A 48,641-nucleotide genomic window follows, 5' to 3' on the forward strand; every position below is an offset into this window, starting at 1 on the left:
CACCAGTACGGTGAGCACCAGGAACGGCGACCAGGCCTTGAGGATCTCGCCGAAGCTGTAGGCGGACGGTTCGACGCTGCGTTGCCCGCCGAAGCCGCCACCGGCCACGGCTACGCCGCCGCTTGCGGCGAGCGCTTCGCTGGCGCCCTGCGGCTGCCAGACCTTGAGGAACAGGGTCAGGGAGACCAGGCTGACCAGCGCCGAGGTGATGTCCGGCAACTCCGGGCCGATGAAGTTGGACGTCAGGTATTGGGTGATGGCGAAGCTGCCGCCGGCGACGATGGCGGCCGGCCAGGTTTCGCGGATGCCGCGCCAGCCGTCCATCATGAACACCAGCCAGAACGGTACCAGGATCGACAGGAACGGCAGTTGGCGGCCGGTCATGGCGCCGATCTTGAAGGCGTCGATGCCGGTCACCTGGCCGGCGACGATGATCGGGATGCCCAGTGCGCCGAAGGCCACCGGCGCAGTGTTGGCGATCAGGCACAGGCCGGCGGCGTAGAGCGGATTGAAGCCGAGGCCGACGAGCAGGGCGGCGGTGATCGCCACCGGCGCGCCGAAACCGGCGGCGCCTTCGAGGAAGGCCCCGAAGGAGAAGCCGATCAGCAGTACCTGCAGGCGTTGGTCGCCGGTAATCGACAGCACCGAGCTGCGGATCACCTCGAACTGGCCGCTCTTCACCGTCAGTTTGTAGAGGAAGACCGCGGCGACGATGATCCAGGCGATCGGCCAGAGGCCGTAGAGGAAGCCGTAGCCGGCGGCGGCGAAGGCCATGTCGGCGGGCATGTCGAAGGCGAAGATGGCCACCGCGATGGCCAGCGCCAGGGTGATGCTGCCGGCGATGTGGCCCTTGAGGCGGAATACCGCCAGGGCGAGGAAGAAGAACACGATCGGGATGACGGCCGCGGCGGCCGACAGGCCGAGACTGCCCAGGGGGGTATAGAGTTGTTGCCAGGCTTGCATGGGGGTTGGCTCCCTAATTGTTGTTGGGTTTGCCTGTGACCAGATCGGACACGCGCCAAGACCTGTGTGTGCAAGGGCGCTGGGCAGCCGAACCTGGCAAAGCTCGTATAATTGGTAAGACCAATTTACAAAAGCGAGCGCTCAGGTTAAGAGTCGAGCGTTCGGCGTGTCAATTTGCCCGTCTACGACTTTTGTCTAGGGATGCTCGTGCGGGGCTCGTGGCGCCTCGCTTGTGGTGCGGGGAGCGGCTCGGTACGCTTCCTCTCTTTTTCGCGCTGGGCGCATGGCAGAGGCTTTGCGACGAAACTTCGGGTAAGGGTGTCGGGATATGGAATTTGGTCAGGTCAGGCAGCGCCGTCTGTCGGATGACATCGTTGCGCAACTGGAGGCGATGATCCTGGAGGGCACGCTGAAGTCCGGCGAGCGGCTGCCCGCCGAGCGCGTGCTTGCCGAGCAGTTCGGGGTTTCCCGGCCGTCGCTGCGCGAGGCGATCCAGAAGCTGGTGGCGAAGGGGCTGCTGGTCAGCCGCCAGGGTGGCGGCAACTATGTGACCGAATCGCTGGGCGCGACTTTCAGCGATCCGCTGCTGCACCTGCTGGAGGGTAACCCGGAGGCCCAGCGCGACCTGCTGGAGTTTCGCCACACGCTGGAAGGGGCCTGTGCCTACTACGCGGCGCTGCGTGCGACCTCCCTCGATCACCAGCGCCTGACCGAGGCCTTCGAGGCGCTCCAGGCCTGCTATGCGCGCAACGACCAGGTCAGCGCGGAAGAGGGCGCCGCCGACGCGCGCTTCCACCTGGCGATCGCCGAGGCCAGCCATAACACCGTGCTGCTGCACACCATCAAGGGCCTGTTCGACTTGCTGCGGCGCAACGTGGTGACCAATATCGGCGGGATGTACGCGCAGCGCACGGAAACTCGCGCGCAGTTGATGGAGCAGCACCAGCGCCTATACGACGCGATCATCAGCGGTCAGGCGGAGCTGGCCCGGGAGGTGTCCAACCAGCACATCCACTATGTGCAGGAGGTCCTGGCGGAGGTCCAGGAAGAGGCGCGCAGGATGAAGCGCTCGCAGCGCCGACGCAGCGTGCAGGAAGACTAGCGAGGCGCAGGCAGGGACGCGCTCAGTCGTCCTTGCCGTGGCGCATGGCGCGCTGGATCTCCCGATCGGAGTCGCGCTCCTTCTCGGTGTGGCGCTTGTCGAAGTCCTTCTTGCCCTTGGCCAGGGCGATCTCGCACTTGACCAGGTGCTTCTTCCAGTACATCGACAGGGCGACGCAGGCGTAGCCTTTCTGTTGCACGGCACCGAACAGCTTGCCCAGTTCGCGCTTGTGCAGCAGCAGCTTGCGTGTGCGCACCGGGTCGGCGATCACGTGCGTGCTGGCGGTGGTCAGGGGCGTGATGTGGCTGCCGAGCAGCCAGGCCTCGCCATCCTTGAGCAGCACATAGCTGTCGACCAGTTGGGCCTTGCCGGCGCGCAGGCTTTTCACTTCCCAGCCCGCCAGGGCGACGCCCGCCTCGAAGCGTTGTTCGATGAAATAGTCGTGCAGAGCCTTCTTGTTCTGCGCGATGGTCCCCGAAGGGTGTTTCTTCTGCTTAGCCATAGGCGGCGCATTATAGGGAGTCGCCGGCTTCACCGCCATGGGGCGGCGTCGCGCTTGAGGGATAGATGTGAATTTCGGACAATGCCCACTCTTTTCCTGGCCGCTGGCCAAGGTTTTGTAAGAAAAGTCTTCAAGTAGCGTCAGGCTGCGCTGAGCGTTTTTCTGCCGAACCCTGGCCCCGGTCGACGGGCGCAGCGCGCCGCCGTGGCGGATGCCGCCGTCCCGCCGGCTATGCTTGGGGAGTCGCCCGCTCGACAGCAGAAGTGAGAGTTCTATGAGCACCCATATCCAGCGTTCGGCGCTGTTGCCTTATCCCGCCCGCGCGCTGTTCGATCTGGTGAACGACGTGAAGCGCTATCCGGAGTTCCTGCCCTGGTGTTCGGCCAGCCAGGTCCTGGAGGAGAGCGAAAGCCTGATGCGCGCCGAGCTGACCGTGGCCAAGGGTAGCCTCAGCCAGCGCTTCACCACCCGCAACGTGCTGGTGCCGGGATCCTCCATCGAGATGAACCTGGAAAACGGACCGTTCACCGAACTGCATGGCGTCTGGCAGTTCAAGGCGCTGGGCGAGAAGGCCTGCAAGATCACTCTCGACCTGACCTTCGATTACGCCGGGCCGCTGGTCAAGGCAACCCTCGGGCCGCTGTTCACCCAGGCCGCCAACACCATGGTCGACGCGTTCTGCCAGCGCGCCAAGCAACTCTATGGCTGAGATCGCCGTCGAGGTGGTCTACGCGCTGCCGGAGCGACAGGCGTTACTGCGCCTGAGCGTGCCGGCAGGTACCAGCGCACGCGAGGCCGTGCTGCTCTCCGGCATCGCCGAGGCCTTTCCAGGGCTGGATGTGCAAGGTTGTCCGCTGGGTATCTTCGGCAAGCTCCTGGCACGCCCGGAGGAGCGGATGCTGGAGGCCGGCGAGCGGGTGGAGATCTACCGCCCGCTGATCGCCGATCCCAAGGAGGTGCGCAAGCAGCGTGCCGCGCGGGCCCGGAGCGAGCGCGAAGGCGGTTAGCCGCGAGGTTTCCTGCGGAAATGAAAAAGCCCGGCGAATGCCGGGCTTTTTAGTGGAACGCCAGCCGTCATTGCGGGCTGGGGTCCAAAGGTTCGGGAGTCGGGACCGGTACCGGCTGGGCTTCGTCCACTTCGCGCTGGAGCTGTTCCAGGGTGGAGCCCGGTTTCGGCGGCTCTTCCTTCTGCTCTTCCGGTTTCTGCTGGTCGGCCGGCTGGGTGACGGTGGTGCTGCCCTCCTTGCCAAGGATCGCTTCGTCGCGGCTGACGCCGGGCATGAAGTCGCCGTTCAGGCCAGCCAACTGGTCGCTGTCGTTGAAGAACAGGCTGACGCGCTCCTGCTGGCGACGACCGCCGCCCGGCTGGATGCTGTAGAGGTAGTCCCAACGATTGGCGTGGAAGGTATCGACGATCAGCGGGTTGCCCATGATAAACCGCACTTGGCGTCGGGTCATTCCGGGACGCAACTGGTCTATCATGTCCTGCGTTACGACGTTGCCTTGCTGGATGTCGATTTTATAGACGCCAGGAAACGAGCAACCGGCGAGTGCGGCAAGCCCCGCGAAAGCGAGACAGGTCAGCATGAGCTTGGCGTTTTGCATCGGTGAGCGACTTCCACTATCTTGGCTGGGCAAATAAAAGCCCGATCATACCCGTATTCCGGGATACTGCGAAACATCCCGCGCTGAGAAAGCAGACATGGTTGAAAATAGCGAACTTCGAAAAGCCGGCCTTAAAGTGACCCTGCCGCGGGTCAAGATCCTGCAGATGCTCGACTCGGCCGAGCAACGCCACATGAGCGCCGAAGACGTGTACAAGGCGCTGATGGAAGCAGGCGAGGACGTGGGCCTGGCAACCGTCTATCGGGTGCTGACCCAGTTCGAGGCCGCCGGCCTGGTGGTGCGTCACAACTTCGATGGCGGCCATGCCGTGTTCGAGCTCGCCGATAGCGGCCACCACGACCACATGGTCTGCGTCGATACCGGCGAGGTGATCGAGTTCATGGACGCGGAAATCGAGAAGCGCCAGAAGGAAATCGTTCGCGAGCGCGGCTTCGAGCTGGTCGATCACAATCTGGTGCTCTACGTGCGCAAGAAGAAGTAGTCGCGCAACGGTACCATGCGAAACGGCGACCCTGGGGTCGCCGTTTTCATTTTCCATTGAAGGAACGTTCAGTTCTGGGTGGCCAGGTTGACCAGTTTCTTCGCGTGGGCCAGGGATTCCTTGGTCAGGTCGACGCCGCCGAGCATGCGGGCGATCTCCTCGATCCGCTGGGCCTTGTTCAGGGTGGCGACCGCCGTACGGGTTTCGCTGCTGCCGCGTTCCTTGTGCACGAACAGGTGCTGGTGGCCCTGGGCGGCGACCTGCGGCAAGTGGGTCACGGTGAGGACCTGGCCGCGTTCGCCGAGGCGACGCAGCAACTGTCCGACCACTTCGGCGGTGGGGCCGCCGATGCCGACGTCGACTTCGTCGAAGACCAGGGTGGGGATGCGCGAGGTCTGTGCCGTGATCACCTGGATCGCCAGGCTGATCCGCGACAGTTCGCCGCCCGAGGCGACCTTGGCCAGCCCTTTCAACGGCTGCCCGGGGTTGGCGCTGACCAGGAACTCCACGCTTTCCAGTCCGTTGGCCTGCGGCTCTACGCTGTCGCCGGGATGCAGGACGATGGCGAAGCGCCCCCCGGGCATGCCCAGGCGCTGCATTTCCTGCTCCACGCTGGCGGCAAGAGGTGCGGCCGCGGCCTGGCGCAGGCGGCTCAGTTCGTCGGCTTTTTCCTGGTAATGCCGGGCGTAGGCGGCCAGCTCGTCGCCCAGGCGTCCAACCGCTTCGTCGTCGGCGTTCAGCGCCTCCAGTTCGTCGAACAGACGCTGCTGCAGGTCGGCCAGTTCGGCGGGCTGGACCCGGTGCTTGCGCGCCAGGGAATAAATGACGTCCAGGCGTTCCTCGACCTGCTGCTGGCGATTGGGATCGGCATCGAAGTGGTCGACGAAGCGGTTCAGTTCGCCGATCGCCTCCTCGACCTGGATCTGCGCGCTGGACAACAGGTTGACCGCTTCGCCGAGGGCGGCGGGCTGGCTGCTGAACGAGGTCAGGCGGTTGAGGCTGGCATTGAGCGCGGAAAGGACGTTGCCGGCATCGCTCTCGCTGCACATTTCCACGACTTGGCGGCAGGCGGCGAGCAGGCTTTCGGCGTTGCTCAGGGTCTTCTGCTCCTGCTCCAGGCTTTCCAGTTCGTTTTCGCCGAGGGACAGGTTTTCCAGTTCTTCCAACTGGTAGCTGAGCAACTGGTGGCGGGCGCGTTGCTCGTCGCCGCTACGCGACAGGCGTTCGAGCTCCTGGCTGGTCTGCTTCCAGCGTTGCGCGGCGAGCTGCACCTGGCGCGCCAGCTCCTGGCAGCCGGCGTACTCGTCGAGCAGGCGTCGGTGGGTCTCGCTCTTCAGTAGCGACTGGTGCTCGTGCTGGCTATGGATGTCGATCAGCAGTTCGCCCAGGCTCTTCAGGTCGCCCAGCGGGCAGGGCGTGCCGTTGATGTAGGCGCGCGAGCGACCTTCGGCAGTGATCACCCGGCGCAGGATGCACGGACCGTCCTGTTCCAGGTCGCGCTCGGCGAGCCAGTCGCGGGCTTCGGCGATGGCGCTGACGTCGAAGCTGGCGAGAATGTCGGCCTTGTCCGCTCCGGGACGTACCGCGCCGCTGTCGGCGCGGTCGCCGAGGGTAAGGCCGAGGGCGTCGAGCATGATCGATTTGCCCGCGCCGGTTTCGCCGGTGATCACGCTCATGCCGGTAGCGAGTTCGAGATCCAGGTGCTCGACGATGGCGTAGTTGTGAACGGACAGGTGAACCAGCATGGCGGGCGGCTCCGTGGGTTTTGTCTGGTTATTTATACAGTATTTTTTCCGGCTGGCAATTGCCGCTCGCCCCTTGAACCGTGGAAAGCCGTCCCCATATAGCCGGCAACGTTGCGAACTTATGCGTTCGCCTTGTATTTGCCAGCTTATTTTTGAAGGAGAGTGGCATGGCTGACGAACAGCAGACCCTGGATCAACAGACCCCCGAGCAGCCCACCGGCGCCGCCGAGGACCTGACCGCCCGCGTGCAGGAACTGGAGGAGCAACTGGCTGCCGCCCAGGACCAGGCGCTGCGCATGGTCGCGGATCTGCAGAACGTACGCCGGCGTGCGGAGCAGGATGTCGAGAAGGCGCACAAGTTCGCGCTGGAGAAATTTGCCGGCGATCTGCTGGCGGTGGTCGACACCCTCGAGCGCGGCCTGGAGATGTCCGATCCCAACGACGAGGCGATCAAGCCGATGCGCGAAGGGATGGAACTGACCCTGAAGATGTTCGACGACACCCTGCGCCGCTACCAGGTGGAGGCGCTGAACCCGGAAGGCGAGCCTTTCAACCCCGAGCAGCACCAGGCGATGGCCATGCAGGAAAGCGCTTCGGCCGAGCCGGGCAGTGTCCTCAAGGTGTTCCAGAAAGGCTACCTGCTCAACGGCCGCCTGCTGCGTCCGGCGATGGTGGTGGTCAGCAAGGCGCCGGCGGAAACCCCGCCTTCGATCGACGAGCAGGCTTGAAATTCGACGCGACGACCCCATCTGGGTAGTCAACCGAGCACGAGACCCACGGGCGGGTCGCACGGAATCAAAGTTTCTGGAGAGTGAATATGGGCAAAATCATTGGCATCGACCTGGGTACCACCAACTCCTGCGTGGCTATCCTGGAGAACGGTAACGTCAAGGTCATCGAGAACGCCGAGGGCGCGCGTACCACCCCCTCGATCATCGCCTACACCAACGATGGCGAAACCCTGGTGGGCCAGCCGGCCAAGCGCCAGGCGGTCACCAACCCGCAGAACACCCTGTATGCGGTGAAGCGCCTGATCGGCCGTCGCTTCGAAGAGAACGTGGTACAGAAAGACATCCAGATGGTGCCGTACAGCATCGTCAAGGCCGACAACGGCGACGCCTGGGTGGAAGTGAAGGGCCAGAAGATGGCGCCCCCGCAGATTTCCGCCGAAGTGCTGAAGAAAATGAAGAAGACCGCCGAAGACTACCTCGGCGAGCCGGTCACCGAAGCGGTGATCACCGTTCCGGCCTACTTCAACGACAGCCAGCGCCAGGCCACCAAGGACGCCGGCCGCATCGCCGGCCTCGACGTCAAGCGGATCATCAACGAGCCGACCGCGGCGGCGCTGGCCTACGGCCTGGACAAGGCCAAGGGCGACCACACCGTGATCGTCTATGACCTGGGCGGCGGTACCTTCGACGTGTCGGTGATCGAGATCGCCGAAGTCGACGGCGAGCACCAGTTCGAAGTGCTGGCCACCAACGGCGACACCTTCCTCGGCGGCGAAGACTTCGATATCCGCCTGATCGACTACCTCGTCGACGAGTTCAAGAAGGAAAGCGGCATCAACCTGAAGGGCGACCCGCTGGCCATGCAGCGTCTGAAGGAAGCGGCCGAGAAAGCCAAGATCGAGCTGTCCTCGACCCAGCAGACCGACGTCAACCTGCCCTACGTGACTGCCGACGCCAGCGGTCCGAAGCACCTGAACGTCAAGGTTTCCCGCGCCAAGCTGGAGTCCCTGGTCGAAGACCTGGTGCAGCGCACCATCGAGCCGTGCCGCACCGCGCTGAAGGATGCCGGGCTGGATGTCTCCGATATCCATGAAGTGATCCTGGTCGGCGGCCAGACCCGCATGCCGCTGGTACAGAAGACCGTTGCCGAGTTCTTCGGCAAGGAAGCGCGCAAGGACGTCAACCCGGACGAAGCCGTGGCTGTCGGTGCCGCCATCCAGGGCGCGGTCCTGGCCGGCGACGTGAAGGACGTGCTGCTGCTCGACGTGACCCCGCTGACCCTCGGCATCGAGACCCTGGGCGGCGTGATGACCGGTCTGATCGAGAAGAACACCACCATCCCTACCAAGAAGTCGCAGGTGTTCTCCACTGCCGACGACAACCAGGGCGCGGTGACCATCCACGTGCTGCAGGGCGAGCGCAAGCAGGCCGCGCAGAACAAGTCGCTGGGCAAGTTCGACCTGGCCGACATTCCGCCGGCTCCGCGCGGCGTGCCGCAGATCGAGGTGACCTTCGATATCGATGCCAACGGCATCCTGCACGTCTCGGCGAAGGACAAGGCCACCGGCAAGCAGCAGTCCATCGTGATCAAGGCATCCTCCGGCCTGTCCGAGGATGAGATCCAGCAGATGGTCCGCGATGCCGAGGCGAACGCCGAGGAGGACCGCAAGTTCGAGGAACTGGCTGCCGCTCGCAACCAGGGCGACGCGCTGGTCCACGCCACCCGCAAGATGATCACCGAGGCGGGCGACAAGGCCTCCGCCGAGGACAAGGCGACCATCGAGAAGGCGCTGGGCGAGCTGGAAGCGGCGGTGAAGGGCGACGACAAGGCCGAGATCGAGGCCAAGATGAACGCTCTGTCCCAGGCTTCCACCCCGCTGGCGCAGAAGATGTACGCCGAACAGGCCCAGCAGGGCGAAGACGCTCCCCAGGGCGAGCAGGCGAAAGCCGCTGACGACGTGGTGGACGCCGAGTTCGAAGAGGTCAAGGACAACAAGTAAGCCCCGGCTTGCTTCTGCCCCGCGTGCCGGCCAGGCCGGTACGCATGATCCGCCACGCGGGAGCCTGCTCCCGCGTTGGCGTGTCTGGAGGGTCCTTAATTGAGACGGAAAGGTTATGGCGAAACGAGACTTTTACGAGGTTCTGGGGGTTGAGCGTGGCGCCAGCGAGGCGGACCTGAAGAAGGCCTACCGTCGCCTGGCGATGAAATACCACCCGGACCGCAATCCTGGCGACAAGGAAGCCGAGGACAAGTTCAAGGAGGCCAACGAGGCCTACGAGGTCCTCTCCGATGCCAGCAAGCGGGCGGCCTACGACCAGTACGGCCATGCCGGCGTCGATCCGAACATGGGTGGGGGGGCTGGCGCCGGTTTCGGCGGGGCGAGCTTCTCCGACATCTTCGGCGATGTGTTCAGCGATTTCTTCGGTGGCGGCGGTGCCCGCGGTGGATCGCGCGGCGGTGCGCAGCGCGGCGCGGACCTGCGCTACACCCTGGACCTCGACCTGGAAGAGGCGGTACGCGGCACCACCGTCACCATCCGCGTGCCGACCCTGGTTGGTTGCAAGACCTGCAACGGCAGCGGCGCCAAGCCCGGCACCACACCGGTCACCTGTACCACCTGCGGCGGTATCGGCCAGGTGCGCATGCAGCAGGGCTTCTTCTCGGTCCAGCAGACCTGCCCGCGTTGCCACGGCACCGGCAAGATGATTTCCGATCCCTGTGGCTCCTGCCATGGCCAGGGGCGCGTGGAAGAGCAGAAGACCCTGTCGGTGAAGGTGCCGGCCGGCGTCGACACCGGCGACCGCATCCGTCTCACCGGCGAAGGCGAGGCCGGCAGCATGGGTGGTCCGGCGGGCGACCTGTACGTGGTGGTCAATGTGCGCGAGCACCCGATCTTCCAGCGCGACGGCAAGCATCTGTACTGCGAAGTGCCGATCAGTTTCGCCGACGCTGCGCTGGGCGGCGAGCTGGAAGTGCCGACCCTGGATGGCCGGGTCAAGCTGAAGATTCCGGAAAGCACCCAGACCGGCAAGCTGTTCCGCCTGCGCGGCAAGGGCGTGGCCCCGGTGCGCGGCGGCGGCGCCGGCGACCTGATGTGCAAGGTGGTGGTGGAAACCCCGGTGAACCTGGACAAGCGCCAGCGCGAGCTGCTCGAGGAGTTCCGCAAGTCGTTGCAGAGCGACACCTCGCATTCGCCCAAGGCCAGTGGCTGGTTCGAAGGCATGAAGCGTTTCTTCGACGACCTATAAACAAAGCCATGGGCGCGGCCTGACAGCCGCGTCCGGGTTCCGCGTGGAGTGGTTTTATGCGACGTATAGCCGTAGTGGGCGCCGCCGGGCGCATGGGCAAGAACCTGATCGAGGCCGTTCAGCAGACCGGTGGTGCCGCCGGACTGACGGCGGCGGTGGATCGTCCGGATAGCACCCTGGTGGGGGCGGACGCCGGCGAGCTGGCCGGTCTCGGCCGGATCGGCGTGCCGCTGTCCGGGGATCTGGGCAAGGTCTGCGAGGAGTTCGACGTCCTGATCGACTTCACCCATCCCTCCGTAACCCTGAAGAACATCGAGCAGTGCCGCAAGGCGCGCCGCGCGATGGTCATCGGCACCACCGGCTTCAGCGCCGACGAGAAGCTGCTGCTGGCCGAAGCGGCGAAGGATATCCCGATCGTCTTCGCTGCCAACTTCAGCGTCGGCGTGAACCTTTGTCTGAAGCTTCTGGATACCGCGGCACGGGTGCTGGGCGATGAAGTGGATATCGAGATCATCGAGGCCCATCACCGGCACAAGGTCGATGCGCCGTCCGGCACCGCCTTGCGCATGGGCGAGGTGGTGGCCCAGGCGCTCGGCCGGGACCTCCAGGAAGTGGCGGTCTACGGACGCGAGGGGCAGACCGGCGCGCGGGCGCGGGAAACCATCGGCTTCGCCACCGTGCGCGCCGGCGACGTGGTGGGCGATCACACCGTGCTGTTCGCCGCCGAGGGCGAGCGCGTGGAGATCACCCACAAGGCTTCCAGCCGCATGACCTTCGCCCGTGGCGCGGTGCGTGCGGCGCTGTGGCTGGAGGGCAAGGAGAACGGCCTGTACGACATGCAGGATGTGCTCGGTCTACGCTGAGACGCTGCCGCACGTCGTCTTATTGGTGGACCGGAATGTCGCGATTCTGTAAACTACAGCTTTAGTGTGTCCACTAAAAGCAGCGCAGCATGAATCGAAAAAAAGCGGGATGACTCTTCACGGTGTCATCCCGCTTTTTTACACCTGCGCGACCAGTCAGGCTTGATTTACGGGAGGTCTTCTTGACTAAGCCAGCCATACTTGCACTTGCCGACGGCAGCATTTTTCGCGGTGAAGCCATCGGTGCCGACGGTCAGACCGTTGGCGAGGTGGTGTTCAACACCGCCATGACCGGCTACCAGGAAATCCTCACCGATCCTTCCTACGCCCAGCAGATCGTCACCCTGACCTACCCGCACATCGGCAATACCGGTACCACCCCGGAAGACGCCGAGGCCAACCGCGTCTGGGCCGCCGGCCTGATCATCCGCGACCTGCCGCTGATCGCCAGCAACTGGCGCAGCAAGCAGTCGCTGCCTGACTACCTGAAAGCCAACGGCACCGTCGCCATCGCCGGCATCGATACCCGTCGCCTGACCCGCATCCTCCGCGAGAAGGGTTCGCAGAACGGCTGCATCCTGGCCGGTGCCGACGCTACCGAGGAACGTGCGCTGGAGCTGGCTCGCGCCTTCCCCGGCCTGAAGGGCATGGACCTGGCCAAGGAGGTGACCACCGCCGAGCGCTACGAGTGGCGCTCCAGCGTCTGGAACCTGGAAAGCGACAGTCACCCGGAGATCCCGGCCGGTGAATTGCCGTATCACGTGGTGGCCTACGACTATGGCGTCAAGCTGAACATCCTGCGCATGCTGGTGGCGCGTGGCTGCCGCCTGACCGTGGTGCCGGCGCAAACGCCGGCCAGCGAAGTGCTGGCGCTGAACCCGGACGGCATCTTCCTTTCCAACGGCCCCGGCGACCCCGAACCGTGCGACTACGCGATCCAGGCGATCCGCGAATTCCTCGATACCGAGATCCCGGTGTTCGGCATCTGCCTCGGTCATCAGTTGCTGGCCCTTGCCTCTGGCGCCAAGACCCTGAAGATGGGCCACGGCCACCACGGCGCCAACCACCCGGTGCAGGACCTGGACAGTGGCGTGGTGATGATTACCAGCCAGAACCACGGTTTCGCGGTCGACGAGAGCACCCTGCCGGACAACCTGCGAGCCACTCACAAGTCGCTGTTCGACGGTACCCTGCAGGGTATCGAGCGCACCGACAAGGTCGCTTTCAGCTTCCAGGGCCACCCCGAGGCGAGCCCCGGCCCGCATGACGTCGCCCCGCTGTTCGACCGCTTCATCTCGGCGATGGCCGAGCGTCGCTGAGGAGCAGAGCCATGCCGACCCTGGGGATAACCGATTTCTGGACCTACGTGCTGGGTGTGGTTTTCGTGATCCTGTTGCCCGGACCGAACTCGCTGTTCGTCCTCGCGACTTCGGCCCAGCGTGGCGTGGCGACCGGCTACCGGGCCGCCTGCGGCGTGTTCCTCGGCGACGCGGTGCTGATGCTGCTGTCGGCCCTTGGCGTGGCGTCCCTGCTGAAGGCCGAGCCGATGCTGTTCATCGGCCTGAAGTACCTCGGTGCGGCCTACCTGTTCTATCTCGGCGTCGGCATGCTGCGGGGCGCCTGGCGCAAGCTGCGCAGTCCCGAGGCGACGGCGGCGCAGGCCGAGCAGGTGGATGTCCACCAGCCGTTCCGCAAGGCGCTGCTGCTGAGCCTGTCGAATCCCAAGGCGATCCTGTTCTTCATCTCCTTCTTCATCCAGTTCGTCGATCCCGGCTATGCCTATCCGGGCCTGTCGTTCCTGGTGCTGGCGGTGATCCTGGAACTGGTCAGCGCCCTTTACCTGAGCTTCCTGATTTTCACCGGTGTGCGGCTGGCGGCCTGGTTCCGTCGGCGGCAACGGTTGGCTGCCGGCGCCACTTCGGGCGTCGGCGCCCTGTTCGTCGGCTTTGGTGTGAAGCTGGCCACCGCAACCCTGTCCTGATTATTGCAACGAGAGTCCCATGCCAAAACGTACAGACATAAAGAGCATCCTGATCCTCGGTGCCGGCCCCATCGTGATTGGCCAGGCCTGCGAATTCGACTACTCCGGCGCCCAGGCCTGCAAGGCCCTGCGCGAGGAGGGCTACCGCGTCATCCTGGTGAACTCCAACCCCGCGACCATCATGACCGACCCGGCGATGGCCGACGCGACCTACATCGAGCCGATCAAGTGGGCCACCGTGGCCAAGATCATCGAGAAGGAACGCCCCGACGCGCTGCTGCCGACCATGGGCGGTCAGACCGCGCTGAACTGCGCCCTGGACCTGGAGCGCCACGGCGTGCTGGAGAAGTTCGGCGTGGAGATGATCGGCGCCAATGCCGACACCATCGACAAGGCCGAGGACCGTTCGCGCTTCGACAAGGCGATGAAGGATATCGGCCTGGCCTGTCCGCGCTCGGGCATCGCCCACAGCATGGAGGAGGCCTACGGCGTGCTCGAGCAGGTCGGCTTCCCCTGCATCATCCGTCCGTCTTTCACCATGGGCGGCACCGGCGGCGGTATCGCCTACAACCGTGAAGAGTTCGAAGAGATCTGCGCCCGTGGCCTCGACCTGTCGCCGACCAACGAGCTGCTGATCGACGAGTCGCTGATCGGCTGGAAGGAATACGAGATGGAGGTGGTCCGCGACAAGAAGGACAACTGCATCATCGTCTGCTCCATCGAGAACTTCGACCCGATGGGCGTGCACACCGGTGACTCGATCACCGTGGCGCCGGCGCAGACCCTGACCGACAAGGAATACCAGATCATGCGCAACGCCTCGCTGGCGGTATTGCGCGAGATCGGCGTGGAAACCGGCGGTTCCAACGTGCAGTTCGGCATCTGCCCGAACACCGGGCGCATGGTGGTGATCGAGATGAACCCGCGGGTTTCCCGCTCCTCGGCCCTGGCCTCCAAGGCCACCGGTTTCCCGATCGCCAAGATCGCCGCCAAGCTGGCGGTCGGCTACACCCTCGACGAACTGCAGAACGACATCACCGGCGGCCGCACCCCGGCGTCGTTCGAGCCGGCCATCGACTACGTGGTGACCAAGATCCCGCGCTTCGCCTTCGAGAAATTCCCGAAAGCCGATGCCCGCCTGACCACCCAGATGAAGTCGGTCGGCGAAGTCATGGCCATCGGCCGGACCTTCCAGGAGTCGGTGCAGAAAGCCTTGCGTGGCCTGGAAGTCGGCGCCACCGGCTTCGATCCGAAGCTCGACCTGAACGACCCGGAGGCCGACAGCATCCTCAAGCGCGAGCTGATCGTGCCCAGCGCCGAGCGTGTCTGGTACGTCGCCGACGCCTTCCGCGCCGGCAAGAGCGTCGAGGAAGTGTTCGAGCTGACCCGCATCGACGAATGGTTCCTGGTGCAGATCGAGGACCTGGTCAAGGACGAGGAGAAGGTCAAGACCCTCGGCCTGTCCTCCATCGATCGCGAGCTGATGTACAAGCTCAAGCGCAAGGGCTTCTCCGACGCGCGCCTGGCCAAGCTGCTAGGCGTCACCGAGAAGAACCTGCGCAGCCATCGCCACAAGCTGAAGGTGCTGCCGGTCTACAAGCGCGTCGATACCTGTGCCGCCGAGTTCGCCACCGACACCGCCTACATGTATTCGACCTACGAGGAAGAGTGCGAGGCCAACCCGTCGAGCCGCGAGAAGATCATGATCCTCGGTGGCGGTCCGAACCGCATCGGCCAGGGCATCGAGTTCGACTACTGCTGCGTGCACGCGGCGCTGGCGATGCGCGAAGACGGCTACGAGACCATCATGGTCAACTGCAACCCGGAAACCGTTTCCACCGACTATGACACCTCCGACCGCCTGTACTTCGAGCCGGTGACCCTCGAGGACGTCCTTGAGATCGTCCGCGTCGAGCAGCCCAAGGGCGTGATCGTCCAGTACGGCGGCCAGACCCCGCTGAAGCTCTGCCGCGCCCTCGAAGAGGCCGGCGTGCCGATCATCGGCACCAGCCCGGACGCCATCGACCGTGCCGAAGACCGCGAGCGCTTCCAGCAGATGGTCCAGCGCCTGAACCTGCGCCAGCCGGCCAACGCCACCGCGCGCAGCGAAGACGAAGCCCTGGCCGCGTCCAAGGCCATCGGTTATCCGCTGGTGGTACGTCCCTCCTACGTGCTGGGTGGGCGGGCGATGGAAATCGTCTACCAGGAAGAAGAACTCAAGCGCTACATGCGCGAGGCGGTGCAGGTTTCCAACGACAGCCCGGTGCTGCTCGACCACTTCCTCAACTGCGCCATCGAAGTCGACATCGACGCGGTATGCGACGGCGAGATCGTGGTGATCGGCGCGATCATGCAGCATATCGAACAGGCTGGCGTTCACTCCGGCGACTCCGCCTGTTCGCTGCCGCCGTACTCGCTGCCGCAGCATATCCAGGACGAGATCCGCGAGCAGGTCAAGAAAATGGCCCTGGAGCTGGGCGTGGTCGGCCTGATGAACGTGCAGATGGCGGTGCAGGGCGAGGATATCTTCGTCATCGAGGTCAACCCGCGCGCCTCGCGTACCGTGCCGTTCGTCTCCAAGTGCGTCGGCGAGTCGCTGGCCAAGGTCGCCGCCCGCGTCATGGCCGGCAAGACCCTGGCCGAGGTCGGCTTCACCCAGGAAATCATCCCGCCGTTCTTCAGCGTCAAGGAAGCGGTGTTCCCATTCGCCAAGTTCCCAGGCGTCGATCCGATCCTTGGCCCGGAAATGAAGTCCACTGGTGAAGTGATGGGTGTCGGTGATAGCTTTGCCGAAGCCTTTGCCAAGGCTCAGTTGGGGGCCAGCGAAATCCTCCCGACCGCCGGTTGCGCCTTCATCAGCGTCCGCGAAGACGACAAGCCGTTCGCCGCCCAGGTGGCTGGCGACCTGGTCGCGCTGGGCTTCGAAGTGGTAGCCACCGCCGGTACCGCGCGTGTCATCGAGGCCGCAGGCCTGCCGGTGCGTCGCGTGAACAAGGTGACCGAAGGTCGCCCGCACGTGGTGGACATGATCAAGAACGACGAGGTCACCCTGATCATCAACACCACCGAGGGCCGGCAGTCCATCGCTGACTCCTACTCCATTCGTCGAAACGCCCTGCAGCACAAGATCTGCTGCACCACCACCATTGCGGGTGGGCAGGCGATCTGTGAGGCGCTCAAGTTCGGTCCCGAGAAGACCGTTCGGCGTCTGCAGGATCTCCACGCAGGAATCAAGGCATGAGCAAGTTCCCCATGACCGTCCAGGGCGCGCGCGCCCTGGAAGAAGAAGTGAAACACCTGAAGGGCGTGCTGCGCCCGCAGATCAGCCAGGCCATCGCCGAAGCGCGTGAACTGGGCGACCTCAAGGAAAACGCCGAGTACCATGCGGCGCGCGAACAGCAGGGCATGGTCGAGGCGCGTATCCGCGACATCGAGGCCAAGCTGTCCAACGCCCAGGTCATCGATGTCACCGCCATCCCCCACAGCGGCAAGGTGATCTTCGGCACCACCGTCGACATCGCCAACGTCGAGACCGACGAGACCGTGACCTACCAGATCGTCGGCGACGACGAGGCGGATATCAAGGGTGGCAAGATCTCGGTGAATTCGCCGATCGCCCGTGCGCTGATCGGCAAGACCGAGGGCGATGCCGTGCTGGTGAGAACCCCGGGCGGCGATGTCGAGTACGAGATCGTCGAGGTTCGCCATATCTAAGCGCGCCCCGTTGCGCGCAGGCGCGATCAGTTGGCTGCTGGCCCAGACGTTCTGGGTCGGCGGCCTCTGGTTGCTGCAATTCGTGGTCCTGCCTGCGTTGGCCAAGACCGGACTGGCGCCGCTGCTGGTGGAAACCGTAGCCGCGGCGTTGACGCCGCTGCTGATCGGCTTCGCCGGATTCTGTGCGGTGCTGCAGGCGCTGGTGTTGGTTTCGAGCCAGGGGCCGAGTAGCCTCTGGCGAGACCTTCGCGGTCAGTTGTTGCTCGCCGTCGCGCTGCTCTGCCTGGCGTATTTCCTGGTGCGTGGGCTGGCGCCCGAGGCGGTGCGCTGGCTGCTGTTCAACTACCTGGCGGTGGCGATGTGTGGCCTGCTGCTGGTGTTGCAGCCGGTACCGGGGCGGGACGAGGAAGGCGTCTGAACAAGGTCGGGAAGTTTCCCGACCTTGGTTGGATGGGGCATCAGATGCCGGCGAAACGGCTGATGTTCGAGAGACTCTTGTTCGGCTTCGGGTTCTTCCGGTAGACCAGCGCCATCTTCCCGATGCTTTGCACCAGGTCGCTGCGCGACTGCGCGCAGAGTTCGTCGAGCAGGGCGCGGCGATCGTCGCGCTCGGCCAGCGCCAGTTTCACCTTGATCAGTTCGTGATCGTTGAGTGCGCGCTCGAGTTCGGCAAGAACGCCTTCGGTCAAGCCGTTCTCGGCTACGATCAATACCGGTTTCAGGTGGTGACCGATAGATTTGAACTGTTTCTTCTGCTCTTGAGTGAGCGCCATAATCAGACCCCTGGGAAAAAGTCGTCTATTTTACCCCAGTTTTAGTCCAAGTGATGCTGCCCCCGCCGACCGGGGGTGCCCGAAGAGGTATTCCGTGGCCCGCTCCAAAACCAGCCAGCGTTGGCTGAAAGAACATTTCGACGATCCCTACGTGAAGATGGCCCAGCGCGATGGCTATCGCTCGCGCGCCAGCTACAAGCTGCTGGAGATCCAGGAGAAGGACCGCATCCTGCGTCCGGGCATGACCGTGGTCGACCTGGGCGCCGCGCCGGGCGGGTGGTCGCAGGTCACCAGCCGGGTGATCGGCGATCGCGGCCGGCTGATCGCTTCGGACATCCTCGAGATGGACAGCATCCCCGACGTCACCTTCATCCAGGGCGACTTCACCGAGGACGCGGTGTTCGCGCGAATCCTCGAGGCGATCGGCGATCATCCGGTAGACCTTGTGATTTCCGATATGGCCCCCAATATGAGTGGAGTGCGGGCCGCCGACCAGCCGCGCGCCATGTATCTCTGCGAACTGGCGCTGGACCTGGCCGGCCGTGTGCTGCGGCCGGGCGGCGATTTCCTGATCAAGATCTTCCAGGGCGAAGGTTTCGACCAGTACCACAAGCAGGCCCGGGAAATGTTCGACAAGGTACAGATGCGCAAGCCCCTGTCGTCGCGTGATCGTTCGCGGGAACAGTATCTGCTCGCACGCGGCTTTCGCGGGGAATAGACTGGAATGATTGACCCTATAGCCTGTCTATTGGTCGATGACCTGTTGTGCCGGGACGGGCGAGGGTTCATAAAGGGTTACAGACAACGCCTGCGTGCGCGGGCGCTTGTGTAGTACTTTTGGCCGGAAGGAGTCTGGCCGTCGTGTGAAGCGGTTTCCAGGACGGAGCCGGCTTCAGAGGGTAGTCAATTGAACGACATGGCAAAGAATCTGATTCTGTGGCTGATCATCGCGGCGGTACTGGTGACCGTGATGAACAATTTCTCGAGCCCGAGCGAGCCACAGACGCTGAACTACTCGGACTTCATCCAGCAGGTCAAGGATGGCAAGGTCGAGCGAGTGACCGTGGATGGCTATGTCATCACCGGCAAGCGTAGCGACGGCGATACCTTCAAGACCATCCGCCCGGCGATCCAGGACAACGGCCTGATCGGCGACCTGGTCAACAACAATGTCGTGGTCGAGGGCAAGCAGCCCGAACAGCAGAGCATCTGGACCCAGTTGCTGGTCGCCAGCTTCCCGATCCTGGTGATCATCGCCGTCTTCATGTTCTTCATGCGCCAGATGCAGGGCGGCGGCGGCGGTCGCGGCGGCCCGATGAGCTTCGGCAAGAGCAAAGCGCGCCTGCTGTCCGAGGACCAGGTCAAGACCACCTTCGCTGACGTCGCCGGCTGCGACGAGGCCAAGGAGGAGGTCAGCGAACTGGTCGAGTTCCTTCGCGATCCGGGCAAGTTCCAGCGCCTGGGCGGCCGCATCCCGCGCGGCGTGCTGATGGTCGGCCCGCCCGGCACCGGCAAGACCCTGCTGGCCAAGGCCATCGCCGGCGAGGCCAAGGTACCGTTCTTCACCATTTCCGGTTCCGACTTCGTCGAGATGTTCGTCGGCGTGGGCGCCTCCCGCGTCCGCGACATGTTCGACCAGGCCAAGAAGCACGCGCCGTGCATCATCTTCATCGACGAGATCGACGCCGTCGGCCGCCATCGCGGCGCCGGCCTGGGCGGCGGTCACGACGAGCGCGAGCAGACCCTCAACCAACTGCTGGTGGAGATGGATGGCTTCGAGATGAACGATGGCATCATCGTTATCGCTGCCACCAACCGTCCGGACGTTCTGGACCCGGCGCTGCTGCGTCCGGGCCGCTTCGACCGCCAGGTGGTGGTCGGCTTGCCGGATATCCGCGGGCGCGAACAGATCCTCAAGGTGCACATGCGCAAGGTGCCGCTGGGCGACCATGTCGACCCTGCCGTCATCGCCCGCGGTACGCCCGGTTTCTCCGGCGCCGACCTGGCCAACCTGGTCAACGAGGCCTCGCTGTTCGCCGCGCGCTCCAACAAGCGCATCGTCGACATGCGTGAGTTCGAGCTGGCCAAGGACAAGATCATGATGGGCGCCGAGCGCAAGACCATGGTCATGTCCGAGAAGGAGAAGCGCAACACCGCCTACCACGAGGCCGGCCACGCCATCGTCGGTCGCCTGGTGCCGGAGCATGACCCGGTCTACAAGGTGTCCATCATTCCGCGTGGACGTGCCTTGGGCGTGACCATGTTCCTCCCCGAGGAGGATCGCTACAGCCTGTCCAAGCGCGCGCTGGAAAGCCAGATCTGCTCGCTGTTCGGCGGCCGTATCGCGGAAGAGATGACCCTCGGCTTCGAAGGCGTCACCACTGGCGCCTCCAACGACATCATGCGTGCTACCCAGTTGGCGCGGAACATGGTGACCAAGTGGGGGCTGTCCGAGAAGCTCGGTCCGCTGATGTACGCGGAGGAGGAGGGCGAGGTGTTCCTCGGCCGTAGCGCCGGCAGCCAGCACGCCAATGTGTCGGGCGAGACTGCCAAGATGATCGACCAGGAAGTACGGCGCATCATCGACGACTGCTACGGTACCGCCAAGCGACTGCTCGACGAGAATCGCGACAAGCTGGAGATGATGGCCGACGCACTGATGAAGTACGAGACCATCGACTCCGACCAGATCGACGACATCATGGCCGGTCGCGTGCCGCGCGAGCCGCGTGACTGGCAGGGTGGTTCGGGTACCGGCACCCCGCCGGCCAACCTGGAAGAGTCGGGCCGCCGCGAGAACACCCCTCCCATCGGTGGGCCGGCCGGCGAGCACTGAGAGCCCTGAATGAGCAATCCGCAATACCCGACCCGACTGCCTTGCGGCAGTCGGGTTCTTGATTTGGCCCGCCCACATGTCATGGGCATCCTCAATGTCACCCCCGATTCCTTTTCCGACGGCGGCCGTTACGACCGGCTCGACGATGCCCTGCGGCATGCCGAGCGCATGGTGCGGGAAGGCGCAACGCTCATCGACGTCGGCGGCGAGTCGACCCGTCCCGGTGCGCGCAGCGTTTCTCCGACGGAGGAGTTGGAGCGGGTCGCTCCGGTAGTCGAACGCATCGCCCGCGAGTTGGACGTCGTGATTTCGGTGGATACCTCCACGCCTGCGGTCATGCGCGAAACTGCGCGTCTCGGAGCGGGTCTGATCAACGACGTCCGTTCGCTGCAGCGCGACGGTGCGCTGGATGCTGCGGTGGATAGCGGCCTGGCGGTCTGCCTCATGCACATGCGTGGAGAACCGCAGACCATGCAGGATGCGCCTGCCTACCAGGATGTGGTGGCGGAAGTCGGCGCGTTCCTGCAGGAGCGTGTGGAGGCCTGCGTGGCGGCCGGAATCGACCGCGAGCGGCTGTTACTGGATCCGGGTTTCGGTTTTGCCAAGACACTGGAGCACAACCTGGTGCTGTTCAGGCATCTGCAGGCACTCCATGGCCTGGGCCTGCCGTTGTTGGTCGGCGTTTCGCGCAAGAGCATGATCGGCAAGGTACTGGGGCGGGAGGTGGACGAACGCCTCTACGGCAGTCTCGCGCTGGCGGCCCTGGCGCTGGCCAAGGGCGCACGGATAATTCGAGTGCATGACGTGGCGGCGACCGTCGACGTGATGCGAATGATCTCCGCCGTTGAAATGGCGGATTGAGCACGGAAGACAAAAGATGAGCAGAAAATACTTCGGGACTGACGGTATCCGTGGTCGCGTCGGCGAGTTTCCGATTACTCCGGACTTCGTTCTCAAACTGGGCTGGGCGGTGGGCATGGCCTTCCGCCGGCAGGGCAACTGCCGGGTCCTGATCGGCAAGGACACGCGCAGCTCGGGTTACATGTTCGAGTCGGCCTTCGAGGCCGGGCTCTCCGCTTCCGGCGCCGATACCCTGTTGCTGGGACCGATGCCTACCCCCGGCATCGCCTACCTGACGCGGACTTTCCACGCCGAGGCCGGGGTGGTGATCAGCGCTTCGCACAATCCCCACGACGACAACGGCATCAAGTTCTTCTCCGGGCAGGGGACCAAGCTCCCGGACGACGTCGAGCTGATGATCGAGGAGCTGCTCGATGCGCCGATGACCGTGGTGGAGTCCGCCCGTCTCGGCAAGGTTTCGCGGATCAATGACGCGGCGGGGCGCTACATCGAATTCTGCAAGAGCAGCGTGCCGACCAGCACCGACTTCAACGGTCTCAAGGTCGTGCTCGACTGCGCCAACGGCGCTACCTACAAGATCGCTCCCAGCGTCTTCCGGGAACTGGGCGCGGAAGTGACGGTGCTGGCGGCCAGCCCGAATGGCCTGAACATCAACGACAAGTGCGGCTCCACTCACCTGGATGGCCTGCAGGCTGCGGTGGTCGAGCACCATGCTGATCTCGGCATCGCCTTCGACGGCGACGGCGACCGGGTGATGATGGTCGACCATACCGGTGCGGTCGTGGATGGCGACGAACTGCTTTTCCTCATCGCGCGCGACCTGCAGGAAAGCGGGCGCCTGCAAGGTGGTGTGGTCGGCACCCTGATGAGCAACCTCGGCCTGGAGCTGGCTTTGCAGGAACTGCATATCCCGTTCGTGCGGGCGAAGGTCGGCGATCGCTATGTGATGGCCGAACTACTGGCTCGGAACTGGATGCTGGGAGGGGAGAATTCGGGGCATATCGTCTGCTGCCAGAACACCACGACGGGCGATGCCATCATCGCGGCGCTACAGGTGCTGATGGCGCTCAAGCATCGCGGCCAGACCCTGGCCGAGGCGCGCCAGGGGATTCGCAAGTGCCCCCAGGTGCTGATCAATGTGCGCTTCAAGGGCGAAAACGATCCGCTCGAGCACCCCTCGGTGAAGGAGGCCAGCGTCCGCGTCACCGAGCAAATGGGCGGGCGCGGTCGTGTCCTGCTGCGCAAATCCGGCACAGAGCCGTTGGTCCGGGTGATGGTCGAGGGTGACGAGGAAGCTAGCGTTCGTGCCCACGCCGAACAGCTGGCAAAAATTGTTTCTGAGGTATGTGCTTGATTTTGCTTGCCAGTCTGGAAACTGTTGAGTAACATCTGCGCCCACTTTGCCCCGCGAGGTACAGCATGCGTCGACCCTTGGTGGCCGGTAACTGGAAAATGCACGGTACGCATTCCAGTGTGGCCGAGTTGATCAAAGGCTTGCGTCAGCTGGCGTTGCCGAGCGGAGTCGATGTAGCTGTGATGCCGCCTTGCTTGTTCATCAGCCAGGTCATCCAGGGCCTGGCCGGCAAGGCGATCGATGTAGGTGCGCAGAACAGCGCCGTCGAGCCGATGCAAGGCGCGCTGACCGGTGAGACTGCTCCCAGTCAGTTGGCGGATGTCGGTTGTAGCATGGTCCTTGTGGGCCACTCGGAGCGTCGCCTGATTCTCGGCGAGAGTGACGAGGTTGTGAGTCGCAAGTTTGCCGCGGCTCAGTCGTGCGGCCTGGTGCCGGTGCTGTGTGTCGGGGAGACCCGGGCGGAGCGCGAGGCGGGCAAGACGCTGGAGGTTGTCGCAAGGCAGCTGGGAAGCGTGATCGACGAGTTGGGTGTTGGAGCTTTTGCTCGCGCAGTCGTGGCTTACGAGCCAGTCTGGGCGATCGGGACCGGATTGACCGCGTCCCCCGCGCAAGCCCAGGAAGTGCACGCGGCGATCCGCGCGCAACTGGCAGCGGAAAATGCCGAGGTCGCAAAAGGTGTGCGACTCCTTTACGGCGGCAGTGTAAAGGCGGCAAGTGCAGCCGAGTTGTTCGGCATGCCGGATATCGATGGGGGGCTGGTAGGTGGAGCCTCCCTCAATGCGGATGAGTTCGGCGCGATCTGTCGTGCCGCGGGAAGCTGAAGATGCTGGAAAAGGTCGTAATTGTCGTGCACCTGCTGATGGCATTGGGTCTTGTTGGCCTGATCCTCGTTCAGCATGGCAAGGGTGCGGATGCAGGGGCTTCTTTCGGTGCAGGTGCTTCGGCAACTGTTTTCGGAAGCCAAGGTTCCGCTACCTTTTTGAGTCGGATTACTGGTATACTGGCAGCGGTTTTTTTCTTGACCAGCCTTGGCTTAGCGTACTTCGCTAAAGAAAAGTCTGATGCTCTGCAACACATCGGGCTGCCGGATCCGGCAGTTCTGGAGCAGAAGCAAGAGAAAGCACCGGCCGCTGACGATGTGCCGGTTCTTCAGGAGCAGTCGAAGCCTGCGGAAAGTGCAGGCGATGTACCGGCGGCTCCTGAACAGAAGTAAGAGAAAGGTTTCTGCCGAGGTGGTGGAATTGGTAGACACGCTACCTTGAGGTGGTAGTGGCCATAGGCTGTAGGGGTTCGAGTCCCCTCCTCGGTACCATATAAGCAAGCCCCGTCCCGCGGGGTTTGTCTCCGCAAGGTTCGGTTGACCCGCCAGGGTGTCGGTCGTATAATCTTGCACCAGCTTTGACGCGGGGTGGAGCAGTCTGGTAGCTCGTCGGGCTCATAACCCGAAGGTCGTTGGTTCAAATCCAGCCCCCGCAACCAGTTTTTCAGGGCCCCTTTTTAGGGGCTTTTTGTTAGCTGGACAGTCCATGCCACGGTTCCGAGTGGCAATTTAGGGATGGGCGTTTCGCCCATTTTTTGTTTCTACGACATACGCGAGGCGATCAGGTGTCGAGCAAGCTAGAACAGTTGCAGGCCTTGCTGGCCCCTGTGGTCGAGGCGCTCGGCTATGAGTGCTGGGGCGTCGAGTTCATTTCCCAGGGTCGTCATTCGGTGTTGCGCGTCTATATCGACCGCCCCGAAGGCATCCTCATCGATGACTGTGAAGCCGTCAGTCGGCAGGTCAGCGGTATTCTCGACGTCGAAGACCCGATCAGCGGCGAGTACACCCTGGAGGTGTCCTCTCCGGGCATGGATCGGCCGCTGTTCACCCTCGAACAGTTCGCCAAGCATGCCGGCGAGCAAGTGAAGATCAGGCTGCGTTCGCCCTATGAGGGGCGGCGTAACTACCAAGGCATTCTCCGTGGTGTGGAGGAGCAGGATGTGGTGGTCCTGGTGGACGATCACGAGTACCTGCTGCCGATCGATTCGATCGACAAGGCCAACATCATTCCCCGTTTTGATTGAGACGCGAATCCGCGGATCCAATGGATTGAAAGGCGAGGCGTACAATGAGCAAAGAAGTACTGCTGGTTGTTGAGTCGGTATCCAACGAAAAGGGCGTACCGGCCGGCGTGATTTTCGAGGCGCTGGAGCTGGCTCTGGCGACCGCCACCAAGAAACGTTTCGAGGACGAGGTCGACCTGCGCGTCGAGATCAATCGTCATAACGGCAGCTACGAGACTTTCCGTCGTTGGCACGTCGTCGCCGACGAGGACTACCAGGACCCCGCCACCGAGATCACCGTCGAGGACGTCCAGGAGCAGAAGCCGGGCGCGAAGGTCGGCGAGGTCATCGAAGAAAAGATCGAATCCATCGAGTTCGGCCGCATCGCTGCGCAGACCGCCAAGCAGGTCATCGTGCAGAAGGTCCGCGAGGCCGAGCGCGCCCAGGTGGTCGATGCCTACCGCGAGAAGGTCGGCGAGATCATTTCCGGTACCGTGAAGAAGGTCACCCGCGACAACGTCATCGTCGATCTCGGCAACAACGCCGAGGCGCTGCTGGCCCGCGACCAGATCATTCCGCGCGAGACCTTCCGCGTTGGCACCCGCGTGCGTGCCCTGCTGAAGGAGATCCGTACCGAGAACCGCGGTCCTCAGCTGGTCCTGTCGCGTACCGCGCCGGAAATGTTGATCGAGCTGTTCCGCATCGAAGTACCGGAAATCGCCGAGCAGTTGATCGACGTGATGGCCGCCGCCCGTGACCCGGGCTCGCGCGCCAAGATCGCCGTTCGTTCCAAGGACAAGCGCATCGACCCGCAGGGCGCCTGCATCGGCATGCGCGGTTCGCGCGTCCAGGCGGTATCCGGCGAGATCGGTGGAGAGCGGGTGGACATCGTCCTCTGGGACGACAACCCGGCGCAATTCGTGATCAACGCCATGGCTCCGGCCGAGGTGGCGGCGATCATCGTCGACGAGGATACCCATACCATGGATATCGCCGTCGCCGAGGACAATCTGGCGCAGGCTATCGGCCGCAGTGGCCAGAACGTCCGTCTGGCCAGCCAGTTGACCGGCTGGACCCTGAATGTGATGACCGAGGCGGATATCCAGGCCAAGCAACAGGCCGAGACCGGGGATATCCTGCAGCGCTTCGTCGACGAGCTGGATGTCGACGAGGAACTGGCCCAGGTACTGGTGGAAGAGGGCTTCACGACTCTTGAGGAAATCGCCTACGTACCGATGGAAGAGATGCTCAGCATCGATGGCTTCGACGAAGACATCGTCAACGAGCTGCGCTCCCGTGCCAAGGATCGCCTGCTGACCAAGGCCATTGCGACCGAAGAGAAGCTCGCCGACGCACAACCGGCAGAAGACCTGCTCAGCCTCGATGGCATGAGCAAGGAGCTGGCCCTGGACCTGGCGCTGCGTGGCGTAACCACCCGTGAAGATCTGGCCGAGCAATCGATCGACGATCTGCTCGACATCGACGGCATGGACGAAGAGCGTGCCGGCAAGTTGATCATGGCCGCCCGGGCCCATTGGTTCGAGTAAGCAGTCGCGGCCTGAGGAGAGAAGTGCATGACGCAAGTCACGGTGAAAGAACTGGCCCAGGTGGTCGACACACCGGTGGAGCGCCTGCTGCTGCAGATGCGTGACGCAGGTCTGCCGCACACCAGTGCCGAACAAGTTGTAACGGATAGCGAGAAGCAAGCCCTGCTGACCCACCTGAAAGGCAGCCATGGCGATCGCGCCAGCGAACCGCGCAAGATCACCCTGCAACGCAAGACCACTACCACGCTGAAAGTGGGTGGCAGCAAGACGGTGAGCGTCGAAGTTCGCAAGAAGAAAACCTATGTCAAGCGCAGCCCCGACGAGATCGAGGCCGAGCGCCAGCGCGAGCTCGAGGAGCAGCGTGCGGCGGAAGAGGCGGAGCGCCTGAAGGCCGAAGAGGCCGCTGCCCGCCAGCGTGCCGAAGAGGAAGCGCGCAAGGCCGAGGAAGCTGCGCGTGCCAAGGCCGCCCAGGAAGCAGCGGCTACTGCCGGTGGCGAGCCTGCCGTGGTGGCGGATGTCGCGGCTGCCGAGCCGGTGGCCAAGCCTGCCGCCGCGGAAGAACGCAAGAAGGAAGAGCCGCGCCGCGCGCCCAAGCGTGACGAGGACGACGACCGCCGCGACCGCAAGCACACCCAGCACCGTCCCTCGGTCAAGGAGAAGGAAAAGGTTCCTGCTCCGCGCGTGGCTCCACGCAGCACCGACGAGGAAAGCGATGGCTACCGTCGCGGCGGTCGTGGTGGCAAGTCGAAGCTGAAGAAGCGCAACCAGCACGGGTTCCAGAACCCGACAGGACCGATCGTGCGTGAAGTGAACATCGGTGAGACCATCACCGTAGCCGAGTTGGCCGCCCAGATGTCGGTCAAGGGCGCCGAAGTCGTCAAGTTCATGTTCAAGATGGGCTCCCCGGTGACCATCAACCAGGTCCTGGACCAGGAGACCGCCCAACTGGTCGCCGAAGAGCTGGGCCACAAGGTCAAGCTGGTCAGCGAGAACGCGCTGGAAGAACAACTGGCCGAGTCCCTGAAGTTCGAGGGCGAGGCGGTCACCCGCGCGCCGGTCGTCACCGTCATGGGCCACGTCGACCACGGCAAGACCTCGCTGCTCGACTACATCCGTCGCGCCAAGGTCGCCGCGGGCGAAGCCGGCGGCATCACCCAGCATATCGGTGCCTACCACGTCGAAACCGAGCGTGGCATGGTGACCTTCCTGGATACCCCCGGCCACGCCGCGTTCACCGCGATGCGTGCCCGTGGCGCCCAGGCGACCGACATCGTGATCCTGGTGGTCGCGGCCGACGACGGCGTCATGCCGCAGACCCAGGAAGCCGTGCAGCATGCGAAAGCGGCGGGCGTGCCGATCGTGGTCGCGGTGAACAAGATCGACAAGCCCGAGGCCAACCCGGACAACATCAAGAACGGCCTGGCCGCTCTCGACGTGATCCCGGAAGAGTGGGGCGGCGACGCTCCCTTCGTCCCGGTTTCGGCAAAGCTCGGTACTGGCGTCGATGAACTGCTCGAAGCGGTCCTGCTGCAGGCAGAAGTGCTCGAACTGAAAGCCACTCCGTCGGCCCCGGGCCGTGGCGTGGTGGTCGAGTCGCGCCTGGACAAGGGACGCGGCCCGGTGGCCACCGTGCTGGTCCAGGACGGTACCCTGCGCCAGGGCGACATGGTGCTGGTCGGCATCAACTACGGTCGTGTCCGCGCCATGCTCGACGAGAACGGCAAGCCGATCAAGGAAGCCGGCCCGTCGATCCCGGTCGAGATCCTCGGCCTGGACGGTACGCCGGATGCCGGTGACGAGATGACCGTGGTCGCCGACGAGAAGAAGGCCCGCGAAGTCGCCCTGTTCCGTCAAGGCAAGTTCCGTGAGGTGAAACTGGCGCGTGCCCATGCGGGCAAGCTGGAAAACATCTTCGAGAACATGGGCCAGGAAGAGAAGAAGACCCTGAACATCGTCCTCAAGGCCGATGTGCGCGGTTCGCTCGAGGCTCTGCAAGGCTCGCTCAGCGGCCTGGGCAACGACGAAGTGCAGGTCCGCGTGGTCGGTGGCGGCGTCGGTGGCATCACCGAGTCCGACGCCAACCTGGCGCTGGCTTCCAACGCGGTGCTGTTCGGCTTCAACGTGCGTGCCGACGCCGGCGCGCGCAAGATCGTCGAAGCCGAAGGTCTGGATATGCGTTACTACAACGTGATCTACGACATCATCGAGGACGTCAAGAAGGCCCTGACCGGCATGCTCGGCAGCGACCTGCGGGAGAACATCCTGGGCATCGCCGAGGTGCGCGACGTGTTCCGCTCGCCGAAGTTCGGCGCGATCGCCGGCTGCATGGTCACCGAGGGCATGGTGCACCGCAACCGTCCGATCCGCGTGCTGCGCGACGACGTGGTCATCTTCGAAGGCGAGCTGGAGTCTCTCCGTCGCTTCAAGGACGACGTCGCCGAAGTGCGTGCCGGCATGGAGTGCGGCATCGGCGTGAAGAGCTACAACGACGTCAAGGTCGGCGACAAGATCGAAGTGTTCGAGAAGGTCGAAGTCGCACGCAGCCTTTGATGGCGAGTGCGTAACCACAGCGCCCGGGCCGGCTTCCAGCTGTCCCGGGCGTTTGTCGCTTTTTTTTCCAGTGACCGGGTGTCGCTGGAGGCAGGTTGAAAAATGGCAAAAGACTACAGCCGTACCCAGCGTATCGGCGATCAGATGCAACGCGAACTGGCTCAACTGATCCAGCGCGAGATCAAGGACCCGCGCCTGGGCCTGGTCACCATCACCGGTGTCGAGGTCAGCCGCGACGTGGCGCACGCCAAGGTGTTCATCACCGTCATGGGCCAGGACGATGCCGGCAAGATCGCCCTGAACATGGAAATCCTCAACGATGCCGCCGGCTACCTGCGCATGCTGCTGGGCAAGTCGATGAAGCTGCGCAGCGTGCCGCAACTGCATTTCCACTACGACGAAAGCATCCGCCGCGGCGCCGAGCTGTCCGCGCTGATCGAACGTGCGGTGGCCGAAGACGGCCGCCGCCACGGCGCCGAGACCGAGGACTGAGCGTGGCCCAGGTGAAGCGTATCCGCCGCTCCATCAGCGGCATCCTGGTGCTCGACAAGCCGCGCGGCATGAGTTCCAACCAGGCACTGCAGAAGGTCCGCTGGCTGCTCAATGCCGAGAAGGCCGGCCACACCGGCAGCCTCGACCCGCTGGCCACCGGGGTGCTGCCGCTGTGCTTCGGCGAGGCGACCAAGTTCTCCCAGTATCTTCTCGATGCCGACAAGGGTTACGAGACGGTGATGCGCATGGGCATCACCACCACCACCGGCGACGCCGAGGGCGAACTGCTCGCCGAGCGGGACGTGACCGTCGGTCGGGACGATCTCGAACAGGCCCTGCCGCGCTTCCGTGGCGACATAGAGCAGGTGCCGCCGATGTACTCGGCGCTGAAGAAAGACGGACAGCCGCTGTACAAGCTCGCCCGTGCAGGAGAGGTAGTGGAGCGCGAGGCGCGTTCTGTTACTATTACGCGCCTGGATTTGCTCTCCTTCGAGCCGCCCTGTGCGACCCTGGCCGTTTCCTGCAGCAAAGGCACCTACGTGCGTACGCTGGTGGAAGATCTCGGCCAGGTCCTGGGCTGCGGCGCGCACGTCGCGGCACTGCGGCGGACCCAGGCCGGGCCGTTCGCCCTGGCCCAGGCGATCACCCTCGAGACGCTCGAACGCGTGCATGCCGAAGGTGGTCCGGAAGCGCTGGACCAATTCCTGATGCCGGAAGACAGCGGCCTGTTGCATTGGCCGGTGTTGCAGTTGTCCGAGCACAGTGCGTACTACTGGCTGCACGGGCAGCCGGTGCGGGCCCCGGAAGCGCCGAAGTTCGGCTGGTTGCGGGTGCAGGATCACACAGGTCGTTTCATCGGTATCGGTGAAGTGACCGACGACGGGCGTATCGCCCCGCGTCGACTGATTCGGTCATAAGACCGATACGAGGGTGGCTGTCAGCAGGCACGGTCATTCCTCCTTTTAAAACACGGGAAGCGATTCCCGGCCTGTTCACTCAGAGGAAGCCCATCATGGCACTGAGCGTTGAAGAAAAAGCGCAGATCGTTAACGAATACAAGCAAGCTGAAGGCGACACCGGTTCCCCGGAAGTGCAGGTAGCCCTGCTGTCCGCCAACATCAACAAGCTGCAGGATCACTTCAAGGCCAACGGCAAGGATCACCATTCCCGCCGTGGTCTGATCCGTATGGTTAACCAGCGCCGTAAGCTGCTGGACTACCTGAAGGGCAAAGACGTGTCTCGCTACACTGCCCTGATCGGCCGTCTGGGTCTGCGTCGCTAAGCGACGCCGGTCGGCAGCTTGAAGCAAGGAGCTGGAAGTCTGGCGTCGATACCCGCACACGAGGCGGGTATCGGCGTCGGGCTTCCAGCTTCGCGCTTTCTAGGAATCGATTCGGGTCCGACTCCCGGCATTCCACCGATTTCCCCCAAGGCAACATAGAAGGTAAAGACACCGTGAACCCGGTAACCAAGCAATTCCAGTTCGGTCAGTCGACCGTCACTCTCGAGACCGGCCGTATCGCTCGCCAGGCCACCGGCGCCGTACTGGTCACCATGGACGACGTCAGCGTGCTGGTCACCGTGGTCGGCGCCAAGTCGCCGGCCGAAGGCCGCGACTTCTTCCCGCTGTCCGTGCACTACCAGGAAAAGACCTACGCCGCAGGCCGTATCCCCGGCGGTTTCTTCAAGCGTGAAGGACGTCCTTCCGAGAAGGAAACCCTGACCTCGCGCCTGATCGACCGTCCGATCCGTCCGCTGTTCCCCGAAGGTTTCATGAATGAAGTGCAGGTCGTCTGCACCGTCGTCTCCACCAACAAGAAGTCCGATCCGGACATCGCCGCGATGATCGGCACCTCCGCCGCCCTGGCGATCTCCGGCATTCCGTTCGCCGGCCCGATCGGCGCCGCCCGCGTCGGTTTCCATCCGGAAATCGGCTACATCCTCAACCCCACCTACGAGCAACTGCAGAGTTCCAGCCTCGACATGGTCGTGGCCGGTACCGAAGACGCCGTGCTGATGGTGGAGTCCGAGGCCGACGAACTGACCGAAGACCAGATGCTCGGTGCCGTGCTGTTCGCCCACGACGAGTTCCAGGCGGTGATCCGTGCCGTCAAGGAGCTGGCCGCCGAAGCCGGCAAGCCGGCCTGGGACTGGAAAGCCCCGGCGGAAAACACCGTGCTGGTCAACGCCATCAAGGCAGAGCTGGGCGAAGCGATCTCCCAGGCCTATACCATCACCATCAAGCAGGACCGCTACAACCGTCTGGGCGAGCTGCGCGACCAGGCCGTGGCCCTGTTCGCCGGCGAGGAAGAGGGCAAGTTCCCGGCTTCCGAGGTCAAGGACGTATTCGGCCTGCTGGAATACCGCACCGTTCGCGAGAACATCGTCAATGGCAAGCCGCGTATCGACGGTCGTGACACCCGTACCGTGCGTCCGCTGCGCATCGAAGTCGGCGTGCTCGGCAAGACCCACGGTTCCGCGCTGTTCACCCGTGGCGAAACCCAGGCCCTGGTCGTCGCGACCCTCGGCACCGCGCGCGATGCCCAGCTGCTGGATACCCTGGAAGGCGAGCGCAAGGACGCCTTCATGCTGCACTACAACTTCCCGCCGTTCTCGGTAGGCGAGTGCGGCCGCATGGGCAGCCCGGGTCGTCGTGAAATCGGCCATGGCCGTCTGGCCCGTCGTGGCGTCGCCGCCATGCTGCCGACCCAGGACGAGTTCCCCTACACCATTCGCGTGGTTTCCGAGATCACCGAGTCCAACGGTTCCAGCTCGATGGCCTCCGTGTGCGGCGCCTCCCTGGCGCTGATGGATGCCGGTGTGCCGGTCAAGGCGCCGGTCGCCGGTATCGCCATGGGCCTGGTCAAGGAAGGCGAGAAGTTCGCCGTCCTGACCGACATCCTCGGTGACGAAGACCACCTGGGCGACATGGACTTCAAGGTTGCCGGTACCGACAAGGGCGTCACCGCCCTGCAGATGGACATCAAGATCAACGGTATCACCGAAGAGATCATGGAGATCGCCCTGGGCCAGGCCCTGGAAGCTCGCCTGAACATCCTCGGCCAGATGAACCAGGTCATCGCCAAGCCGCGCGCCGAGCTGTCCGAGAACGCCCCGACCATGCTGCAGATGAAGATCGACTCGGACAAGATCCGCGACGTCATCGGCAAGGGCGGCGCGACCATCCGTGGTATCTGCGAAGAGACCAAGGCTTCGATCGACATCGAGGACGATGGCAGCGTGAAGATCTACGGCGAAACCAAGGAAGCCGCCGAGGCCGCCAAGCTGCGCGTCCTGGCGATCACCGCGGAAGCCGAGATCGGCAAGATCTACGTCGGCAAGGTGGAGCGCATCGTCGACTTCGGTGCCTTCGTCAACATCCTGCCGGGCAAGGACGGCCTGGTGCATATCTCGCAGATCAGCGACAAGCGCATCGACAAGGTCACCGACGTGCTGCAGGAAGGCCAGGAAGTGAAGGTGCTGGTGCTCGACGTGGACAACCGTGGCCGCATCAAGCTGTCGATCAAGGACGTGGCTGCCGCCGAAGCTTCCGGCGTGTAAGTCGAGTCGTGATCGATGAAAACAGGGCCCTCGGGCCCTGTTTTCGTTTCCGCGACACGCTTCTCGGCGAAGGGGGGGCGAATCCTTGCATTTTGCAAGCCCTGTCATCGCCAATTCGGCATTCTGCAACCGTCTCGCTTCCGGCCTGTTTTTTAACTTACTGTTTTTAAAGGATTTTATTTTAGAGGGAAACTGGCACAGCGCTTGCGATATCTACTATGCAACTGACGCCAGGAATGGCTGCAGTTTTTCGAAATCCATAGGAGAAACCGCAATGAAATTCAGCAAACTCGCTATTGCCGCTGCTACTGCCACTGCTCTGAGCTTCTCGATGGCCAACGCGTTCGCTGCCCAGCCCATCAGCCTGGCGGCCAACGACACTATGCAGAAAACCGAAGAAGCGGTTTCCGATACCTGGATCACCAGCAAGGTGAAATCCAGCCTGATCGCCAACAAGAATGTCAGTGGCGTCGATATCAAGGTCGAGACCAACAAAGGTGTGGTTTCCCTTTCCGGCAACGTGAAAAGCGATGCCGAGCGTGACCTGGCGATCGAGACCGCCAAGGGCATCAAGGGCGTGAAAGCCGTTTCCGCCGATGGCCTGAAATCGGTCGAGTAAGTGCCCAGACGGAACGACCCCTTTTCCCTCGCCACCAGGAGGAAGACCAATGAATTCCGATGTGATCAAAGGCAAGTGGAAGCAACTTACCGGCAAGATCAAGGAGCGTTGGGGTGATCTGACCGACGACGATCTCCAGGCTGCCGACGGACATGCCGAATACCTGGTCGGCAAGTTGCAGGAACGCTATGGCTGGTCCAAGGAAAGGGCTGAACAGGAAGTTCGCGACTTCAGCGACCGCCTGTGAGCAGGTAGAAAGAAGCCCCGCCGGGATTGCCCGGCGGGGCTTTTTCATGGGTGCTGGATTCAGTCGCCGCGCCGGCTCTGGATGGCGCTGAGACGGTTGCCCTCGAAACGGACGAAATACAGCATGCCGCTCCATGGGCCATAGACCCATTCCTGGACCTCGACCTCGTAGCGCTTGCCCCATTCCCCGACGACCTCGCGATAACCCAGGCTGTCGCGGCTGCGTGGTTCGCCGCAGCGTGCAAGGACATCGGCGCTGCTGTCGCCGGTACTGACCAGGCGGCTGCCGCAACGCAGCGAATCGGCCTGAGCATCTGCCAACGGCAGCAGGGACAGCAACGCCACCAGGCCGGTGCGCGAAAACGAGCGATTCAACGCTTGAACTCGATGCGTTTCAGCTTGTTGGCTTCGAAGGTCAGGATGTAGGTCACGCCGTTGCGCGGGCCGTATACCCACTCCTCGACCTTGAATTCCCGCCGATCGTAGCTGCCCAGGGTATAGCCGACGTCGTCGCGGTGATCTGGATCGCCGCACTTTTGCTGTACTTCGAAGGCCCGGTCGCCGACGCTGACCAGCGCGCTGCCGCAACGCATGGTGTCGGCCTGCGCGCTCGCGCAGGCAAGGTAGAGCAGGGGTGCCGCGAGGGCGGCGAATCGCTTGTGCAAGGTATCACTCGCTATCCAGGTGCAGTTGGGTGTCGACATTACCCTTGTCTTCGCCTTCGGCGAAACTGACGTCGATCAAGTAGATGCGATCGTCCGGCAACTGGCCTTTCTCCACCAGGTAATCCTTGATCCGGGTGGCCCGGGCCTGGCCGATCTGGCGCAGCAGCACCTGGCTCTTGGCCCAGGAAGCGATCACCGCTTCGCGCATCTTCGCGGTGCGTTCGTCGCTGTCCAGTTCCTTCCACTCGGCCGGTGGCTGCTGCTTCAGGCGGGTCCGGTAGATGCCTTCGAGCAGCGGCGGCTGCATGTTCTCCGGCACCTCGAGTTGCTTGGCGTCGCTCGGTACCTTGTCGCCGCGACGCTGGAGCATGCGGTAGTAGGTGTTCTGGTATTCCAGTTCGAGACGCTTGGCGCCGATCGAGGGACCGTCAGCCGCGGCGGAAGCCACGCCTTCCACTTCCAGGCGCAGCGCCGGCCGCTCCTTGAGCGCATCGGCGAGCTTGTCGAGGTTGGCCTGGGCTTCTGGCGTCAGCTCGTCGCTGCCCGCGGCGAAGGGTACCGTGCCGAGATCCTCGTTGCCGCCGGCGGCGAGGCCGGCGATGAACTTGAACGGCGCCTGCACGGCGCGCAGGACCAGGTTGCGCAGGGTCTGCCAGACGATCGGCATGACGCTGAACTCCGGGTTGTTCAGATCACCGGCCACCGGCAACTGGATATCGATGTTGCCCTTGGTGTCCTTGAGCAGGGCTACCGCCAGCTTCACCGGCAGGTCCACGGCATCCGGGCTGTCGACCTTCTCGCCGAGTTGCAGGCCTTCCAGCAGGACCTTGTTTTCCGCCTTCAGTTGGCTGCGTTCGATCTGGTAGTGCAGGTCCAGGTTGAGTCGCCCCTTGCGGATGCGGTAGCCGGCGAACTTGCCGGAATAGGGCGTCAGGGTGGTCAGCTCGACGCGCTTGAAGCTGGTGGTGATGTCGAGCTTCTTCAGCGGGTCGAATGGGTCCAGTTCGCCGGCGATGGTTACCGGTGCGTACTTGTCGACCTTGCCCTTGATGTCGACCTTGGCCGGCTGCGAGTTGCGCGTGTCGAGGGTGCCGACTTCGCCGCTGAGCTGCTGGATGGCGGTACCGAACGGCGGCATCAGGGTCAGGTCGGCGAAGTTCGCCGAGCCGTTGTTGATCCGTACGCCGCCGATGTGGATGCCCAGCGGCTTGCTCGCCGGCGCGTTCTTGCTTTCGGCGGCGACCTTGCCGGACGAACTATCCGGTTGCGGGATGATCAGTTCGCTGACGTTGGTGCTGCGATCTTCGTTGATGATGAAGCGGGCGTAGGGCTCCTCGAAGGTCACGCCCTGGATCGACAGGCTGTCCTCGTGCCGATAGGCGAGGCCGTTGAGGGTCAGCTTGGTCCATTTGACGAAGTCGCGGTCCTTGATGGTATCCAGGGTATGCAACTGGCTGACTTCGGCGCTGCCGTCGACGCTGAAGGCCAGCGGCTCGACGCTCTTCAGGTCGACCGCCAGCTCGCTGCCAAGGAAGCCGCTGCGCAGTTCCAGGCGGATGAACGGCGAGATGTAGGCCTGGGCCACGCGCAGGTCGATGTCGCGGGTACTGACCTTGAGCCTGGCGCTGACCGGGTCGAGCACAACCTGGCCGCTGGCCTGGATCTGGCCGCGGTTGCCGAGGCCGGTCTTGAGCTTGAGGTCGAAGGGGGTCTTGCCGAGGCTGTCGACGTTCTGCAGGTCGAGGTCCAGCGGGCCGACTTCCAGCGGGACCGCGGTGGCCGGTTGGCGATCCACCAGGTGCGCCTTGTAGCCGCGCAGCTGGGCGTCGCGCAGGACAATGTGCCAGGGCTTGGCGGGCGTCTCCGCGGCGGCTTTCGTAGTTTCCGGCGGAGGCGTCTTTGCAGTGCCGGCGAGCTGTTGCGGCTTGTCGCTGGCCGCCTTGTCGATCTCCGCAGTCTTGGCCGTTTCCTGCCCGGTTGCCTTGCCGGTCTTCGGAGCCTTGCTCGTCTCTTGCTTGGCTACTTTATCGGCAGCGCCGCCTTCCGCGACCTTGGCGGACTCTTTGTCGTCCGTTGCCCTTTCCGTCTCGGCGACGCTGGCGTCCTTCTCCGCCGGCCTGTCCTTGCCCGCTTCGCCCGAGGCTATCGCGGCTGCCTTGGCGGCACCGTCGGTTGCCGGTTCGCTGGTGGTCTTCGCCGCGTCGGCCGGGGCAGCGGCGGGATCGGTGTTTTCCGCCGGCTTGGGCGCAGGCGCCTTGCGTGGCGGCGGAGTGAAGTCGGCGAACAGTTTCTGCCAGTCGAGCTGGCCGTCCTTCTCGCGCGCGGCCCAGGCCTCCAGGCCCTGGCTGCGGACTTCGCCGAGCACCACTTCCTGCTTGGCCAGGTCCAGGGTGGTAGCGGCCACGTCGAGGCTGGCGAGCTTGGCCAGCGGCTTGCCCTGGGGCGAATTGATGCTGAAGTCGGCGAGTTTCAGCGCGGCCTTGTCGAGCAGCAGCTGGGTGTCCTTGGACAGGTCCAGGCGATAGTCGCTGGAGAGGCTGACCACGCCGTTCTCCAGCACCAGTGGGGCATTGTCGCGGACATAGGGCCACCAGGCCTTGAGCTGGATATCCTTGACGCTCAGGTGGCCCCTGGACGTGATCGGCACCAGGGTCAGGTCGCCTTCCCAGTCGAGGCGGCCGCCGTTCGGGCCGGTGGCGACCAGGGTCATCTTCGCGCCGTCGTCGGGCAGGGTGCTGAGGTTGTGCAGCTCGAAGCCCAGCGGATCGAAGCTGAAGTCCACCGGCTCGCTCGGTCGCAGGTCCTGGAAGTGCAGGCTGCCCTCGGCCAGTTGGATGCGGTCGATGCGCAGCGGGAACGGGTCGCTCGGCTGTTCAGGCTCGGGCGATTCGCTCGGCGGGATCCTGAACAGGCTGGCCAGGTTGAGCTGGCCCTTCTCGTCGAACAGCAGTTCGGTATGCGGACCTTCCAGCTCGACGTCGGCCAGGTGCAGCTGGCGTTTCCACAGGCTGTCCAGCTGCAGGTTGGCGTACAGCCGGCGGAAGGCGAGCTGGGGGTTCTTCTCGTCGCCCAGGCGCAGACCCCAGAGGGTCAATTCCAGGCTGAAGGGGTTGAATTCGATACGTTCGAGACGTGCGGGGACGGTGGCGTATTGCGCCAGTTGCTGGTTGGCGACGCGCAGCCCGATGCCGGGTATGAGCAGGAAGCCCAGCAGGCAATAGACGAGGAAGGTGATCAGCAGGGCGCTGACAGCGCGTTTCAGTCCTTTGGGCATGGCTCTCTTTCGTTTTCCGTTCTAAGCGGTGCGTTGGAGTATGGCACGGCCTCAAGGTTCCGACCGTGATTCGCGCCGTTTCAGAGCCTTTGGACGGGCATTCTTGCTGTCACGGCACGAAAGTTCAGTGACTCACCGGCGGCAGACCCATGCGCCGGCAGGCCCGATGCATCGAAGCGTTGCGTACCGCCCAGCGCAGCAAGGGTACGCTGCGCCTGACGCTGCCGCGGATCAGGCGGCGTTGCAGCGGACTGAACGGGAGGTCGAGCATCGATCCGGCCCATTCCGGCAACAGCTCGGCGCCTGCGCGCAGCATCAGCGCGCCGAACGGCCTGGCCAGGGTGCTGGGCGCTGGTGCGTTGAAGAGAATCCGCACCACTTCGCGGGTGCGTTCGTCGCAACGCAGGCGTGGACGCATCGCCTCCAGGTAGGCGGCGATCTGCTGGCGATCGTGCGGTACCGCGCGGGCGCCGAGGCGTTCGGCGACCAGGGCGATTTCCGAGTAGTAACGGTCCTGCTCGCTGCCCGGCAGGTCGGGATTGAGATAGCGCAGGTAGGACTTGAGAAAGCTGCTGACCTCGGCGACATGCACCCAGGTGAGCAGGTCCGGGTCGCTGGCGGAGTAGGGCGTGCCGTCGGGCAGTTGGCCGGTGACGCTTTCGTGGATGCGCCGGACCCTTTCGATCAGTCGCTCGGCGTCGGCCAGCGGGCCGTAGGTGGTGGCCGAGATGAACTGGCCGGTGCGGCGCAGGCGCCCGAGCAGGTCGTCGCGGAAATTGGAGTGGTCCCACACCCCCGCCAGGGCCAGCGGATGGAGCATCTGCAGAAGCAGCGCGCCGATGCCGCCGATCATCATGCTGCTGAAGTCGCCGTGGATCTTCCAGCAGGCGGCATCGGGGCCGAACAGGCCCGGATCGCCTTTCGGCGACTCGAAGTCGACACCGCCGACGGCGAGCCCGGTAAGGCTCAGCACCTGGCTTTCGATATGGCGACGGACGCTTTCCATGGGGGCTCGCTACGACGGGGCAGGCACGAGCTTAACCCAGGCGCCGGAGCGACTGGAACCGTCCCGCGCCGCAGGGCGGCGGGACGGTTGCGTGGGTCAGCGGTTGAGGCGGTTGTCGATCAACCCCTGCACCACTCCCGGATCGGCCAGGGTCGAGGTATCGCCGAGACTGTCCAGCTCGTTGCAGGCGATCTTGCGCAGGATACGCCGCATGATCTTGCCGGAGCGGGTCTTCGGCAGGCTGGGCGCCCATTGCAGGTGATCCGGCTTGGCGAAGCTGCCGATCTCCTTGCCGACCAGGGCCAGCAATTCCTGTTGCAGCGCCTCGCTGGGCTGGCTGCCGGCCATCAGGGTGACGAACGCGTAGATGGCCTGGCCCTTCACCTCATGCGGACAGCCGACCACTGCCGCTTCGGCCACCGCATCGTGCAGGACCAGCGCGCTCTCGACCTCGGCGGTGCCGATACGGTGTCCGGAGACATTGATCACGTCGTCGACCCGGCCGGTGATCCAGTAGTAGCCGTCCTCGTCGCGGCGCGCGCCGTCGCCGCTGAAGTAATACCCGGGGTAGGGCTTGAAGTAGGTGTCGATCATCCGCTGGTGGTCGCCGTAGACGCTGCGGATCTGACTCGGCCAACTGGCCTTGATCGCCAGTACGCCGCTGCCCGCGCCGTCGATTTCCTTGCCTTTCTCGTCGAGCAGCACGGGTTGCACGCCGAAGAACGGGCGGGTCGCCGAGCCTGGCTTTAGTGCAGTGGCGCCGGGCAACGGGGTGATCAGGATGCTGCCGGTCTCGGTCTGCCACCAGGTATCGACGATGGGGCAGCGCTTCTCGCCGACCACCTGGTAGTACCACTCCCAGGCTTCCGGGTTGATCGGCTCGCCCACCGAGCCGAGCAGGCGCAGGCTGCTGCGCGAGGTCTGGCGGACCGGGGCGTCGCCTTCGCGCATCAGCGCGCGGATCGCGGTCGGCGCGGTGTAGAAGATATTCACCTGGTGCTTGTCGATCACCTGCCAGAAGCGCGAGGCGTCCGGGTAGTTGGGCACGCCCTCGAACATGAGGGTGGTGGCGCCGTTGGCCAGCGGGCCGTAGACGATATAGCTGTGCCCGGTGACCCAGCCGACGTCGGCGGTGCACCAGTAGACGTCGCCATCGTGGTAGTCGAACACGTACTTGTGGGTCATCGCCGCGCCGAGCAGGTAGCCCCCGGTGGTATGCAACACGCCCTTCGGCTTGCCGGTGCTGCCGGAGGTATAGAGGATGAACAGCGGGTCCTCGGCGTCCATCGCTTCCGCCGGGCAGTCGGCTGAGGCCGCGTGGAGCGCCTCGTGGTACCAGATGTCGCGGCCTTCGACCCAGGGTATGTCGCCCTGGGTGCGCTCGACCACCACCACGGTGGAGACGTCCGGGCAGTCCTTCAGCGCCTTTTCCACATTCTGCTTCAGCGGGATGTACTTGCCACCGCGCACACCTTCGTCGGCGGTGATCACGGTGCGACAGTCGGCATCGAGGATGCGGTCGCGCAGCGAGTCCGGCGAGAAGCCACCGAATACCACCGAGTGCACCGCCCCGATGCGGGCGCAGGCGAGCATGGCGTAGGCGGCCTCGGGAATCATCGGCATGTAGATGCAGACCCGGTCGCCCTTTTCCACGCCGCGGCTCTTCAGCACGTTGGCCAGGCGGCAGACGTTGTGGTGCAGCTTGCGGTAGGTGATGTGCGCGGATTCGCTGGGGTTGTCGCCTTCCCAGACGATCGCGATCTGTTCGCCGCGGCGTTCCAGATGGCGGTCGATGCAGTTGTAGGCGACGTTCAACTGGCCGCCCTTGAACCAGGTGGCCTGGCCTTTCCTCAGGTCGCCGTGGTGGACGCTGTGCCAGGGCTTGAACCAATCGAGGAAGGCCTTGGCCTGCTCGCCCCAGAACTCGTCGGGGTTCTCGACGGATTGGCGGTACAGGCGCTGGTAGTCGTCGTCGTTCAGGTAGGCACGCTGGCGGACGGCGTCCGGCACCGGGTGGACGCTGATCTCGAACATGGCGGTTTCCTTTGTTTTTCTGCTCCGCAAGGTGTCGAGAGACCGCGCGCGGCCCCTCTCCAGGTTCGACCAAGGGTGGGCCAGGCGAGTGCCATGTTCAAGTGCCAAAGGCGCGAGCGGGGAAGGCGCCGGGGTCAGTCGCAGGGAGGAATGAAAAAGCCCGGCCTGGGGCCGGGCTTTGGGGAGGGGCGGATCAGCCGCGATGGCGGCCGCGGAAGAAATCGATCAGGCCTTGGGTGGAGGCGTCCTCGGCCGGGGTTTCCTCGCTGCCGACCAGGCGCGAATAGACACCCTTGCCGAGTTCCTTGCCAAGCTCCACGCCCCATTGGTCGAAGGCATTGATACCCCAGAGGATGCTCTGTACGTAGACCTTGTGCTCGTACATGGCGATCAGCGCGCCGAGGCGGCGGGCGCTGATGCGCTCGACCACCAGGGTGTTGCTCGGTCGGTTGCCCGGGATCACCTTGTGCGGCGCCAGGCGCTGCACTTCGGCTTCCGGCAGGCCCTTGGCGCGCAGTTCGGCCTCGGCCTCCTCGCGGCTCTTGCCGAGCATCAGCGCCTGGCTCTGCGACAGGCAGTTGGCGTACAGCCACTGGTGATGGTCGGCCACCGGGTTGTAGCTGCTCACCGGGACGATGAAGTCCGCCGGGATCAACTGGGTGCCCTGGTGCAGCAACTGATGGTAGGCGTGTTGGCCGTTACAGCCGACGCCGCCCCAGATCACCGGCCCGGTGCCGCTGGTGACCGGCGTGCCGTCCTGGCGCACGCTCTTGCCGTTGGATTCCATGTCCAGTTGCTGCAGGTGGTCGGTGATATTCCGCAGATAGTAGTCGTAGGGCAGGATCGCGTGGCTGTTCGCGCCCCAGAAGTCGCCGTACCAGACGCCGAGCAGGCCGAGCAGAACCGGGATGTTGCGTTCGAACGGCGCGGTCTGGAAGTGCTGGTCCATGTTGTAGGCACCGGACAACAGCTCCTTGAAGTTGGAGATGCCGATGGACATGGCGATCGGCAGGCCGATGGCCGACCACAGCGAGTAGCGGCCGCCGACCCAGTCCCACATGGGGAAGATGTTTTCTTCGCGGATGCCGAAGGCGATCGCGGCTTCCTTGTTGCTGGAGACGGCGATGAAATGGCGGTAGAGCTCTTCCTCGGTGCCGCCCTGGGCCAGGTACCAGGCGCGTGCGGCCTGGGCGTTCTTCAGGGTTTCCAGGGTCCCGAAGGACTTGGAGGAAACGATGAACAGGGTGGTCTCGGCGTTCAGGCGGCTGGCCAGTTCATGGAACTCGCTACCGTCGATGTTCGCCAGGTAGTGGCAGCGCACGCCTTTCTGGGCGAACGGCAGCAAGGCTTCGGATACCAGTTGCGGGCCGAGGAAGGAGCCGCCGATACCGATGTTCACCACGTCGGTGATCGGCTTTTCGGTATAGCCGCGCCACAGGCCGTTGTGCACGTAGCCCACCAGCTCGGTCATCTGGTGCAGGACGCGGTGGACTTCCGGCATCACGTCGACGCCATCGACCAGCACCTTGTCGCCGATCGGTCGACGCAGTGCGGTATGCAGTACCGGCCGGCGCTCGGAGGCATTGATCGCCTCGCCGTCGAACATCGCCCGGATCGCGTCGCTCAGCCGTGCTTCTTCGGCCAGCTTCACCAGCAGGTCGATGGTGTCCTGGCGAATCAGGTTCTTCGAGAAGTCGAGGAACAGCCCGCAGGCGCTGAAGGAAAACCGCTTGAAGCGCTCCGGATCGTCGATGAACGCCTGGCGCATCCTGAAGTCCTGCAGTTCCTGGCGATGGGCGGCCAGGGCGCGCCAACTGTCGAGTTGCGTGGCATCCAGCGGAGTGAGGTGGTGCTTCATGGCTGACCTTCTGGTTGGAATTCGATGGCGCACTTATTTGAACATGAAAAAGCCCGGATGAAACCGGGCTTTATCCAGAGGGGGCGAGGTCAGGCGACCTGTATCGGAATCGCCTCGCTGGTATGGCTGAGCTGGTTGCCCGGCGCCATGTACAGCATGCGCGGCTTGTGGCTGGCCAGTTCGGCTTCGCTGTAGTGTGCGTAGGCGCAGATGATCACGCGGTCGCCGACCTTGGCCTTGTGTGCCGCGGCGCCGTTCACCGAGATCATCTTCGAGCCGTTCTCGGCGCGGATCGCATAGGTGGTGAAGCGCTCGCCGTTGTCGACGTTGTAGATCTGGATCTGTTCGTACTCGCGGATTCCGGAGAGGTCCAGCCAATCGCCGTCGATGGCGCAGGAGCCTTCGTAGTCGAGAACGGCATGGGTGACTTCGGCGCGATGCAACTTGGCTTTGAGCATGATGGCGTGCATGGGGCGACTCCTATCGGGTCCGCGGGGGGCGGCAGAGTATGGCGAGTCCGTGGTGAGCGCTCAAGCCCCCGGGAACCGGGGGCTCGGCATGCGTCAATCGAGGTGGACCGAGAGGTTGTCGATCAGCCGCGTACTGCCCAGGTAGGCGGCGGCCAGGATCACCAGTTGGCGGTCGCCGGGTACCCCGGGGCGCAGGCTGATCGGCTCGCGGATTTCCAGGTAGTCGGGGCGCAGCCCGGCCTGCTCCAGGGCCTGGCGGGCGTCGGCGAGCAATGCCGGGAAGTCCTCGGCGCCGGCGCGGATGCGTTCGCCGAGCTGCCGCAGGGTGCGGTAGATCGCCGGGGCGGCGGCGCGCTGCTGCTCGTCGAGGTAACCGTTGCGCGAGGACAACGCCAGGCCATCGGCGGCACGCACCGTCGGCTCGCCGAAGATCTGCACCGGCAGGTTGAGGTCGCGGACCAGCTTGCGGATTATCGCCAACTGCTGGAAATCCTTTTCGCCGAACAGCGCGAGGTCCGGCTGGACCATGTTCAGCAGCTTGCTGACCACGGTCGCCACGCCTTCGAAATGGCCGGGACGACTGGCGCCGCAAAGACCTTCGGAGACGCCGGGAACATGGATGCGGGTCTGCCCGTCCATGCCGTCGGGGTACATTTCCTCGACGGTCGGGGTGAACAGCAGGTGGCAGCCGGCTTCGAGCAGGCGTTCCTGGTCGGCTGCGAGGGTCCGCGGGTATTTGTCGAGGTCTTCGCTGGGGCCGAATTGCAGCGGGTTGACGAAGATGCTGACGACCACGAAGTCGGCGCGTTCGCCGGCTTTCTTTACCAGCGCGGCATGGCCGGCGTGGAGGTTGCCCATGGTCGGCACGAAGCCGATGCGCTTGCCTTCGCTGCGGGCGCGCGCCACCGCGGCGCGCAGTTCACGGACGGTCTTGACGGTGTTCATGCGTTGAATCCGTGTTCGGCGGCGGGGAAGGACACGTCCTTGACGGCGCGGACATAGGCCGCGATGGCGGCCGGGATGCTCTCCTGGCCTTGCATGAAATCCTTGACGAACTTGGGCGAGCGGCCGGTCAGCGAGAGACCGAGCATGTCGTGCATGACCAGCACCTGGCCATCGGTCGCCGCACCGGCGCCAATCCCGATCACCGGGATCTTCACCGCCTGGGTGATCTCTTCGGCCAGCACGCTGGGCACGCACTCCAGCAGCAGCATGGCGGCGCCGGCCTGCTCCAGGGCGATGGCATCGGCGCGCAACTGGCGCGCCTGGGTTTCCTGGCGGCCCTGGACCTTGAAGCCGCCGAACAGGTTGACCGCCTGCGGGGTCAGGCCGAGATGCGCGCAGACCGGCACGCCCATCTGTGCCAGGCGGGCGATCGGCTCCGCCAGCCAGGCCCCACCCTCCAGCTTGACCATGTGTGCGCCGGCCTGCATCAGGCGGACCGCGTCGGCAAGGGTCTGGGCCACGGAATGGCTGGATTCGAAGGCCAGGTCGGTGACGATCAGGGAACCTTTGTTACCGCGTTTCACGCAGGCCGTGTGATAGGCCATTTCCTCGTTGCTGACCGGCAGGGTGCTGTCGTGACCCTGCAATACCATTCCGAGCGAATCTCCGACCAGAAGCACGTCCACGCCGGCCTGGCTGGCGGTGTGGGCGAACGTGGCGTCGTAGCAGGTCAGCATGGCGATCTTCTCGCCGCTCTGCTTCAACCCTTGCAGGGTGGTCAGGGTTACATCAGGCATGGAAAGGCTCCTCGTTGGGCCGGTGATGAGCCGGCGCGGGGCAAACGGCCACTTATAGTCCGGATGGGGTGGCTCGAAGTCAATTGCAGGTGTTACCGCATTGTTACGGCGTTACTGCCACTGCCGAACGCCGCGCCGCCTGCGGTTGCGCGCGCAGTGTACGCCCATCCGCGGCGTCCTTCGTCAGCTTTTCGGTAACAGTGTGAAGAGCCCGCCGCGAGGTATCCGCGCAGCGGCGGGCAGGCAGGGTCAGGCGCCCGGAAGGCGTTCGATGCCCTCGAACGGACAGGCCGCGAGCAGCTCCGGCAGGTGGCGGCCATCGGGCAGGCGCAGGTCGGGGGCGAGATCGGCGAGGGGATAGAGCACGAAAGCGCGCGCCTGCATGTGGTAGTGCGGCACCTTCAGGCGCGGCAGGTCGAGCAGTTGTTCGCCGAACAGCAGGATGTCCAGGTCGAGCGTGCGCGGACCCCAGCGCAGGTCGCGGACGCGCCCCTGTTCCAGTTCGATGGCCTGCAGGGCGTCGAGCAGGTCGAGCGGCGCCAGGTTGGTGTCGAGGGCCGCCACGCCGTTGACGAAGCGCGGCTGGTCGGCGGGGCCGAGCGGGTCGCTGATATAGAGCGGCGAGACGGCGACCAGGCGGGTCTCGGGAAGCCGCTCGAAGGCATCGAGGGCAGCCTGGATCTGCTCGCGCGGTTCGGCCAGGTTGCTGCCCAGCGCGACGTAGACGCGCTGGATCATTCGCCGCTTCCGCCGCTGCCTTCCTTGCGCGGCCCGCGGCGCCGACGGCCGCTGTTGCCGCCGCGGCGACGCTTGCGCGGGGCGCTGCCGTCTTCCTGGCTGACCAGGTCGCGGATCATGTTGCGCCGCTCGCTATCGCTGACCTCCTGGTAATCGGTCCACCATTGGCCAAGCCCTTCGGTTTCCTCGCCGGCGCTTTCGCGCAGCAGGAGGAAGTCGTAGCCGGCGCGGAAGCGCGGGTTTTCCAGGAGCAGGTCGGCGCGTTTGCCCTGGCGGCGCGGCAGACGTTCCTGCATATCCCAGATCTCGCGGATCGGCAGGGTGAAACGCTTGGGTATGGCGATCCGTTGGCACTGTTCGCTGATCAGTTCGTGGGCGGCTTCCTGCATCGCCGGGATGGCCGGCATGCCTTTCTCCTGCAACTGCGCGACGCGCGCCGGCAGGGCCGGCCAGAGCAGCGCGGCGAAGAGGAAGGCCGGGGTTACCGGCTTGCCCTGGCGAATTCGCGCATCGGTATTGGCCAGGGCCTGGCGGATCAGCTTGCCGGTGTAGTCAGGGTTGGCCTGCAGTGCCTTGGCGCTGGCCGGGAACAGCGGCGCGAACAGTTCGTACTCGACCAGCAGTTCGAAAGTGCGCTCGGCCCGGCCGGCCAGGAACAGCTTGAGCACCTCGTCGAACAGGCGCGCCGAAGGGATTTCCCGCAGCAGCGGGGCCAGCCGGCGAATCGGCGCGGCGCTGTGCTTCTCGATCTCGAAGTCGAGCTTGGCGGCGAAGCGTACCGCCCGCAGCATCCGCACCGGGTCTTCCAGATAACGCTGCTCCGGATCGCCGATCAGGCGGATCAGGCGATTGCGGATGTCGTGAACGCCATTGGCGTAGTCCAGCAGCCGCTCGCTGGTGACGTCGAAGTACAGGGCATTGATGGTGAAGTCGCGGCGCTGGGCGTCGTCCTCCAGGCTGCCATAGACGTTGTCGCGCAGGATGCGGCCGCTTTCGTTGCTGGACGCGCGGCTATCGCCATCGTCCTGGCCTTCCGGATGATGGGCGCGGAAGGTGGCGACCTCGATGATTTCGCGGCCGAAGTGTACGTGTACCAGTTTGAAGCGGCGGCCGATGATCCGCGCGTTGCGGAATTCGGCGCGGACCTGCTCCGGCGTGGCGCTGGTGGCGACATCGAAGTCCTTGGGAGCGATGCCGAGCATCTGGTCGCGTACGCAGCCCCCGACCACGTAGGCCTGGTAGCCGGCCCGCTGGAGGATCTCGACGACCTTGACGGCGTTCCGGCTGAACTGGTCCCGGCGCAGGGAGTGCTGGTTGTTACCGATGACTTCCGGGGTTGTACGGACGGCGCGCGGACGGCGCAGGGGGGAACGAATGGTCTGGATCAGCTTTTTCAGCATGGATGTGTTATCGGGAGCACGATGTGGGTGATTGCACGCCTGCGTTGCTCAAACAGGACGGACGTCGGGTAATGCTGCGGCATTATCAGGACCTCTCGGGCGAGGCGTGTTCTGTACCCGTTGAATGTTTGGCCCCGCGACGCACAGGGCGTCCCGGGCGCCGGAACCGACTGCGCCATGCATCCTGACAGAAACGAACAGGGGCCGTACATCCTGTTCCCGCGAAGCGGGAGAGGGCCGGGAAGGCTGCGGTGAATCTGGCAAGGCATGCGGATGGCCGCATAGTCTGCGCGGATTCTAGCATTGGATGGGGAAATGGTGTAAGGCGAAGGAAAAACGGGGAAAACGGAGGGAGGGATGAAGCTACTGGGGGAGCCGAAGCTCCCCCCCAAGTAGGTGCGTGCTTTGTTTTTATTATGATTTCGGGCTTGTTGTTTTTGTTTGTCGACCCGTCCCTTGAGCCAGTCGCTTCAGGGATATCTCCCAGGCTGGGAGTTCAATAGCAAACGGATTGCTTTGGTCGCTGATGCTGCCATGATCGTCGAGCGATCCAACCAGTCTGTGCGCTGCCTCGAGGCAGTTTTATTCTTCTTCCGACTGGCTGCGGGACGGGTCCCGACAGCAACTCCTCTCCAAAAGAATCAGTTAGCTGCGCCTCCGCGATTTTGTTTTTGTTGTGCTGGAGTCGTTACGTGTTGTTTTTATTGTCTTCGTCGTTGCTTGTTATTGTTGTTGTGCCAATACATAAGCAGATGCCGTGCCAGTTTTTCGAAACCCAGTAAAATCAAGGGGTTGAGGTTTTCGGTGGGCCAACGGAGGGCACAAAAAAACCGGGTTCCCGTTACCGATGAACCCGGTTTCTGTTACGCGGTACGTCCGCGGTAACAGGTTGCAGGGTGTTACGAGTCGGCCGAGGCCCCTGATTTACGCCGCGGAATGCCCAGGCGCTGGCGGCGTTCCCACAGGCATTTGCGGCTGATGCCCAGCTTGCGGGCCAGCTCGGTCTCGGTCATGTGGTCCTGGTGCTCGAGGACGAAGTGCTGGAAGTAGTCTTCCAGCGAAAGGTCCTCGGTGGGCTCGTGGTTGCTGGCCGCGGCGCCCGCCGGGCCGAGGCCGAGGTCGGCGGCGAAGTCGTCCTCGAGGTCGTCCAGCTCGATGTCGATACCCAGCAGGTCGGCGTGGATTTCCTGGCTCTCGCTGAGGATCACCGCCCGCTCGATGGCGTTTTCCAGCTCGCGCACGTTGCCCGGCCATGGGTAATGGCGGATCGCCTGTTCGGCGTCGTGGGCGAAGCTCAGCGGCGCGCGCCCCATCCGGGTGCACTGGCGAGCCAGAAAGGCGCGGGCGATCTCCATCACGTCGTTGCCACGCTCGCGCAGGGCGGGCAGCTTCAGCGAGATCACATGCAGGCGGTAATAGAGGTCTTCGCGGAATTGCCCGGTCTTGGCCAGGGTCTTCAGGTCGCGGTGGGTGGCGGCGATCAGGCGCACGTCGACCTTCTGCGATTGCACCGAGCCGACCCGGCGGATCTCGCCTTCCTGCAATACGCGCAGCAGGCGGGCCTGGGCTTCCAGCGGCAGTTCGCCGATCTCGTCGAGGAACAGGGTGCCGCCGT

The 48,641-nt window shown here is 64.3% G+C and carries 44 protein-coding genes, 2 tRNA genes and 1 pseudogene (1 of these 47 running past the window's edge); 30 read left to right on the plus strand and 17 right to left on the minus strand.

Annotated elements, in window-relative coordinates; translation table 11 throughout:
• Window positions 1–963: the 5' portion of a lactate permease LctP family transporter gene (locus tag HMPREF2886_RS15460; protein WP_039027893.1), read on the minus strand. It extends 720 nt beyond the left edge of the window; the window shows 963 of its 1,683 coding nt (coding positions 1–963); the start codon lies at window positions 961–963; the stop codon falls past the left edge of the window.
• Between the two features lie 328 nt (window positions 964–1,291).
• Here HMPREF2886_RS15460 and HMPREF2886_RS15465 point away from each other — a divergent pair, with 328 nt between their 5' ends.
• Window positions 1,292–2,065 carry an FCD domain-containing protein gene (locus tag HMPREF2886_RS15465; protein ID WP_023098137.1) on the plus strand — a complete coding sequence of 258 codons (774 nt, stop codon included), beginning with the start codon at window positions 1,292–1,294 and terminating at the stop codon, window positions 2,063–2,065.
• A 22-nt stretch (window positions 2,066–2,087) separates the two neighbouring features.
• On the opposite strand, the gene smpB is transcribed toward HMPREF2886_RS15465, so the two are convergent.
• On the minus strand, window positions 2,088–2,567 hold the full coding sequence (gene smpB / locus HMPREF2886_RS15470) for an SsrA-binding protein SmpB (protein ID WP_003100496.1): 480 nt from the start codon (window positions 2,565–2,567) through the stop codon (window positions 2,088–2,090).
• A 274-nt stretch (window positions 2,568–2,841) separates the two neighbouring features.
• Here smpB and HMPREF2886_RS15475 point away from each other — a divergent pair, with 274 nt between their 5' ends.
• Both HMPREF2886_RS15475 and HMPREF2886_RS15480 read left to right on the plus strand, forming a co-directional pair.
• A complete protein-coding gene (locus HMPREF2886_RS15475; protein ID WP_033973740.1) occupies window positions 2,842–3,276 on the plus strand; it encodes a type II toxin-antitoxin system RatA family toxin in 435 nt (144 codons plus the stop codon).
• On the plus strand, window positions 3,269–3,574 hold the full coding sequence (locus HMPREF2886_RS15480) for an RnfH family protein (RefSeq protein ID WP_003457175.1): 306 nt from the start codon (window positions 3,269–3,271) through the stop codon (window positions 3,572–3,574). The genes HMPREF2886_RS15475 and HMPREF2886_RS15480 overlap by 8 nt, the downstream gene beginning before the upstream one ends.
• 67 nt (window positions 3,575–3,641) lie before the next feature.
• On the opposite strand, the gene HMPREF2886_RS15485 is transcribed toward HMPREF2886_RS15480, so the two are convergent.
• Window positions 3,642–4,172 (minus strand): outer membrane protein assembly factor BamE, encoded by a 531-nt coding sequence (locus HMPREF2886_RS15485; protein ID WP_003109323.1) that lies wholly within the window; start codon window positions 4,170–4,172, stop codon window positions 3,642–3,644.
• 97 nt (window positions 4,173–4,269) lie between these two features.
• Between HMPREF2886_RS15485 and fur the strand changes: the two genes are divergently transcribed.
• A complete protein-coding gene (fur, locus tag HMPREF2886_RS15490) occupies window positions 4,270–4,674 on the plus strand; it encodes a ferric iron uptake transcriptional regulator (RefSeq protein ID WP_003095216.1) in 405 nt (134 codons plus the stop codon).
• Between the two features lie 68 nt (window positions 4,675–4,742).
• Here the strand turns inward: fur and recN are convergent, their stop codons facing one another.
• Window positions 4,743–6,419: a DNA repair protein RecN gene (gene recN / locus HMPREF2886_RS15495; RefSeq protein ID WP_033973741.1), complete on the minus strand. Its 1,677-nt coding sequence runs from the start codon at window positions 6,417–6,419 to the stop codon at window positions 4,743–4,745.
• Window positions 6,420–6,586: 167 nt separating this feature from the next.
• Between recN and grpE the strand changes: the two genes are divergently transcribed.
• The 9 genes from grpE to HMPREF2886_RS15540 all read left to right on the plus strand — a co-directional run bounded on the left by grpE (window position 6,587) and on the right by HMPREF2886_RS15540 (window position 17,375).
• On the plus strand, window positions 6,587–7,147 hold the full coding sequence (gene grpE, locus HMPREF2886_RS15500; RefSeq protein ID WP_003095213.1) for a nucleotide exchange factor GrpE: 561 nt from the start codon (window positions 6,587–6,589) through the stop codon (window positions 7,145–7,147).
• 89 nt (window positions 7,148–7,236) lie between these two features.
• Window positions 7,237–9,150 carry a molecular chaperone DnaK gene (gene dnaK / locus HMPREF2886_RS15505; protein ID WP_039027895.1) on the plus strand — a complete coding sequence of 638 codons (1,914 nt, stop codon included), beginning with the start codon at window positions 7,237–7,239 and terminating at the stop codon, window positions 9,148–9,150.
• A 115-nt stretch (window positions 9,151–9,265) separates the two neighbouring features.
• Window positions 9,266–10,399, plus strand: a complete 1,134-nt coding sequence (gene dnaJ, locus HMPREF2886_RS15510) for a molecular chaperone DnaJ (RefSeq protein WP_003095211.1) — start codon at window positions 9,266–9,268, stop codon at window positions 10,397–10,399.
• Between the two features lie 56 nt (window positions 10,400–10,455).
• Window positions 10,456–11,262, plus strand: coding sequence for a 4-hydroxy-tetrahydrodipicolinate reductase (gene dapB, locus HMPREF2886_RS15515; RefSeq protein WP_003095210.1), 807 nt, complete (start codon window positions 10,456–10,458; stop codon window positions 11,260–11,262).
• A gap of 182 nt (window positions 11,263–11,444) precedes the next feature.
• Window positions 11,445–12,581: a glutamine-hydrolyzing carbamoyl-phosphate synthase small subunit gene (gene carA / locus HMPREF2886_RS15520; RefSeq protein WP_003095209.1), complete on the plus strand. Its 1,137-nt coding sequence runs from the start codon at window positions 11,445–11,447 to the stop codon at window positions 12,579–12,581.
• Window positions 12,582–12,592: 11 nt separating this feature from the next.
• Entirely contained in the window at window positions 12,593–13,243 is a 651-nt protein-coding gene (gene leuE / locus HMPREF2886_RS15525; RefSeq protein ID WP_033977167.1) for a leucine efflux protein LeuE, read from the plus strand.
• 19 nt (window positions 13,244–13,262) lie between these two features.
• Entirely contained in the window at window positions 13,263–16,484 is a 3,222-nt protein-coding gene (carB, locus tag HMPREF2886_RS15530) for a carbamoyl-phosphate synthase large subunit (protein WP_033973743.1), read from the plus strand.
• Window positions 16,481–16,957, plus strand: coding sequence for a transcription elongation factor GreA (gene greA / locus HMPREF2886_RS15535; RefSeq protein ID WP_003095206.1), 477 nt, complete (start codon window positions 16,481–16,483; stop codon window positions 16,955–16,957). Before carB ends, greA begins: the two co-directional genes overlap by 4 nt.
• A 10-nt stretch (window positions 16,958–16,967) precedes the next feature.
• Window positions 16,968–17,375, plus strand: coding sequence for a hypothetical protein (locus HMPREF2886_RS15540; protein ID WP_033977168.1), 408 nt, complete (start codon window positions 16,968–16,970; stop codon window positions 17,373–17,375).
• A 40-nt stretch (window positions 17,376–17,415) separates the two neighbouring features.
• Here HMPREF2886_RS15540 and yhbY read toward each other — a convergent pair whose 3' ends face one another.
• Entirely contained in the window at window positions 17,416–17,730 is a 315-nt protein-coding gene (gene yhbY, locus HMPREF2886_RS15545) for a ribosome assembly RNA-binding protein YhbY (RefSeq protein WP_033973746.1), read from the minus strand.
• A 94-nt stretch (window positions 17,731–17,824) separates the two neighbouring features.
• Here yhbY and rlmE point away from each other — a divergent pair, with 94 nt between their 5' ends.
• From rlmE to HMPREF2886_RS15630, 17 genes are all read left to right on the plus strand, one after another.
• Window positions 17,825–18,448 carry a 23S rRNA (uridine(2552)-2'-O)-methyltransferase RlmE gene (gene rlmE / locus HMPREF2886_RS15550; protein WP_003095202.1) on the plus strand — a complete coding sequence of 208 codons (624 nt, stop codon included), beginning with the start codon at window positions 17,825–17,827 and terminating at the stop codon, window positions 18,446–18,448.
• A gap of 198 nt (window positions 18,449–18,646) precedes the next feature.
• Window positions 18,647–20,566, plus strand: a complete 1,920-nt coding sequence (gene ftsH / locus HMPREF2886_RS15555; RefSeq protein WP_003095200.1) for an ATP-dependent zinc metalloprotease FtsH — start codon at window positions 18,647–18,649, stop codon at window positions 20,564–20,566.
• Between the two features lie 9 nt (window positions 20,567–20,575).
• A complete protein-coding gene (gene folP, locus HMPREF2886_RS15560) occupies window positions 20,576–21,427 on the plus strand; it encodes a dihydropteroate synthase (RefSeq protein WP_033973747.1) in 852 nt (283 codons plus the stop codon).
• Between the two features lie 16 nt (window positions 21,428–21,443).
• On the plus strand, window positions 21,444–22,781 hold the full coding sequence (glmM, locus tag HMPREF2886_RS15565; RefSeq protein WP_003095196.1) for a phosphoglucosamine mutase: 1,338 nt from the start codon (window positions 21,444–21,446) through the stop codon (window positions 22,779–22,781).
• Between the two features lie 65 nt (window positions 22,782–22,846).
• Window positions 22,847–23,602: a triose-phosphate isomerase gene (tpiA, locus tag HMPREF2886_RS15570; RefSeq protein WP_003100513.1), complete on the plus strand. Its 756-nt coding sequence runs from the start codon at window positions 22,847–22,849 to the stop codon at window positions 23,600–23,602.
• Between the two features lie 2 nt (window positions 23,603–23,604).
• Window positions 23,605–23,994, plus strand: coding sequence for a preprotein translocase subunit SecG (secG, locus tag HMPREF2886_RS15575; RefSeq protein WP_003095194.1), 390 nt, complete (start codon window positions 23,605–23,607; stop codon window positions 23,992–23,994).
• A 13-nt stretch (window positions 23,995–24,007) separates the two neighbouring features.
• Window positions 24,008–24,093: transfer RNA gene (locus HMPREF2886_RS15580), tRNA-Leu, on the plus strand.
• Window positions 24,094–24,183: 90 nt separating this feature from the next.
• Window positions 24,184–24,260: transfer RNA gene (locus HMPREF2886_RS15585), tRNA-Met, on the plus strand.
• Between the two features lie 126 nt (window positions 24,261–24,386).
• Window positions 24,387–24,845 (plus strand): ribosome maturation factor RimP, encoded by a 459-nt coding sequence (rimP, locus tag HMPREF2886_RS15590; RefSeq protein WP_003095193.1) that lies wholly within the window; start codon window positions 24,387–24,389, stop codon window positions 24,843–24,845.
• A gap of 44 nt (window positions 24,846–24,889) precedes the next feature.
• Entirely contained in the window at window positions 24,890–26,371 is a 1,482-nt protein-coding gene (gene nusA / locus HMPREF2886_RS15595) for a transcription termination factor NusA (protein ID WP_003095192.1), read from the plus strand.
• A gap of 27 nt (window positions 26,372–26,398) precedes the next feature.
• On the plus strand, window positions 26,399–28,921 hold the full coding sequence (infB, locus tag HMPREF2886_RS15600) for a translation initiation factor IF-2 (RefSeq protein WP_024916748.1): 2,523 nt from the start codon (window positions 26,399–26,401) through the stop codon (window positions 28,919–28,921).
• Window positions 28,922–29,023: 102 nt separating this feature from the next.
• On the plus strand, window positions 29,024–29,413 hold the full coding sequence (rbfA, locus tag HMPREF2886_RS15605; protein WP_033973750.1) for a 30S ribosome-binding factor RbfA: 390 nt from the start codon (window positions 29,024–29,026) through the stop codon (window positions 29,411–29,413).
• A gap of 2 nt (window positions 29,414–29,415) precedes the next feature.
• A complete protein-coding gene (truB, locus tag HMPREF2886_RS15610; RefSeq protein ID WP_003100522.1) occupies window positions 29,416–30,330 on the plus strand; it encodes a tRNA pseudouridine(55) synthase TruB in 915 nt (304 codons plus the stop codon).
• Window positions 30,331–30,425: 95 nt separating this feature from the next.
• Window positions 30,426–30,695, plus strand: a complete 270-nt coding sequence (gene rpsO / locus HMPREF2886_RS15615; protein WP_003095184.1) for a 30S ribosomal protein S15 — start codon at window positions 30,426–30,428, stop codon at window positions 30,693–30,695.
• A 173-nt stretch (window positions 30,696–30,868) separates the two neighbouring features.
• Window positions 30,869–32,974, plus strand: coding sequence for a polyribonucleotide nucleotidyltransferase (pnp, locus tag HMPREF2886_RS15620; protein WP_003095181.1), 2,106 nt, complete (start codon window positions 30,869–30,871; stop codon window positions 32,972–32,974).
• 274 nt (window positions 32,975–33,248) lie between these two features.
• Window positions 33,249–33,593 carry a BON domain-containing protein gene (locus HMPREF2886_RS15625; protein ID WP_003095177.1) on the plus strand — a complete coding sequence of 115 codons (345 nt, stop codon included), beginning with the start codon at window positions 33,249–33,251 and terminating at the stop codon, window positions 33,591–33,593.
• Between the two features lie 49 nt (window positions 33,594–33,642).
• Entirely contained in the window at window positions 33,643–33,840 is a 198-nt protein-coding gene (locus tag HMPREF2886_RS15630; protein WP_003095174.1) for a CsbD family protein, read from the plus strand.
• A 59-nt stretch (window positions 33,841–33,899) separates the two neighbouring features.
• Here HMPREF2886_RS15630 and HMPREF2886_RS15635 read toward each other — a convergent pair whose 3' ends face one another.
• The 12 genes and pseudogenes from HMPREF2886_RS15635 to cbrB form a co-directional block, all read right to left on the minus strand.
• Complete coding sequence (locus HMPREF2886_RS15635) at window positions 33,900–34,214, minus strand: DUF2845 domain-containing protein (RefSeq protein ID WP_042169348.1); 315 nt, start codon at window positions 34,212–34,214, stop codon at window positions 33,900–33,902.
• Window positions 34,211–34,504, minus strand: a complete 294-nt coding sequence (locus tag HMPREF2886_RS15640; protein ID WP_003100541.1) for a DUF2845 domain-containing protein — start codon at window positions 34,502–34,504, stop codon at window positions 34,211–34,213. The genes HMPREF2886_RS15635 and HMPREF2886_RS15640 overlap by 4 nt, the downstream gene beginning before the upstream one ends.
• Window positions 34,505–34,508: 4 nt before the next feature.
• A complete protein-coding gene (locus HMPREF2886_RS15645; RefSeq protein ID WP_042169351.1) occupies window positions 34,509–37,778 on the minus strand; it encodes a DUF748 domain-containing protein in 3,270 nt (1,089 codons plus the stop codon).
• A gap of 124 nt (window positions 37,779–37,902) precedes the next feature.
• Window positions 37,903–38,784, minus strand: a complete 882-nt coding sequence (locus tag HMPREF2886_RS15650) for an oxygenase MpaB family protein (RefSeq protein WP_070747774.1) — start codon at window positions 38,782–38,784, stop codon at window positions 37,903–37,905.
• 96 nt (window positions 38,785–38,880) lie between these two features.
• Window positions 38,881–40,818, minus strand: a complete 1,938-nt coding sequence (gene acs / locus HMPREF2886_RS15655; protein ID WP_033977171.1) for an acetate--CoA ligase — start codon at window positions 40,816–40,818, stop codon at window positions 38,881–38,883.
• 193 nt (window positions 40,819–41,011) lie between these two features.
• Entirely contained in the window at window positions 41,012–42,676 is a 1,665-nt protein-coding gene (gene pgi, locus HMPREF2886_RS15660; RefSeq protein ID WP_003100194.1) for a glucose-6-phosphate isomerase, read from the minus strand.
• An 89-nt stretch (window positions 42,677–42,765) separates the two neighbouring features.
• On the minus strand, window positions 42,766–43,146 hold the full coding sequence (gene panD / locus HMPREF2886_RS15665; RefSeq protein ID WP_003095150.1) for an aspartate 1-decarboxylase: 381 nt from the start codon (window positions 43,144–43,146) through the stop codon (window positions 42,766–42,768).
• 93 nt (window positions 43,147–43,239) lie between these two features.
• A complete protein-coding gene (gene panC / locus HMPREF2886_RS15670) occupies window positions 43,240–44,091 on the minus strand; it encodes a pantoate--beta-alanine ligase (RefSeq protein ID WP_070747777.1) in 852 nt (283 codons plus the stop codon).
• Window positions 44,088–44,888, minus strand: a complete 801-nt coding sequence (panB, locus tag HMPREF2886_RS15675) for a 3-methyl-2-oxobutanoate hydroxymethyltransferase (protein WP_003095147.1) — start codon at window positions 44,886–44,888, stop codon at window positions 44,088–44,090. Before panB ends, panC begins: the two co-directional genes overlap by 4 nt.
• 249 nt (window positions 44,889–45,137) lie before the next feature.
• Window positions 45,138–45,626: a 2-amino-4-hydroxy-6-hydroxymethyldihydropteridine diphosphokinase gene (gene folK / locus HMPREF2886_RS15680; RefSeq protein WP_003095144.1), complete on the minus strand. Its 489-nt coding sequence runs from the start codon at window positions 45,624–45,626 to the stop codon at window positions 45,138–45,140.
• On the minus strand, window positions 45,623–47,026 hold the full coding sequence (locus HMPREF2886_RS15685; protein WP_003095142.1) for a polynucleotide adenylyltransferase PcnB: 1,404 nt from the start codon (window positions 47,024–47,026) through the stop codon (window positions 45,623–45,625). Before HMPREF2886_RS15685 ends, folK begins: the two co-directional genes overlap by 4 nt.
• Before the next feature lie 899 nt (window positions 47,027–47,925).
• Window positions 47,926–48,641: pseudogene (cbrB, locus tag HMPREF2886_RS15690) on the minus strand (two-component system response regulator CbrB); the annotation flags it as partial.

This window comes from Pseudomonas sp. HMSC066A08, from assembly GCF_001813025.1.
In the GTDB taxonomy this organism is placed as follows: Bacteria; Pseudomonadota; Gammaproteobacteria; order Pseudomonadales; family Pseudomonadaceae; genus Pseudomonas; species Pseudomonas aeruginosa.

Bases quoted from the DNA above. Each gene is read 5' to 3' on its own strand.
- HMPREF2886_RS15475 (WP_033973740.1), top strand. From the start codon at position 2,842: ATGAGCACCCATATCCAGCGTTCGGCGCTGTTGCCTTATCCCGCCCGC.
- HMPREF2886_RS15645 (WP_042169351.1), bottom strand. From the start codon at position 37,778: ATGCCCAAAGGACTGAAACGCGCTGTCAGCGCCCTGCTGATCACCTTC.
- glmM (WP_003095196.1), top strand. From the start codon at position 21,444: ATGAGCAGAAAATACTTCGGGACTGACGGTATCCGTGGTCGCGTCGGC.
- leuE (WP_033977167.1), top strand. From the start codon at position 12,593: ATGCCGACCCTGGGGATAACCGATTTCTGGACCTACGTGCTGGGTGTG.
- HMPREF2886_RS15485 (WP_003109323.1), bottom strand. From the start codon at position 4,172: ATGCAAAACGCCAAGCTCATGCTGACCTGTCTCGCTTTCGCGGGGCTT.
- HMPREF2886_RS15685 (WP_003095142.1), bottom strand. From the start codon at position 47,026: ATGCTGAAAAAGCTGATCCAGACCATTCGTTCCCCCCTGCGCCGTCCG.
- HMPREF2886_RS15625 (WP_003095177.1), top strand. From the start codon at position 33,249: ATGAAATTCAGCAAACTCGCTATTGCCGCTGCTACTGCCACTGCTCTG.
- grpE (WP_003095213.1), top strand. From the start codon at position 6,587: ATGGCTGACGAACAGCAGACCCTGGATCAACAGACCCCCGAGCAGCCC.
- rpsO (WP_003095184.1), top strand. From the start codon at position 30,426: ATGGCACTGAGCGTTGAAGAAAAAGCGCAGATCGTTAACGAATACAAG.
- HMPREF2886_RS15465 (WP_023098137.1), top strand. From the start codon at position 1,292: ATGGAATTTGGTCAGGTCAGGCAGCGCCGTCTGTCGGATGACATCGTT.
- panB (WP_003095147.1), bottom strand. From the start codon at position 44,888: ATGCCTGATGTAACCCTGACCACCCTGCAAGGGTTGAAGCAGAGCGGC.
- recN (WP_033973741.1), bottom strand. From the start codon at position 6,419: ATGCTGGTTCACCTGTCCGTTCACAACTACGCCATCGTCGAGCACCTG.
- carB (WP_033973743.1), top strand. From the start codon at position 13,263: ATGCCAAAACGTACAGACATAAAGAGCATCCTGATCCTCGGTGCCGGC.
- fur (WP_003095216.1), top strand. From the start codon at position 4,270: ATGGTTGAAAATAGCGAACTTCGAAAAGCCGGCCTTAAAGTGACCCTG.
- secG (WP_003095194.1), top strand. From the start codon at position 23,605: ATGCTGGAAAAGGTCGTAATTGTCGTGCACCTGCTGATGGCATTGGGT.
- ftsH (WP_003095200.1), top strand. From the start codon at position 18,647: ATGGCAAAGAATCTGATTCTGTGGCTGATCATCGCGGCGGTACTGGTG.
- HMPREF2886_RS15480 (WP_003457175.1), top strand. From the start codon at position 3,269: ATGGCTGAGATCGCCGTCGAGGTGGTCTACGCGCTGCCGGAGCGACAG.
- folK (WP_003095144.1), bottom strand. From the start codon at position 45,626: ATGATCCAGCGCGTCTACGTCGCGCTGGGCAGCAACCTGGCCGAACCG.
- nusA (WP_003095192.1), top strand. From the start codon at position 24,890: ATGAGCAAAGAAGTACTGCTGGTTGTTGAGTCGGTATCCAACGAAAAG.
- HMPREF2886_RS15650 (WP_070747774.1), bottom strand. From the start codon at position 38,784: ATGGAAAGCGTCCGTCGCCATATCGAAAGCCAGGTGCTGAGCCTTACC.
- dnaK (WP_039027895.1), top strand. From the start codon at position 7,237: ATGGGCAAAATCATTGGCATCGACCTGGGTACCACCAACTCCTGCGTG.
- dnaJ (WP_003095211.1), top strand. From the start codon at position 9,266: ATGGCGAAACGAGACTTTTACGAGGTTCTGGGGGTTGAGCGTGGCGCC.
- infB (WP_024916748.1), top strand. From the start codon at position 26,399: ATGACGCAAGTCACGGTGAAAGAACTGGCCCAGGTGGTCGACACACCG.
- dapB (WP_003095210.1), top strand. From the start codon at position 10,456: ATGCGACGTATAGCCGTAGTGGGCGCCGCCGGGCGCATGGGCAAGAAC.
- HMPREF2886_RS15630 (WP_003095174.1), top strand. From the start codon at position 33,643: ATGAATTCCGATGTGATCAAAGGCAAGTGGAAGCAACTTACCGGCAAG.
- rbfA (WP_033973750.1), top strand. From the start codon at position 29,024: ATGGCAAAAGACTACAGCCGTACCCAGCGTATCGGCGATCAGATGCAA.
- panD (WP_003095150.1), bottom strand. From the start codon at position 43,146: ATGCACGCCATCATGCTCAAAGCCAAGTTGCATCGCGCCGAAGTCACC.
- greA (WP_003095206.1), top strand. From the start codon at position 16,481: ATGAGCAAGTTCCCCATGACCGTCCAGGGCGCGCGCGCCCTGGAAGAA.
- pgi (WP_003100194.1), bottom strand. From the start codon at position 42,676: ATGAAGCACCACCTCACTCCGCTGGATGCCACGCAACTCGACAGTTGG.
- folP (WP_033973747.1), top strand. From the start codon at position 20,576: ATGAGCAATCCGCAATACCCGACCCGACTGCCTTGCGGCAGTCGGGTT.
- acs (WP_033977171.1), bottom strand. From the start codon at position 40,818: ATGTTCGAGATCAGCGTCCACCCGGTGCCGGACGCCGTCCGCCAGCGT.
- tpiA (WP_003100513.1), top strand. From the start codon at position 22,847: ATGCGTCGACCCTTGGTGGCCGGTAACTGGAAAATGCACGGTACGCAT.
- yhbY (WP_033973746.1), bottom strand. From the start codon at position 17,730: ATGGCGCTCACTCAAGAGCAGAAGAAACAGTTCAAATCTATCGGTCAC.
- smpB (WP_003100496.1), bottom strand. From the start codon at position 2,567: ATGGCTAAGCAGAAGAAACACCCTTCGGGGACCATCGCGCAGAACAAG.
- panC (WP_070747777.1), bottom strand. From the start codon at position 44,091: ATGAACACCGTCAAGACCGTCCGTGAACTGCGCGCCGCGGTGGCGCGC.